Annotated in this window: 57 protein-coding genes and 1 pseudogene (2 of these 58 running past the window's edge); 45 read left to right on the forward strand and 13 right to left on the reverse strand. The window is 42.4% G+C overall.

Translation table 11 applies throughout. The annotated features are described in order from the left end of the window. The 4 genes from J3L18_RS21765 to J3L18_RS21780 all read left to right on the forward strand — a co-directional run. A protein-coding gene (locus J3L18_RS21765) for a PRTRC system protein B (RefSeq protein WP_112571088.1) crosses the window boundary here: on the forward strand, positions 1 to 652 show its 3' portion. Its footprint begins 68 nt before the window's first position; only the last 652 of its 720 coding nucleotides appear in the window; its start codon lies off the left edge, out of view; the stop codon is at positions 650 to 652. Beyond that, positions 649 to 1,455: a PRTRC system ThiF family protein gene (locus J3L18_RS21770; RefSeq protein WP_112571086.1), complete on the forward strand. Its 807-nt coding sequence runs from the start codon at positions 649 to 651 to the stop codon at positions 1,453 to 1,455. The genes J3L18_RS21765 and J3L18_RS21770 overlap by 4 nt, the downstream gene beginning before the upstream one ends. A gap of 6 nt (positions 1,456 to 1,461) precedes the next feature. After that, on the forward strand, positions 1,462 to 1,644 hold the full coding sequence (locus J3L18_RS21775) for a hypothetical protein (protein WP_112571084.1): 183 nt from the start codon (positions 1,462 to 1,464) through the stop codon (positions 1,642 to 1,644). A gap of 140 nt (positions 1,645 to 1,784) precedes the next feature. Continuing rightward, positions 1,785 to 2,918, forward strand: a complete 1,134-nt coding sequence (locus J3L18_RS21780; protein ID WP_112571082.1) for a hypothetical protein — start codon at positions 1,785 to 1,787, stop codon at positions 2,916 to 2,918. A gap of 98 nt (positions 2,919 to 3,016) precedes the next feature. On the opposite strand, the gene J3L18_RS21785 is transcribed toward J3L18_RS21780, so the two are convergent. From J3L18_RS21785 to J3L18_RS21805, 5 genes are all read right to left on the reverse strand, one after another. Next, positions 3,017 to 6,694, reverse strand: coding sequence for an AAA family ATPase (locus tag J3L18_RS21785; protein WP_112571080.1), 3,678 nt, complete (start codon positions 6,692 to 6,694; stop codon positions 3,017 to 3,019). Positions 6,695 to 6,881: 187 nt separating this feature from the next. Then, complete coding sequence (locus J3L18_RS21790) at positions 6,882 to 7,373, reverse strand: GNAT family N-acetyltransferase (RefSeq protein WP_112571078.1); 492 nt, start codon at positions 7,371 to 7,373, stop codon at positions 6,882 to 6,884. Positions 7,374 to 7,779: 406 nt separating this feature from the next. Then, entirely contained in the window at positions 7,780 to 8,442 is a 663-nt protein-coding gene (locus J3L18_RS21795; RefSeq protein ID WP_112571076.1) for a hypothetical protein, read from the reverse strand. After that, positions 8,442 to 8,612, reverse strand: a complete 171-nt coding sequence (locus J3L18_RS21800) for a hypothetical protein (protein ID WP_167516255.1) — start codon at positions 8,610 to 8,612, stop codon at positions 8,442 to 8,444. Before J3L18_RS21800 ends, J3L18_RS21795 begins: the two co-directional genes overlap by 1 nt. 125 nt (positions 8,613 to 8,737) lie before the next feature. Then, positions 8,738 to 9,919, reverse strand: a complete 1,182-nt coding sequence (locus tag J3L18_RS21805; protein ID WP_112571074.1) for a hypothetical protein — start codon at positions 9,917 to 9,919, stop codon at positions 8,738 to 8,740. A gap of 119 nt (positions 9,920 to 10,038) precedes the next feature. On the opposite strand from J3L18_RS21805, the gene J3L18_RS21810 reads away from it, so the two are divergent. Beyond that, on the forward strand, positions 10,039 to 10,518 hold the full coding sequence (locus tag J3L18_RS21810) for a response regulator (protein ID WP_112571072.1): 480 nt from the start codon (positions 10,039 to 10,041) through the stop codon (positions 10,516 to 10,518). Between the two features lie 283 nt (positions 10,519 to 10,801). Here the strand turns inward: J3L18_RS21810 and J3L18_RS21815 are convergent, their stop codons facing one another. Continuing rightward, entirely contained in the window at positions 10,802 to 11,059 is a 258-nt protein-coding gene (locus J3L18_RS21815) for a hypothetical protein (RefSeq protein ID WP_112571070.1), read from the reverse strand. A 131-nt stretch (positions 11,060 to 11,190) separates the two neighbouring features. Here J3L18_RS21815 and J3L18_RS21820 point away from each other — a divergent pair, with 131 nt between their 5' ends. The 3 genes from J3L18_RS21820 (at position 11,191) to J3L18_RS21830 (ending at position 12,512) form a co-directional block, all read left to right on the forward strand. Continuing rightward, entirely contained in the window at positions 11,191 to 11,433 is a 243-nt protein-coding gene (locus J3L18_RS21820) for a helix-turn-helix domain-containing protein (RefSeq protein WP_112571068.1), read from the forward strand. Between the two features lie 177 nt (positions 11,434 to 11,610). Continuing rightward, a complete protein-coding gene (locus J3L18_RS21825; protein WP_112571066.1) occupies positions 11,611 to 11,877 on the forward strand; it encodes a hypothetical protein in 267 nt (88 codons plus the stop codon). A gap of 29 nt (positions 11,878 to 11,906) precedes the next feature. Then, positions 11,907 to 12,512 (forward strand): hypothetical protein, encoded by a 606-nt coding sequence (locus tag J3L18_RS21830; RefSeq protein ID WP_112571064.1) that lies wholly within the window; start codon positions 11,907 to 11,909, stop codon positions 12,510 to 12,512. A gap of 15 nt (positions 12,513 to 12,527) precedes the next feature. Here the strand turns inward: J3L18_RS21830 and J3L18_RS21835 are convergent, their stop codons facing one another. Then, positions 12,528 to 13,097, reverse strand: a complete 570-nt coding sequence (locus J3L18_RS21835) for a helix-turn-helix domain-containing protein (RefSeq protein WP_112571062.1) — start codon at positions 13,095 to 13,097, stop codon at positions 12,528 to 12,530. A gap of 659 nt (positions 13,098 to 13,756) precedes the next feature. Here J3L18_RS21835 and J3L18_RS21840 point away from each other — a divergent pair. Genes J3L18_RS21840 through J3L18_RS21850 form a run of 3 tightly spaced genes read left to right on the forward strand, consistent with a single transcriptional unit; the run spans position 13,757 to position 19,697 of the window. Next, positions 13,757 to 15,064 carry a TlpA family protein disulfide reductase gene (locus J3L18_RS21840; protein WP_112571060.1) on the forward strand — a complete coding sequence of 436 codons (1,308 nt, stop codon included), beginning with the start codon at positions 13,757 to 13,759 and terminating at the stop codon, positions 15,062 to 15,064. Between the two features lie 40 nt (positions 15,065 to 15,104). After that, entirely contained in the window at positions 15,105 to 18,302 is a 3,198-nt protein-coding gene (locus J3L18_RS21845) for a SusC/RagA family TonB-linked outer membrane protein (protein ID WP_112571058.1), read from the forward strand. Between the two features lie 36 nt (positions 18,303 to 18,338). Further along, positions 18,339 to 19,697, forward strand: coding sequence for a RagB/SusD family nutrient uptake outer membrane protein (locus J3L18_RS21850; protein WP_112571056.1), 1,359 nt, complete (start codon positions 18,339 to 18,341; stop codon positions 19,695 to 19,697). 46 nt (positions 19,698 to 19,743) lie between these two features. Here J3L18_RS21850 and J3L18_RS21855 read toward each other — a convergent pair whose 3' ends face one another. From J3L18_RS21855 to J3L18_RS21870, 4 genes are all read right to left on the reverse strand, one after another. Next, positions 19,744 to 20,067 carry a hypothetical protein gene (locus J3L18_RS21855; protein ID WP_129567796.1) on the reverse strand — a complete coding sequence of 108 codons (324 nt, stop codon included), beginning with the start codon at positions 20,065 to 20,067 and terminating at the stop codon, positions 19,744 to 19,746. 479 nt (positions 20,068 to 20,546) lie between these two features. Then, complete coding sequence (locus J3L18_RS21860) at positions 20,547 to 21,158, reverse strand: Crp/Fnr family transcriptional regulator (RefSeq protein WP_112571052.1); 612 nt, start codon at positions 21,156 to 21,158, stop codon at positions 20,547 to 20,549. Positions 21,159 to 21,307: 149 nt separating this feature from the next. Beyond that, positions 21,308 to 22,240, reverse strand: a complete 933-nt coding sequence (locus J3L18_RS21865) for a helix-turn-helix domain-containing protein (RefSeq protein WP_112571050.1) — start codon at positions 22,238 to 22,240, stop codon at positions 21,308 to 21,310. 4 nt (positions 22,241 to 22,244) lie between these two features. Continuing rightward, on the reverse strand, positions 22,245 to 22,823 hold the full coding sequence (locus J3L18_RS21870; protein ID WP_112571048.1) for a GNAT family N-acetyltransferase: 579 nt from the start codon (positions 22,821 to 22,823) through the stop codon (positions 22,245 to 22,247). A gap of 317 nt (positions 22,824 to 23,140) precedes the next feature. On the opposite strand from J3L18_RS21870, the gene J3L18_RS21875 reads away from it, so the two are divergent. Then, positions 23,141 to 25,981 carry a lantibiotic dehydratase gene (locus J3L18_RS21875; protein ID WP_112571046.1) on the forward strand — a complete coding sequence of 947 codons (2,841 nt, stop codon included), beginning with the start codon at positions 23,141 to 23,143 and terminating at the stop codon, positions 25,979 to 25,981. Positions 25,982 to 26,297: 316 nt separating this feature from the next. Here J3L18_RS21875 and J3L18_RS21880 read toward each other — a convergent pair. Beyond that, positions 26,298 to 27,029 (reverse strand): annotated as a pseudogene (locus J3L18_RS21880) (histidine kinase); the annotation flags it as partial. 92 nt (positions 27,030 to 27,121) lie between these two features. Here J3L18_RS21880 and J3L18_RS21885 point away from each other — a divergent pair. Continuing rightward, positions 27,122 to 27,280 (forward strand): hypothetical protein, encoded by a 159-nt coding sequence (locus J3L18_RS21885; RefSeq protein ID WP_167516256.1) that lies wholly within the window; start codon positions 27,122 to 27,124, stop codon positions 27,278 to 27,280. Positions 27,281 to 27,298: 18 nt separating this feature from the next. On the opposite strand, the gene J3L18_RS21890 is transcribed toward J3L18_RS21885, so the two are convergent. Further along, on the reverse strand, positions 27,299 to 28,042 hold the full coding sequence (locus J3L18_RS21890) for a LytR/AlgR family response regulator transcription factor (protein WP_112571042.1): 744 nt from the start codon (positions 28,040 to 28,042) through the stop codon (positions 27,299 to 27,301). 463 nt (positions 28,043 to 28,505) lie between these two features. Between J3L18_RS21890 and J3L18_RS21895 the strand changes: the two genes are divergently transcribed. The 32 genes from J3L18_RS21895 to J3L18_RS22050 all read left to right on the forward strand — a co-directional run. Next, entirely contained in the window at positions 28,506 to 29,249 is a 744-nt protein-coding gene (locus J3L18_RS21895; RefSeq protein ID WP_112571040.1) for a LytR/AlgR family response regulator transcription factor, read from the forward strand. An 861-nt stretch (positions 29,250 to 30,110) separates the two neighbouring features. Beyond that, positions 30,111 to 31,052 (forward strand): DUF8464 domain-containing protein, encoded by a 942-nt coding sequence (locus tag J3L18_RS21900; protein ID WP_112571038.1) that lies wholly within the window; start codon positions 30,111 to 30,113, stop codon positions 31,050 to 31,052. A 5-nt stretch (positions 31,053 to 31,057) separates the two neighbouring features. Continuing rightward, a complete protein-coding gene (locus tag J3L18_RS21905) occupies positions 31,058 to 31,894 on the forward strand; it encodes a DNA-methyltransferase (protein WP_112571036.1) in 837 nt (278 codons plus the stop codon). A gap of 121 nt (positions 31,895 to 32,015) precedes the next feature. Further along, positions 32,016 to 32,426 (forward strand): plasmid mobilization protein, encoded by a 411-nt coding sequence (locus tag J3L18_RS21910; protein WP_112571034.1) that lies wholly within the window; start codon positions 32,016 to 32,018, stop codon positions 32,424 to 32,426. A 376-nt stretch (positions 32,427 to 32,802) separates the two neighbouring features. Further along, entirely contained in the window at positions 32,803 to 33,795 is a 993-nt protein-coding gene (locus J3L18_RS21915) for a relaxase/mobilization nuclease domain-containing protein (protein WP_112571032.1), read from the forward strand. 21 nt (positions 33,796 to 33,816) lie between these two features. Further along, positions 33,817 to 34,443: a ParA family protein gene (locus J3L18_RS21920; protein WP_112571030.1), complete on the forward strand. Its 627-nt coding sequence runs from the start codon at positions 33,817 to 33,819 to the stop codon at positions 34,441 to 34,443. Further along, positions 34,431 to 34,790, forward strand: coding sequence for a hypothetical protein (locus tag J3L18_RS21925; RefSeq protein WP_112571028.1), 360 nt, complete (start codon positions 34,431 to 34,433; stop codon positions 34,788 to 34,790). Before J3L18_RS21920 ends, J3L18_RS21925 begins: the two co-directional genes overlap by 13 nt. Next, a complete protein-coding gene (locus tag J3L18_RS21930) occupies positions 34,787 to 35,203 on the forward strand; it encodes a hypothetical protein (protein WP_112571026.1) in 417 nt (138 codons plus the stop codon). The genes J3L18_RS21925 and J3L18_RS21930 overlap by 4 nt, the downstream gene beginning before the upstream one ends. After that, positions 35,200 to 35,484 carry a hypothetical protein gene (locus J3L18_RS21935; RefSeq protein ID WP_112571024.1) on the forward strand — a complete coding sequence of 95 codons (285 nt, stop codon included), beginning with the start codon at positions 35,200 to 35,202 and terminating at the stop codon, positions 35,482 to 35,484. The genes J3L18_RS21930 and J3L18_RS21935 overlap by 4 nt, the downstream gene beginning before the upstream one ends. Before the next feature lie 3 nt (positions 35,485 to 35,487). Next, positions 35,488 to 35,778: a DUF4134 family protein gene (locus tag J3L18_RS21940; protein WP_112571022.1), complete on the forward strand. Its 291-nt coding sequence runs from the start codon at positions 35,488 to 35,490 to the stop codon at positions 35,776 to 35,778. A 228-nt stretch (positions 35,779 to 36,006) separates the two neighbouring features. Then, a complete protein-coding gene (locus tag J3L18_RS21945; RefSeq protein ID WP_112571020.1) occupies positions 36,007 to 36,312 on the forward strand; it encodes a DUF4134 domain-containing protein in 306 nt (101 codons plus the stop codon). Between the two features lie 2 nt (positions 36,313 to 36,314). Next, entirely contained in the window at positions 36,315 to 36,602 is a 288-nt protein-coding gene (locus J3L18_RS21950; RefSeq protein ID WP_112571018.1) for a plasmid transfer protein, read from the forward strand. Continuing rightward, positions 36,580 to 39,003, forward strand: coding sequence for a TraG family conjugative transposon ATPase (locus tag J3L18_RS21955; RefSeq protein ID WP_112571016.1), 2,424 nt, complete (start codon positions 36,580 to 36,582; stop codon positions 39,001 to 39,003). The genes J3L18_RS21950 and J3L18_RS21955 overlap by 23 nt, the downstream gene beginning before the upstream one ends. Continuing rightward, the gene (locus J3L18_RS21960; protein ID WP_223266071.1) at positions 39,000 to 39,677 is read left to right on the forward strand and encodes a hypothetical protein; all 678 of its coding nucleotides are present in this window, start codon (positions 39,000 to 39,002) and stop codon (positions 39,675 to 39,677) included. The genes J3L18_RS21955 and J3L18_RS21960 overlap by 4 nt, the downstream gene beginning before the upstream one ends. Beyond that, positions 39,674 to 40,195: an MT-A70 family methyltransferase gene (locus J3L18_RS21965; protein WP_112571014.1), complete on the forward strand. Its 522-nt coding sequence runs from the start codon at positions 39,674 to 39,676 to the stop codon at positions 40,193 to 40,195. Before J3L18_RS21960 ends, J3L18_RS21965 begins: the two co-directional genes overlap by 4 nt. A 10-nt stretch (positions 40,196 to 40,205) precedes the next feature. Continuing rightward, the gene (locus J3L18_RS21970) at positions 40,206 to 40,871 is read left to right on the forward strand and encodes a hypothetical protein (RefSeq protein ID WP_112571012.1); all 666 of its coding nucleotides are present in this window, start codon (positions 40,206 to 40,208) and stop codon (positions 40,869 to 40,871) included. Then, positions 40,868 to 41,533: a hypothetical protein gene (locus tag J3L18_RS21975; protein WP_112571010.1), complete on the forward strand. Its 666-nt coding sequence runs from the start codon at positions 40,868 to 40,870 to the stop codon at positions 41,531 to 41,533. Before J3L18_RS21970 ends, J3L18_RS21975 begins: the two co-directional genes overlap by 4 nt. Before the next feature lie 56 nt (positions 41,534 to 41,589). After that, positions 41,590 to 42,372, forward strand: a complete 783-nt coding sequence (locus J3L18_RS21980; protein ID WP_112571008.1) for a hypothetical protein — start codon at positions 41,590 to 41,592, stop codon at positions 42,370 to 42,372. Then, the gene (locus J3L18_RS21985; protein ID WP_112571006.1) at positions 42,369 to 43,526 is read left to right on the forward strand and encodes a TraJ family protein; all 1,158 of its coding nucleotides are present in this window, start codon (positions 42,369 to 42,371) and stop codon (positions 43,524 to 43,526) included. Before J3L18_RS21980 ends, J3L18_RS21985 begins: the two co-directional genes overlap by 4 nt. Before the next feature lie 80 nt (positions 43,527 to 43,606). Beyond that, entirely contained in the window at positions 43,607 to 44,221 is a 615-nt protein-coding gene (gene traK / locus J3L18_RS21990; protein ID WP_112571004.1) for a conjugative transposon protein TraK, read from the forward strand. Further along, a complete protein-coding gene (locus J3L18_RS21995) occupies positions 44,199 to 44,612 on the forward strand; it encodes a hypothetical protein (RefSeq protein WP_112571001.1) in 414 nt (137 codons plus the stop codon). Before traK ends, J3L18_RS21995 begins: the two co-directional genes overlap by 23 nt. Before the next feature lie 6 nt (positions 44,613 to 44,618). Next, positions 44,619 to 45,800 carry a conjugative transposon protein TraM gene (gene traM / locus J3L18_RS22000; protein ID WP_112570999.1) on the forward strand — a complete coding sequence of 394 codons (1,182 nt, stop codon included), beginning with the start codon at positions 44,619 to 44,621 and terminating at the stop codon, positions 45,798 to 45,800. A gap of 51 nt (positions 45,801 to 45,851) precedes the next feature. Then, positions 45,852 to 46,646, forward strand: coding sequence for a DUF4138 domain-containing protein (locus J3L18_RS22005; RefSeq protein WP_112570997.1), 795 nt, complete (start codon positions 45,852 to 45,854; stop codon positions 46,644 to 46,646). A gap of 17 nt (positions 46,647 to 46,663) precedes the next feature. Next, positions 46,664 to 46,879: a hypothetical protein gene (locus J3L18_RS22010; RefSeq protein WP_112570995.1), complete on the forward strand. Its 216-nt coding sequence runs from the start codon at positions 46,664 to 46,666 to the stop codon at positions 46,877 to 46,879. Positions 46,880 to 46,904: 25 nt separating this feature from the next. Continuing rightward, positions 46,905 to 52,340 carry a helicase-like domain-containing protein gene (locus J3L18_RS22015; protein WP_223266072.1) on the forward strand — a complete coding sequence of 1,812 codons (5,436 nt, stop codon included), beginning with the start codon at positions 46,905 to 46,907 and terminating at the stop codon, positions 52,338 to 52,340. A gap of 15 nt (positions 52,341 to 52,355) precedes the next feature. Beyond that, a complete protein-coding gene (locus J3L18_RS22020; RefSeq protein WP_112570991.1) occupies positions 52,356 to 53,018 on the forward strand; it encodes a hypothetical protein in 663 nt (220 codons plus the stop codon). Positions 53,019 to 53,082: 64 nt separating this feature from the next. Further along, the gene (locus tag J3L18_RS22025; RefSeq protein ID WP_112570989.1) at positions 53,083 to 55,083 is read left to right on the forward strand and encodes a type IV secretion system DNA-binding domain-containing protein; all 2,001 of its coding nucleotides are present in this window, start codon (positions 53,083 to 53,085) and stop codon (positions 55,081 to 55,083) included. Then, positions 55,080 to 55,499: a hypothetical protein gene (locus J3L18_RS22030; protein WP_112570987.1), complete on the forward strand. Its 420-nt coding sequence runs from the start codon at positions 55,080 to 55,082 to the stop codon at positions 55,497 to 55,499. The genes J3L18_RS22025 and J3L18_RS22030 overlap by 4 nt, the downstream gene beginning before the upstream one ends. 55 nt (positions 55,500 to 55,554) lie before the next feature. Continuing rightward, positions 55,555 to 55,959: a hypothetical protein gene (locus tag J3L18_RS22035; RefSeq protein WP_112570985.1), complete on the forward strand. Its 405-nt coding sequence runs from the start codon at positions 55,555 to 55,557 to the stop codon at positions 55,957 to 55,959. Between the two features lie 22 nt (positions 55,960 to 55,981). Further along, a complete protein-coding gene (locus J3L18_RS22040) occupies positions 55,982 to 56,389 on the forward strand; it encodes a hypothetical protein (protein ID WP_112570983.1) in 408 nt (135 codons plus the stop codon). After that, on the forward strand, positions 56,386 to 56,850 hold the full coding sequence (locus J3L18_RS22045) for a M23 family metallopeptidase (protein WP_112570981.1): 465 nt from the start codon (positions 56,386 to 56,388) through the stop codon (positions 56,848 to 56,850). The genes J3L18_RS22040 and J3L18_RS22045 overlap by 4 nt, the downstream gene beginning before the upstream one ends. Beyond that, positions 56,807 to 57,671, forward strand: partial view of a zincin-like metallopeptidase domain-containing protein gene (locus tag J3L18_RS22050; RefSeq protein WP_112570978.1) — the 5' portion only. Its footprint extends 314 nt past the window's final position; only the first 865 of its 1,179 coding nucleotides appear in the window; its start codon is at positions 56,807 to 56,809; its stop codon lies beyond the right edge, outside the window. Before J3L18_RS22045 ends, J3L18_RS22050 begins: the two co-directional genes overlap by 44 nt.

Consider the following 57,671-nt stretch of genomic DNA (forward strand, 5'->3'; position numbering starts at 1 on the left):
AACAGGCAATGGGCATCAATCCGATTTTTATATCGAAAGTTATGATATGGACGTTTCGGGTTGCCCCATCAACGGCCATCCGCTATCTATTCAGGAAAGCCATAAATTAGCAAAAGCGTTACAGGTAAATGAAAAAAAGGCGCAGGGTTTTTTAAACCCAAAAGGCTTGATGCCCGTTAACGTGCTAACCATCAATAGCAGTTCATCCGGCTTTGCGGTATGGCACACGCCACCCCAACAAATCAAACTGCTTTTCATAGAAAACCTCGGCATCCCATCAGAAATGGCGCATATCCCTGCAATGGTTTGGAAAGCAGGGAAAAATAGCCTACAGGTTTTTGTTATAACCGATACGGAATTTACAGAAAATACCCCTTTATATCATGCCCCGTTTTTTAATGTCTATCCTGACGGCAGGGTTTGCATGGGTAATGTGCGCATCAGCATCCCCAAAGATTGCGGGTTAGAACAGTTTATGGAACTATGGCAAAGCTATTTTTTCAATAGCTATTTCAGTCACCTGTTTAGCGGGCATCAGCCTGTAAAAGGAAACATCGTACAGCTATGGCAACACCTGACCAAAACAGGGGAGCAGTTCCCGACAGATGTATTGATACCCAATAAATTTCAAATTAAACACCTCATCAAATGAAAACATTAACACCCATACATATTACGGATAACTACCTGATAAACCCTACCAATCCTATTACCGTTAACCTTATCGGTTGCGGTGGTACAGGTAGCCAAATGCTGACCAACCTCGCAAGAATAAATCAGGCCATGCTTGCGCTTAACCATCCCGGTCTTATGGTTTTTGCCTATGATGATGATACGGTTAGCGAGGCCAACCTCGGCAGACAGCTATTTGCGGAAGCAGAAATCGGCTTGTACAAGAGCGTTGTATTGATTAACCGCATTAACCGTTTTTTTGGTACGAACTGGAAAGCGGTAACGCAACGCTATGATGCCGACTACGTGGAAGCGCAATCCAACGATGGCAAGGCCAATTTGTTCGTTACCTGCGTGGACAATGCCGTTTCGAGGTTTGAAATCGCTACAATATTGGAAGGCTTTACAGGCTACCAAAGCTATGAACGAAACCGCCCTTTATACTGGATGGATTTAGGGAACAGCAAAGACACCGGGCAGGTAGTTTTGTCAACAATAGGCAACCACAAACAACCAGAATCTAAGAAGTATGCACCCGTGGGAAACCTGCCGTTTGTTACCGAAACTTTTAAGGAACTGTTAGAAACGGCAGACGCTACTGACAACACGCCAAGCTGTTCCTTAGCCGAAGCCCTGACCAAACAGGATTTATTTATCAATTCTACTTTGGCGAACATGGGTTCATCCCTGCTATGGCAACTGTTTAAGGAGGGCTTGCTGTTTAATAGGGGCTTCTTTATGAACCTCCATGATTTCAGGACACAACCACTAAAAGTAGCCTAAACAGTCATGAAGATAGTAGATATTAACGGGAAAATAATCACCGTAGAAAATTTGGATTTAGCTATCCTGCAAGCGGACGATTACCGCCACTACAGGCATGCCAATCCCTCATTCAAATCTTTGGATGAGGGCTTACAGGCTTATTGGGAAGATGTTTATCAAAAATTGCTCAGGCTAAGAAACGAATAAAAATCGCGCCATCCTGCCACTTGCTGCTTTCATCCGCAACAGGCAGGATGGCGTGTTGGGTCGCCAGACTTTCATAAAATCAATCCTGCCTCCGGCTATCCTTGCTTTTCTGAAACACTGGCCTATTTCAAATTAAGATCATGGTAAAGATTAAAGAAGGCTATATAATGACAGCCCGTGAAAAGGCTGAATTTGACAGGGTAAATGCCTTGCCCCGTAAAACAGCAGGTCGAGTGGACTATTATTATAAACCGCAGACCAAATACCCGCCGCGTATTTATGTTTACATGCACGCCGAAACCTGGTGCGACCGTAACCGCAGGCCGATGGGCTTATTTTATGCGCACCCGTTTTTGTCCCGGCCAATGAACCGGGAGGAAATAGAATACCATCATTTTGACATCCGCCTTTGCTACCACCAATACGAGGATTGGGATAAACTCATTTATGCAGAGCAGCAGGAGGCGGAAGAACTGAATAAGGAATCAGCCGGAACTGGCAGTGATTTTTTGGAAAAGCTTATGGGCTATAGGGAAAGATATACCATTGGCAAGCAGGAAAATAGCAAACGGGTGACAAGGACAGAAATTCCTGAAAAGGAGGAAAGCACAATGATCCGTGACCTGATACAGCATGGTCAAAACTACAGCGTGACCGAAATCGGGGAAAGACTGAGAACGGAACAAATTGGGAAGAAAAGATTGGCTATCCTTATCCTGCTACGGGAATTATACAGAAATGCGTCGGGCGAATCCATCAAACTAACTATAACCGCCAGCGATATTGAGCGTAAAGTCTTTGTTTCACAGGAATGTATCAGGAAAAATTTTGTAAGGCGGGTATTTCAAAAGAACCCGCTGTTTGCAATCGAAGAAATACAAACCCGTTACCCCGACTTTAACGAAACGATGCTCTACCATGACCTGAACAGGAAAAAAGCGAAAAGCAAAAGAAAGAAAACTAAACCCATCGTTGACCTGCGCCGTTGCCAGTTGGAGAAACTGGCCCGAAAACTTAGTCTTGAAGATATAAGCGAACAGGACTATCAAAGTACCTGTTGCCGGATAGTCCTCTTGCAAAATGCCCATACACTCCGCCTGCCGATTCCTTTAACCGTAACCCTGAATAAGGATACGCTGGTTTATTCTTTCAACTGGCGAACCAGGGAAACCGTGGTAAAATCCTTTGTGGATTTAGCGAACACACAGGGCATGACACACGAGCAATTGGGTAAACGGTATCAGGAAATAACCGGTTCCAATTATAGTTTTTGAAAATCTTTTGGACGGCCCCGGCAGAGCCGGGGCCCCAACGCCGCCTGTTTAGGTATAAGTGAGGTTCCCTGTAAACAGGCAGCGCTTTGTTTTATAAATTAATTGAGTTCATAATGATGATCTGAAAACCTGTTGCCCGATGTCTTCTTTAGGTTTAGGTGTTTGATATCATCAATCACCTCATTAAGTTTTTTCATGTCCACGCCTTCCAGGTCATCGGTTGTTACCAAATCATCAAACTTGTTATCACCGATAAATTGCCCTTTTCTTTCCTGCCAGTCATTCCAGTATTTACGCAGGTCAAGCATTCCCAAATGCTCCCAGTAAATTGTTTTACCATTTTGAAGGTATATGGTAAAATCAGGGTGGATCTTGTATAGCAGACCGGGAATTTCTAAAGGGAACTCATATTTGAAGTTTAACCCGCTTTTCTGCAAGGCCTGGTAAATGATCAGTTCGATTTTTGAGGAAACGGTTATTCCCGGTTCCGGTGAGAATTTACCCACCTTAATCTCCGGTTTCCTGAAAATAGAGGTTCGCCGTGGCAAAAGCGCCGAGGTTTTTTTGGCTTTCATCAGCAGGTTTTCTCCGGTTTCCTGTATAAAAATGAACAGTCTGAATTTGGAGCGGGTGAGCGCAGTATACAAAAGCTCCTTGTTCAACAAGGCTGTCTTTTTGGGGATGATCATAAACACATTTCGGAAATCACTGCCCTGTGATTTATGAACCGTAATCGCGTAACCGAGGTCAAAGTTTTCCTGGTCATCTATGGAGTTCAAAATACGGTCGGCATCCCTGAAAAAGTATTGTTTTTCCTGTTTCCACCAGTTTTTAGTTTTTTTGTATTTATAATTCACTACCCCCATGGAGCCATTGGAAAGGGCAAGCCTGCGGTTTGTCCCATAGCCCCAATACCAGTTATTAAGCCGGATGATCTTTTCAGACTGCCTGAATACATCTTCCTCTTTTCCCCTGGTATCTACATAACGGTATTGTCCCTGAATAAGCCGGTTAATGCCAACTGTCCCGAAATAGTCGGTACGGTAAGGGGTCAGCACCTGGAAAGATTCCAATTGCAATACGTCCCGCCATTTAAGGTTCTGATTGTTCACATAGCCGCTGTCATACAATTTGAAAAGCAGGTTGAGCTTGGGAAAATGATCTTCGGGGATAGGAGCAGGTATTTCCAGTGTAAACACTTCCTCCAGTGCGGTGAGTACCTTTTGATGAAGGACTTCTTCATTGGGCCATTTATACACATATAGACCCTTGCTCTTTTTACCCTCCCCGCTATCGATCAGGTTAAAAGCCTGCTCATAACACCTTGTTTTTTCGGTGAACGCTTCTGCCAGCTCTAAAATATTTTCATCATTCTCTTGTCTGCAGTTGGAGGTTAAATGGATATAGTATTGTGCAGCGAGCCGGTCATCAGATTTTAGGTAAGTGATCATATCGTGAAATGGCTTGCCCATGCCAATTGGGGGTAGCTGATTTTCATCACCCACCAGGATCACTCTTTTAGGGTATTGTTCATTAATGCAGATGATGGAAAACAGGATGGACAGTTTGTTAAGATCGAGCATGGAAGATTCATCAATAACGAGGTTATCGATCCTGATCTTATCTTCATCATCCAGTTCAAAGGCCGCATCCCAATTATCGTTCAGATATCCGAATCCTTTATGATAAATATAACTGTCAATGGTCTTGGCCTCAATACCCTCCAAAGTAGTATGTGCCTTTATGTTTTCCGTGAGTCTTAATGCAGCCTTACCGGTCGGTGCCAGGATGACTACTTCTTCCCCCAAAGAGTTTAAGTGCTCAATGACCTTACTGGTTTCATAGGTTTTTCCCGCTCCCGGCTTGCCGGTAAGCACAAAAAGTGCCTTCTCAAAAACGTTTTGGTAAAGCTGTTTTCTTTCGTTCGTAAAGATCTCAACCTGTTCCGTTGTTTTGACAATTTCGGCTAATTTGGCAAGACTGCTTTTGATATGTTTAGCAATATCAATATTGCCGCGGTAGGCTGTCTTTCGGTTCATAAGGGTGGTGATGGTTTCCTCCACATAAGCCTCGGCCTGTTTGACGATCTTCAGGTAGATGTATTTTTCTTTTTTGGATTCCTCGATATAGAGTTTTTCAAGAAAGTGGGCTTTATAATAATCATCCAGCAACAGGATGGCCTCATCGTCAAGTTTGATACCTGATTTGTAGATCAGTGGATATTCGTAAAGGTTATCTAACGTTTCTTTGGCCGAACTGTAACAATGGCCCTGGCTACTGATCTGCCATAGGTAATTAATGATTACCGAACGTAACCGCTGCGGGCTGTCCTCCTTTAAACGCTGCATCTTCCGGTGCCGGGTCATAAAGTTGGTGTCAGGGATCATACCCATATCCACTTTAAAAACATCTATGGGTTCATCCTGCATATCCGGGATGTCCAGGTTATCCTCATCAGGCTCATATTCCTCATAAAGGATATAAGGGTTTTCCTCAATGATTTTAAGCAACGGTTTATCCTTAATGATCTTATTGACCTGGTGCTCCGTTAATATAAATAGCGATAGCTTACTGAACGACTTATGATACTTTTTAAATTGCTGGCTCTCGGCCAGGTCAAGCAAAGTATCTTCAAAAGGCATCAGGTAGCCAGGGAAATCTTCTGCCAATATCGAATCGAAGATTTTTTGCAGGTCATAGTCATTGTTAGCATTGAACCGGATGATCTTCGCCAGCTCATCAGCTTTCTTTTTGTCTTCAATGAGGTAATTCAGCACATGCGCCAAGGCGGGATAAATGCCCCTTTTCTCCCAAACACCCCTGATCAGCTTTTCAATTTTTTCCTGCTCCGCTTCATAGTCGGTTTTAACAACGACCTGGTTATGATCCTGGATCTTCAAAATCGCTTTGCGGATTTTGTAGAGCAGGTAGAGGCATTTATCATCATCAATGTCCATGCTCACATACTTAAATCCTTTGATAAGTGATTCTTCATCTGCGACCACCTTGATATCTTCCAGTAAGCTTGCTGCATCGGGGTGCGCGTCAGTATAGGCCAGATATTCATGGTAAGGTAACAATAAGGCGCTCTCCGGATCATGGCTGAATTGCAGCATCCAGTTCATCGTAGGAAAGTTTTTCATGGTTTCATCATCCTGCCAATTTCCGTCCTTAAACTTCTTACCGGGTGCCCTCCAATCCGCAACCTCTTCATCACTTAGGTCATAATGTTGCGGTACGGGCAATTCGCTGACCAGGGAACAACCCAAAATCAGGTATTTCATATCATCACCTGATACCGGGTTATCATAGTTGGCGTAAAAAAACAGGACGGATTGCTTAGGAATGAATTTTTGGATATAATTATCAATCCGTTGGTCGAGGTCCGGCCAGTAATTACCATGAAGCGCCTTGCTTTCTTTGCCATGAACGAATGATAGCTTAAAGGGCCAGGTGATTACCGAGTATTTGCGCAGGGTTTCAGGTATCCTTTGTTCTATCGAATCAAAGGCGTGCTGATGTTCCACAGGGATATCCTGATCACCGAATGCATTAATGCTCCAATAACAGGGTGGGACGTTTCCGGGTGTAAAGTTTTTGGCGACATATTCCCCGCGAACACCATCGCTTTGCTCGTAGGTTGTGTTTTTTCGCTTCTCGATCCTGCCGGATAACAGGGAATGAACGCCCGTACAATAGGTATTGGATGCCGGGTCGCAACAAACTTTACCGTTCCATTTGTTGTCATGCCAGGCCATTCGAACAGTTAAATGCATAAGGACAAGGTTATTGAATAATATGGTTTTATATCCGGGTTAAATTAGATAAAAAAACCTTGCCGATAAATTATTATGGATTTAATTGAGGAATCTATACGCTTCAGCCGCGAGCTATCACAACTATTTGAGCCAGGCTGCCGGGAATAATTGTTAGTATCAGTAAGTAAGCAGAGAATTACAGCCCTTAAATACCTTGGCGTATCAGTAAACTTAAGTCCTGCTTGTAAACTTTACCCACTGGTTTAAAACCAAACTTACCCAATATATGTATCATTGCGGGTTTTCGGGTACTGGCAAATATGGCCTTATCATTTAGGTGCGGAAACATGGCAGTAAGCAACTGTTGGCAAAGCTTTAAGCCTTCGTAGTCAGAGTGCGTAACCACGTAGCCTAATTCAGCATTGTAATCATCTTTCATTTCAGGCACACCGGCATCTTTAAACACGCTATCCCGGTAAGAACTTAACGGAGTTTTGAGACAACATACACTTATGACCAGGTCTCCTTTAAGAATGACCGCTAAAAGTGCGGCCCGGTGCAGGCCGACTTTGATCAATTCGGGCTTAATCTGTCCGCCTTCCTGTATCAATTCCTGTACCTGCTTGATGATTTGGTTGGAAAATTCGGCAGGCTTATCGATAAGAAGATGTTCTTTTGCTGGTACCGTTTTTTCCATGAGTGGCAGATGATATAAGTAATATTAAAGATGCAATAAATAATTGAATATGCCCATGATCAGAACCCGTATCGCCGGTTAACTTTAAACTATATAACCATGATAAGTATGTTTGTATATTAGCGTGTCATTGCTTTTGCATGTAATTATAGTTATAATTGTTTAATCTCTATTCGATATATATTCGGTTGATAATCAGAGTTGTTTTAAAAAAAGACAGTGATGAAGAAATGGGGCATTGGTCGCGAGAAATACCTGACTGCAGCGGGAATTAAAGAGAGATTTTCAGACCAGACAATCTTTGCGGTTCTACTTCTGATATTGTGGTTTTTGGTTTTTTTATGGAAAGGTTAAAATTCATAAGCACAATTGGCCAACAAAGTTCTTTATCACTGTTGTTTACTATTTAGGCACTGCCATATTTTTTGTCGAGCCACTTCATAAAATCAAAACCCTTCCTGGGATTAAAAAACCCTTGAATACAATCCGGGTTCCGGATACAGATTTGTATATGGCTTTTCTCAAAAATGCCTGCACCGGTAAAGGCTGGCCCGCCCTCAGTAAATACGCCCCTGGTGGAATCAAACAGCTTGATCTCGCTGAATCCCTTAGCCGCAATTTCTGCCTGGTATTGTTTATATATCCCGGCATGCATGTACTCTATAGTTGTACAATCCAGCACTCTTAAAATCTTATCTTTATGAATATCGTGGGCGAGATCTTTATTTTCAGGAAGTTCCTCTCCGAGCGCGTGATATCGGCTGGCCATCAATCGGTAATGGAATTTTAACAGCTGAATATAGCGGCTATCTAAAAAATCACAACAATAATTTAAATGAAGAACAGCGCCAACAACTGCAGGGACTTTGATCTCTCCGCGCTTCTTTTTGTCTTTGGCCCATTGTAAGGCCCTGTCGTAGTTGTTTTCCCAAAAGTACATGCCATGACCAAGCCAGTCATAAGGCTTTTCACTCAACTGAATCGTACTGGAACTATTGATGAGCTTGTTCTTGATCTCTTCTTCGCAGCCGTGAAAACCAATGATCAGATTTGGCCGGGATTCATACATCAGGCAGATTTAACCAGTTTAGTTAAGATAGCATACGGCGCGGTGAACTCTCCTTTGTCGTTCTTGATGCCTGCCGAAATAAAGGATTGAAGCGCCTGTTCCTTTGTAGGAACGGTTTTAAGTTCTTCTTTAACCAGGTCGGTCAATTTTTTTAAATCCTTGTCGCTCATGATCGTAATGATTAATAACAAATATCGGCAAATTAATTTAATTACTCAAATCATTATTATACGTCTGATGCCAGGCCTGGTATAGTTACCGGCCAGTATATTACCGGCCAGATGCTCATCTTTAACTAATTATAATTGGACAGGTTATAGTTGGCATTGAGCCAGTTGATCATGCCGATCAGGTGTCCTTTTAGTTTTTGTGCAGTAGCGAATTCTACGTCGGTGGATTTTTTTTGCAAGCTATCCGGAGAAATATACAACGTGTTGGGTGTATAAAAGTGGCCGGCGAAAAATTTGAATAGCTCGCCAAGATTTTCCTTTGCCAGGAACCCTTTTTCAATTTGCATCCTGATGAACAGGCCAAACTGCGGAACCGGTAAATTGATCAGGAAGCGCGTATTTGTTTTTGCATTCTTAGTATCTCGTATAAATCTCCGCTGTAACTTAACCCTTTTTTTTGCGAAAGTATATTTACCGTTTACAAATTCACCCAGTTCCATAAATAGACTCCTGTTCTTAGAGGGCATGATCAATCCTTTTTCGGTCGTCAGGTTATAAAGCCTGTCCTTTTCTGCTAATAACATTTCTCGTTGTTCATGCAGGCCGGGAATGTCATCCAGGCGCTCCCTGAGCCGGTGTAGATAATAGAGGTAAAACGCTTGTATGTTAAAATCGTGAATGATCAGCAGGTCGGCCAGTTTTTTGTTGTCTAACTCAGAATCGTTTAACAGCAGATCCATCAGGGAGGAAATGTACCTCGTGTCATCCCAGGTGATGTCCTTTTTATTGATAAGCGCTGAGATGCCGGGTATTACAATATCCAATAGTGCTTTATCAATAACGAACTCATTAAAATGACCGCATAATTTATAAAACTTTTTTTTCAAGCCGGGGATAACATGTCGCAAATTTGCCTGTGATATTTTTACGCCAGCTGCCGCTCCCGGAAAGGATTCACCGAGCGACAACAGGAGCTCTTCCAATAGATTAAAGGAATAATAGTAATGTTCCCTGATAATCTTCGCCTGGGGATGGTTTTTTAGAAAAACGGAATTTTTTAAAATGTAGGAATTCAGCGTATTGCTTAAAATAACAATGCCGGTAATTAAACGCTCAATGTGCTTTGCATCATGCTCCTGTAGATTCAAAGGCCATTCTGAAACTTTAAGAAGTATAGCGGTAACTTCTTTTTTCAGGAAATTTTTCCATTTATTGAATTCTAAAGTAGTGATATGTTTGCCCGTAAAATTTTTAGGGTCTATTGACTCTTGTACAAATAGCCGCAGTTGGATAGATATAAAGTTCATAAATGATGCTAAAAATTTGTTTTTGAAACAATAAAATTTACTTCCAAAACTAAGCGGCCACCGAAGTGGTATAAATACTTATATCAGGGGTTTACGGTAACTAAATAGGGGTAGGTTTGATGACATACGGACAAATTCACCCAACCGGCAACGATTATTCTTCCAATTATGGTTTATCATTTAATATTTCTTTAAAAAATCCTATTTTTACTTATAAGGACTTCAAAGTAACCTATATGATAAGATGTATCGGGATAGATGATGAGTTTTCGTGCAATGAAATATTGACAGAGTATTGCAGCCGGATACCGTTCGTTGATCTTGTGGCTACTTTTACCGATCCGTTATTGGCATTGCCCTTAATTCAGGATGGCAAGCTGGATCTTATATTTCTTGATTTCTATATGAGCCCGATGAATGCGCCGGCTTTCCTCCCTCATGTTCCGTCTTCTGTTAAAGTTGTGATTACAACTTCCGAACGGCTGAGCCGCATAAAAGATTATCAATTGAATGTTGCGGAAATGATCAACAAACCCTACTCTTTTGAAAAGTTCCTGGCCCTTATGACAACATTCTATAAAAAACAAAAGAAACGCTGAAAATATCCCTTTTTACACTGACTTTAAAGTAAGTGTTGACAATCCGGAAAATACAGGTATATTTAAAAATCTTAGCACATTCCGTGCTATTGTGATAAGGTTTAGGTAAGAAAAGCCTGGCGCGATGCCTGGCTTTTCTCTTTTAAGACCGTTTTTGCATTTGAGAAAGCATCTTGGATTGTAACAATTTTGTTGTGTTATTCCACAACTACCATATTCCGGCCACCATAAACATCCGAAAACAACATAATTTGTGTTCAAAGGCATCTCTTCCGAATTGAGACTATTGGGATAGAGGATTGTTATTGAGTTTTTCGAGTTTCATCCGGCCCTGGTGCCACAGGTAAACCGCATCGATCAGCACGGCAAGCTTATCTCTGAACATTTCAAAATTCGGGCTATCCAAATTTTTGATATTGCTTCCCTTGTCAAAATAAGCGAACATCAGCCATCTGAAAAGTTCCTCGTCAACCTCGTTGAACGGCTCTTCTCCAAACAGATCTTCTATTTTTCTTTCCAAAAGCGATAATTCATTGCTCATTGTCAACAGTGTTTTTGATAAAGTCACGATAGGTGACAACATGACTATTATCAAAGTTAAACTTTGTTGTGATATGCCACAACAGCATTAACATTATATTATTCCAATTTCCCTAATCATTTACAAGGATAATGGTTAGCGATTTAGATAAGGGAATATTAATACAATTTGGAAAGCGTCTTAAGTTTTTAAGGCAGGCTAAAAACCTGACCCTCCGCAAAATGTCGCTGCTATGTAACGTAGAATATGCAGATATTCAGCGGTATGAAAGCGGAAAACAAAACATTACCCTCCTTTCTCTCGCCGAGCTGGCGAAAGCCCTCGAAGTTGAGCCCAAAGAATTGTTAGAGTTTAATCCGGAAGCTAGTCAATAGCGGTTTTCAACTCTTTTTTGCAATCCATAAATTATATTTTCGGGATAGACTGGTATAAATTCGGGAGATAAGTACATTTCCCCGTGGTAGCTATGTCGCTTATAAAATTAATTTTGTAAATGCCTGCTGAAGTGTTTGCCTGGCTTAAACCATATTTAACGCGGATACAATCAGGAAATGAAAAGAATCGATTTATTTGATAACCATCCAGTGTATAGCGTTTTGGGTTATCAGGTAATCGTAGGACTTATTCAACTGTTAACAGATGAAGGCTTGCTGGACGCTGAAGAGCGAAATGGCTGGTATATTAATTTCAGGGATTTTAGAGATAGCGCAGTGATGTTATATAGAGAAATGAACGATGATCAAAAAAAAGAGTTAATTAACTATCTACGGTATAAAGCCTATTTGGATAGTACCTGTAATAGTAATGAACTTTGTTAGATAAACCCCTAATCATTTGTTTGATTGTTATGATCATTAAGAAAATAAATACTAATCTTCTGCTCATGAGTAAGTGTAATCTTGTTTTCATAATTCTAATTATTCTATCCGTAAAATCAACTTTTAGTTTTGCGCAGTTACCCGTACAGGTCAGATCAGGGTTGATTGATATAAATGATGGTACGATTGGTAAGCCGAATGCCAATAAGTATTCCGCATTGACGGATAGCCTGGACAAAAACTTAAAAACTCATCCAAATGATACCTCCAGTTTGTTTTTCCGGGCAGTTCTTTATTTGAGTTTCAATAAGGTGATGGTAAATCCGGACCTGGGAAATAAAATCGCATTCAATAATTTGATTATAGCTAAAAACATGGCTGAAAAAGCGATTACATTAAAAATGCAGAACTTTTATTTAAAGGTACTGAGGGCCGAGATTTATAGAGAACTTAGTTTTAGATTAGGTGGCGATGAGTCGTGGAAGTTTAACAGTAAACAAATTGCAGACAGGAGAAAACAGTTTAACCAGTATAAAGAACTGGCCAATAAATATTATGATGAACTGGCCGTTCTTGATAATGGAAATGCTTATGATTATCAGAAATTAAAGGTGACCAATAAGTATCCATTATAAAAGTATATAAGGATTTTATTTTTTCTTTGTATTTCCTTTTCTGATCAGCTTTTTGCTAGTTTTTAAGTACAGATTGTTTCTGCCTTTTTTCTCCGAAACAAATAGCATATTTTCATCCACCAAACTTAAGAGAACCCCAGAAATCCTGGTTCTTATAAACGGGCTAATGTCTGTGATAACCTCCAATTCCAGTAACTTGAGTGCCACATCCCCTACTGATTGCTTCTGAGCAAAAAAATCGAAATCAGTATATAATTTTTTAATATTATAGGTTATAAAAACTCTGGATTGTTTCTTAGATGAAAGCTTGTATCTTGGACCATATGGGATGTTTATATCAAAAAATTCTGACAATGGATATAGCAAAGTTTGAGCATAGGCAATATAATAATTTATATCGACTGTTACCCCGTTTTCAATATCAACAATCGTTGAAGTAGAAAAACCTGTTAAATCTCCTGCGTCACTTAATGAATATTCAGATGTTATTCTTCGTTGCTTAAGTTTTTCTCCTAATATTTCGGTGGCGTTAGGAACCTTATATTTTTTCTTTCCTTTTTCTAAACGGAGGCTATCTTCTATCATTAATCAAATGAAGAGATATAGTATATACTTTTTTTAAGTTAATTAACTGTTGATTTGTATATATTAATCTAAATTGTTATATTTGATGTAAATTAAATGATGTGATTGCCTATAGATGTAAATTCAAATAGTTTATAACAACAATCTTAGGATTGAGTAAATACTACCGAAAGAACTTGTGGGGAAAAGTAGGACATTCAGAACACAAGAGTAGGTATGAACTCATTTCCTATGCTATCTTTGCATGGCATAAGGATTTGGGTCGCCTGCTTATTCTGTGTTCGGCCGTCTTCGGACGGTGGCCGTCCTACGCCTTCTCGGCAGAATAAGCACTAAAGGCGGCCCTGCCTTATGTTCATTTCTTTTGGTGTCATAAAAAGATATTAAAAGAAAATGAAGGTCATTCAAAAACAGATAAATTCATTGTTATTCTTCGATTACTATTCAAGTAATCGCTATCTGTTTTCTTTATTTATTACTCGAAAAATCACTTCCTTTTCACTCCAGAACCCGATCAAAAACATAATTTGTAGTCCCGAATAAATAGCGGGTAAAGGGCAGCCGATCAGTTAATAGTTAATCTCTGCATAAGGCTGCCGTTTCTTCTTTTCGTATTCATTTACGGCAATTATTATCAACTAACTCATTAACTGAATTACATGAAAAAAACTATACTAATAATAGTACTGGCTGTGCTTTGCCTAGATTTTGGAGCGCGTGCGCAGGACAAACCAAATATCACTGCTCTCAAAATCGGCGACCAAATTCCCGATATTACCATTAACAACCTCATTAATTATTCAGGAGCTGACGGCCAACCCGCTGCAAGCGTGAAATTATTCAACTTTAAAGGCAAGTTATTGATCCTTGACTTTTGGGCTACCTGGTGTGGTTCCTGTTTAGCGCATTTCCCCTTAACCGATAGCTTACAAAATGAATTTAAAGATGAACTGCAAATCCTTTTGGTCAATGCCCTAAACACAAAAGACACCAAAGGAAAAATCCTCACCACTCTGCGAAAGTTCGATAAATCGGGCATTTCAAAATTCAGTTTACCTTCTGCTACCGGGGACACGTTATTAGAAAAAATGTTCCCGCATTTTTCTATTCCCCATTATGTATGGATAGATCAAAATGGCATCGTAAAGTCTATTACTTCCGCCGATGAATTGACACGTGATAATATTATACGCTTTTTTAAAAATAATCAGGCACCTGTCCATCATAAAAGTGATTTTGATCCCACACGACCTCTTTATACAGTAAAAGAGCTTCCTACAGAACACCTATTGCAATTCAGTATGCTGCTAAAGGGGAAGATTGACGGGATCGGCGGTGGCGGGATGCGGGTTATAAATGATACGGCTCGCGGTATTATCCTGCACAACCGTAGCCTATTATCCATTTATCAAAGTGTCGTCGCTGGTATACTCCCAGGATTAAGCGAAAACCGGCTGTCGGTTGAAGTTAGAGATCCCTCCAAACTTTCTTTTAGGGCATCTAAAGAAAACAAAACCACCTGGGAAAGTGCAAACCTGTACAGCTATGAACTTATAGTTCCGCCAGATGAGATGGCTCATTTATATGACCGTATTCTGGAGGATATGAACAGGTACACCCCTTATAAAGCCCAATTTGAAAAACGGAAAATACACTGCTGGATACTGGAAAGATCGGGCCATACCGACCTAATGCATACAAAGGGAGGCCAATATATTGATGCGCTAACCGACAAAGTTAATCCCAGGCTTAACAATGCCCCCCTGCTCAATTTATGTATATATCTGAATAAGATTAGTAATAACGCCGTAATCCTTGACGATACGGGATATCTCCGAAACGTCGATCTGCAATTTAAGGATAGTGTAGTGGATATGGCTGCTATGAAAAAAAATCTCAGGCGATACGGTTTAAAACTTTATGCAGCATATAGAAAAGTTGAAATGCTGAGCATTAAGGATAAATAAAGAGGAGGAAATCAAAACTCAAATTTTAACAAATTAACGTATGAAACTAAAACTACTCATCATAATCATCTTAGGTATGTTCAGCCTGAATCTGTTCGGGCAGCAAAACACGAACGGCAAAATAATAAATCTGCAGACGGGAGAAGCCATTGGGGGTGCAACCATTAGATTAATAAAAAGCAAAATAGTAACGTCCAGCAGTGAGGATGGCTCGTTTAATTTTACTGCGGGAAGTTATCCTGATACTTTGGTTGTTAGTCATGTGGGATACAAAACAACACATTTATTTTTGGCTGGCTATACACAGGCGCAGCATTTAATAATCAGGATAGTGCCCGGCACAACGGCATTACAAGAAGTCGTTGTTTCTACAGGATACCAGACTTTGCCAAAAGAAAGAGCAACAGGTTCATTTACTGTAGTAAATAATCAGAAGCTAAATGAACAGGTAAGTACCGATCTACTGTCACGATTAGAGTCTGTTACCAATGGGCTTGTTTTTAACCGTACGACCAGTGCTACGCCTCAAATACAGATACGTGGTTTAAGTACGATCAATGGCCCAACTGCACCATTGATCGTGGTGGATAACTTTCCCTATGAAGGAGATATAACCAATATTAATCCTAATGATGTAGAAAGTGTGACCGTATTAAAAGATGCCGCCGCCGCATCCATTTGGGGGACGAGGGCCGGGAACGGCGTTATTGTCATCACCACCAAAAAAGCCAGGTTCAACCAACCACTTTCCGTTGATCTTAATGCGAACCTGACGTTTGGTAAAAAACCTGATTTATCCTATATCCGGCAAATGGCATCCAGTGACTATATCAATGTTGAACAGGCGCTTTTTAACAATGGTTTTTATGACAGCAGAATAACTGACCCATCACATCCCAGTTTAACACCTGTAGTAGAATTACTTTCAGCAGTACGCAACGGGACTATTTCAGCCACCAGGGCCAATGCACAGATCAATGCTTTAAGAAACAGCGATGTAAGGAATGATTTTAATAAGTATTTATATCAGCAAAGCACGAACCAGCAGTATGCGATCAGTTTAAAAGGAGGGTCTGCAACCCAGTCCTGGCTGTTTTCGAGTGGCTATGATAAAGATCTTAGTAACCTCGCAGCTGGCTACGACCGGGTGAATCTTCATTTCCTGGACTCTTTTAAGCCAATTAATAAGTTGCAGGTCAATACCGCCATATATTATACCCAAAGTACATCGACTGCCGGTAAGCCTGGCTTCGGCGATATTACTTCTTATAATGGCGCTTTGTATCCCTATGCAAAATTTGCGGATGTAAATGGCGATGCATTACCGGTGGCAAAAGATTATAGCTTATCCTATTTAGCTACGCTTCCATCGGCGCAGTTAGAGGATTGGAAATATTACCCGCTTACAGACTACCAGCAAATAAACAATAAGACCAATTTGCAGGACTTAACTGCTAATCTGTCTGCACAATACCAGTTGTTTAGCTTCCTGAATTTTAATATGCAATACCAGTACGAAAGACAGGATTCACATACCAATAATTTACAAGGCGCGGGTAGTTATGCAGCAAGAAACCTGATCAATGAGTTTACACAGATTGATGCTTCAGGCAATGTTACGAACATTGTGCCCGTAGGCGGTATTTTAAACCTTTCAGACCAGTTGATAGAGTCACAAAATTTACGCGGACAGTTCAACCTGAATAAAGGCTGGGGCAAAAACGAGGTCAATGCGATAGCAGGATCGGAAATAAGACAGGTGAACACGACCGGGAACGCGAACAGTTTATATGGTTACGATCCGAGCACCCTCACCTTTGGCAATGTTGATTTAACCAATACGTACCCAACTTATGTGACCGGATCATCCCTGTTTATACCGGACAACAAAAGTTTAACCGATACCAGGAACCGTTTTGTTTCCTTATTTGCCAACGCTGCCTATACTTATGATCGTAAATATACTTTCTCTGCCAGCGCACGGAGGGACGCGTCCAACTTGTTCGGGGTAAATACCAATAATAAATGGAACCCGTTGGCGTCTGCCGGCCTTGCCTGGGATATTTCTAAGGAAGGTTTTTATAAAGTAGGGTTTTTACCATACCTAAAACTCCGGGCCACTTATGGACTTAGCGGTAATGTAGATTTATCCAGAACAGCGGTAACTACGATCAGCTACCAGGGAAATTCACCTTATACACAAACGCCGTATGCGGTATATAATACCTATGCCAATCCTGACCTGAAATGGGAAACGGTAAGGATGTTAAACCTGGCCATTGATTTCAGTGCATTGAATAACAGACTATCAGGAAGCATAGAATATTATCATAAGAACGCTAAAGACCTTTTCGGCCTCGCGCCACTGGATTATACAAGTGGCATAGATTACTATATTGTTAAAAATGTAGCGGCAATGAAAGGTAATGGTATTGATATTACCCTAAACAGCATCAATACTATGGGTAAACTAAAGTGGACAACAGCGGTCAATTTCAGTTTGTATAAAGATCAGATCACCGCCTATTATCTGGGAGATCAAACAGGATATGCCTATGTAGGCAGTTCACCGGTCATTTCAGGAATTGTAGGAAAACCTGTTTACTCTGTTCTGTCTTTTAAATCTGCGGGGCTTGATCCATTGAACGGAAATCCGCGTGGCTACGTAAACGGGCAGGTCAGTGAAGATTATAACACGATTTATTATAATAGCCAGTTGTCTGATCTGAAATACAGCGGGTCAGCTTTACCCACAAAATTCGGATCAGTAGCCAACACATTTACTTATAAAAATTTATCCCTGACCGTAGCAGCCACTTATAAACTGGGATATTATTTCAGAAAGACCTCTGTTGACTATGGGCTTCTTTTCAATAATGGTCAGGGTAATGCTGATTTTGCCCTGCGCTGGCAGAAACCAGGGGATGAACTGCATACCTATGTGCCATCGATGGTCTATCCTGATATTCCTGCACGGGATGCTTTCTATGGCGGCTCCGAAAGTTTGGTAGAAAAGGGCGATCATGTGAGGTTGCAATATATCACCCTCGGTTATGAATTTAACCGGAAAACGATGCCCCGGCTACCTGTTAAGACTCTGCAATTATACACCAATATCAATAACCTGGGAATTATCTGGCGGGCGAATAAAGACCATATTGATCCTGATTACTACTATAGCGGCAATACGTTAAAACCTCCGCTTACGATAGCGTTTGGTTTAAGAACCTCATTTTAATTTACCGTATGCTTAATTCCAAGACAATTAAAAATCATGAAAAAATTCAATCCCATCATTATACTGCTCTTTCTTTGTATTATAGTTTCCGGCTGCAAGAAGTTTCTTGACGAAAAACCGGATGCCAAACTTGCGGTGCCGACAAGCCTTGTTGATTTTCAGGCATTACTGGATAGTTACCCGGCCATTAATAATTTCGATCCGGGATCTGGAGAAATATCAGCCGACAATTATTACCTCACGGACGCGGTTTACCTGGCCCTCCCACAGGAAACTTCCAGAAGAATGTACACATGGCAAAAAGACAATCTGTTTTTACCACAAAGTAATGATTGGTTTTATTCCTACAGGCCGGTATTCACGTCAAACACGGTTTTGGAAGGATTGCACAAGATAACCCTGACTGCAGGAAATCACAATGATTACAATAATGTAAAAGGACAGGCCCTTTTCGTGCGGGGGAAAGCATTTCTTCAGATCGCTGGCTTGTGGACTTCTGCCTATGATGCAAGCACAGCGACTACTCAGCTGGGTATTCCCATCAGACTAACGTCTGATTTTAATGAGGCTTCGGTCAGAAGTAACCTGCAAGAGACCTACAACCAAATCATCACCGATCTTTCTTCCGCAGCTGCCTTGTTACCCATAACACCTTTGCAGGTGATGCGGTCATCAAAACCTGCCGCGTATGGCCTATTAGCCAGGACTTATCTTAATATGAGGCAATATGACAAAGCGGGGCTTTATGCAGATTCCTGCCTGCAATTAAATCATGCTTTATTGGACTATAACACCCTAAATACTGCTGCAAACTATCCGATAGCACAATTTAATATGGAAGTGATCCATGAAAATAAAATTCCTGTTCCCGCACCATTGAGTAATTCAAGAGCAAAGATAGATTCTGCACTTTACCGTTCTTATATGGCAAATGATCTGCGTAAAACGATCTTCTTTAAAGCAAGTACTGGCGGAACTTACGCTTTCAAAGGTAGCTATGAAGGAGGAGGTAACTTATTCGGGGGGATAGCAACCGATGAAGTTTATTTGATCAGGGCAGAATGTTTTGCAAGAGCGGGGAAACTGACCGAAGCCGCAGATGATCTGAACATATTATTAAAAAACAGGTTTAAAACGGGAACCTTTGTGCCGATTAGTGCTTCAGATCAAACTATTTTGCTGACGGCCATACTGAACGAACGGAGAAAGGAGCTATTAATGAGGGGGTTGCGGTGGATGGACCTAAAAAGGTTAAATAAGGAGGGGGCTAATATTACTTTAACGCGAAAGGTAAACGGACAAACTTATACTTTATTCCCGAATGATTTGCGATACGCATTACCCATACCTGATGACATTATTCAGTTAACCGGAATGCAGCAGAATCCTAAGTAAAAGGAAGGCAGTGCTGATTTGCATTGCCGTTCCTTTTTTTGTTTGGTTAATCCTTTGTAGATATGGCCTGATCCCTGATCTGGGTGTCAGTGCGGGCATTTAACCAGGTTTGCAGATCTCCTGTTACGCTTACCACACAAGGCAAGGCTGTTCCGTCACAAGATGGCCCTGAGCCGCTGACAACGGAATAATTTGATGCGGTTTTATCCTGGGACAGCGTGGTGCCATTGAATTGGTATTGAACCGGTGGCAGAACTTTGATCTTATGATCTGGTGCTTTCATCGCAATTGCTGCGCCTACACCTAATACAATTGTAAACATGGCCACTATAGCCATAACTTTGTTTTTGAACAGTTTGGTGTTCATCATGATTGAACTTTTTATAATAGCAAAAAAGGGCTCCAAAAACTTTATATTTATAATTCGATTAATTCGGTTGCTCGTGAGGTGAGCCGCCCCGAAAAGGCTCGTCTGATGTGGCGGGTCTTTTCATGTATTACACGTTGCTGGTGCTACCCGGAAACAATGCAAACTTGCGGTTATGAATCGGACGGTCAAGGAATCTATTAGAAGAGCATGTGTAGTTAGATATTGATCGGATATTTACAATATCGTATCGTAAATATGACTTTATACAACAGAGGATAAAACGGATTGTATAAGTTGCGAAAACAACAGGTATTATCAATCCGCGATTGACCCAGCCCTTTATAAATATTAAGTTTCTCATAGGTTAAATAAGTAGTATAAAGCTACAACTGAATATTCTTATACGGAGTAAACCTCAGTTCAGAAATCAATTACCTTTTGTTCAGAAATGGGTTATTAAATGATAAGCTGCTTCCAAGTTATGGGTGGCCATTGTCCTTGATGAGACGACTGAGCGATTGTGGAGTAATACCGAGATAAGACGCAATGATCTCCTTTGAAATTTTTTGTTCGATTTTAGGGTGTTTTTGAAGTAAGTCCAAATATCTTTCCCAAGCTGAAAGACTAATCAGATCATGAGTTCTTTTTGTGTGATACGAAACATATTGCAGCATTAGACATCTGATAAATATTTCGGCATACGGAAACGCATCAATAAGGTCTGACAGTTGTTGCCTCGATATAGACAATAATCTGCTGCCAGGCATCACCTCAATATATAATTGGGATGGAGTGCGTTTTAAAAAGCTTTGAGGTTCTGTAATAATGGTTTGCTCATCCCATAAGCAGATAGTGTACTCTTTCTCCTTTAGTTCATCGTCATAATAACCCCTTGCCATCCCATTTTCGACAAAATAGAGGTGATCAGCTATCTGGCCTGGATTTAACAAAAGCTGACGATGGGTATGATGGCTAAAACCAATTTTTGAATTGATATAATTTATTAACTCTTTGCGATTTGCCTCATTTGTCAGTTCTTTCGGAAGCGGATTCATGCTGAAAAGCACGTCAAATAAACGATGTGTCTGCATAGGAATATTCTAGAAGGTGGAACTTGCAGGAGATCTTAACTCCTATAATCTGGGTCAAATTTACCGTGCCGGCGAGGTGATCTAAATACTCAAATCAGGGATATGGTATTACTAAATAGGGGTATATTTAATGACAAACGAGCGCAAAGTTATTGTTCGCGACGATTCTGCAGTTTATGAATTAACGCCGCCCTGTTATTTACTAAGGCTTTTCTGAAGATATTTTGAATGTGCTTTTTAACGGTTTCACTTGAAATAAACATGCTATCGGCGATTTCGCTATTTTTCATTCCTTTATACAATTTCTGAACGATTAGGATCTCTGTTCTTGTTAAACTGTAATGCAAGCAACTAGCCAGGAATTCTTCCGGGCTGATACCATCAATGGCCGATTCATTAAGTTTCCGATTAAACTCCTGTCTTGCATTGGTGACAGATTTAGCCAAATAAAGAACTGTGATTATGATGATTCCCGTATTCGTGCAAAGCACTTCTATTAACTGACTTTCTTCTACCAGGCCGAAGAGTGCTAATGCTAACCAGGGAGTAACCGCACAGTACATCGATACTTCCTCCAGGTATTCGTTCTTATTACGATTTACCTCATGCTTATGCCGAATCGCCGTAAACATAACCCAAAGCAAAACAATCGCATAAATAAAGGGTACAATCATCCCAAAACGGATATCTACATTTAACTTGCCATTTATCGCATAGACAATGACAAAGAATATAAGATAGGGAAGCATCAGGAACAATGGTACTCCGAACAGTGCGTGCCAACGCAATTCTTTCAGTTCAAATCCTCTATAAAAATAATATGGGAAATAAGAAGCCATAAGAAAACCAGTGCCGTAGGCAATCATTTCCTGGATGTTAATGGGGATATTAATTTTTGGATCAGGAAAGAGGCCGCCGGTGATATTGTATAACAGCATTAAAAACAGCAATAACAAATATCGGCCACGATTTTTATCTCCCGGCCAATAAAAGTAACTTGCCAACTGGAAAATGAACATCAAGATTTCAAGTCCAATGAATATAGCGGTTACGATATGAATTTGAGTTCCGAATACCAGCATAATATTACTTATCTGGCTCCCGTTTCAAAAAGAATAGGGTATACCCCAATTCCAATTGATTATAGGTGTGAAAACCAAGTACTTCATACCAGGGTATGTTCCTTAAAGTGGAAGTTTCCAGATATACCGGTAGATGTTTTCGGTTTGATTCAGCAATGATCTCTTTCATTAATTTGCTGCCGATGCCTTTGTGCTGAAATTCCGGATCAACACCAATAAACCATAGATAGGCTATATTTTCTCTGGGTTGCAATTTTTTGATTTTTTCCTCACGCTTTAATGCTTTGCTTATCCCGCTCAGGCCTACGGCTTGAACAATCAGCCTTATATCAAGCCATATTGACTTTAGCGTGGTACGTTTTTGTTGCGGATACAATATTAATGCACAGGCATTTTTATCATCAGATAACCATACTTCGCCAAATAACGAACATATCTCATAAGAGTAATCCATTAATGCTTGTATACGTCGCGCTCTTTTCTCATCCTTTCTGATGATGAAATTTACACTCTGGTTATCTTCAAATGAACTAATTAACACCTTTATCACCGTTGTTTTGTCAACAACTTCAGCCTTGATCATAGTTAGATAAATAAAGTAAATAGCAGCATTCTACTTCACATCTCAATTTATCTGTACCTGTATAAAATAACTTGCTACGAATATTTTTCAACAATGCGATAAGTCGAGGTGAATAAAACCGGATAAAATTAACTATTGTTTAATTATCGTTTACCAATTGGTAAGGTCAGTATCTCCCGAATATTTAGCTGTCTGTCCCGAAAAAGCCCTATTGTATAGAAAATGGTCAGTAAGAGCAGCTAACAATCATTCTTTTGAAGAAATAAAACGCATCAGGTTCAAAGCGAACTACCGCTACTATTTGATAAGAATGTACCATGAAGTTGAAAGTATTAGATATGCCCCTTTGCCGAACGCCTGTGTTCAGTGTAACAGATGACCTGAAGGAAAGATGGCAGAATTTGAAAATACTTATTAGCCAGGCATCACCTTCGTTTTATAAGATCATTGAAAATTTAGAATTTCACGAATTAGAAACAGGCGACAAAAAAATAAGCTTTTCCGTATGGAAGTATTTTAACAGGGCTAAATATAGGGCAACGCCTTTTGGGGGCTTAGCCGCGTTTACTATCCTTCCGTTTTCAACCGACACATCACCCTTAGTCTTGGATGGAGATTTGTTAAGCAAACACTTTGTAGACTGGCAGCAAAAGGATTCATATACAAACGATGTTACCAAAGTCGTCCATGACTCGGTATGGTTTCACACCAATTCTTCGGTTTATACGGTTGGGGATGAAATTCGCTTTATTCGTATCAAACATGGATGTTTTGAAATGGCTTCAGTAATAGGGTTTCCGGAACTTAGTGCTATTATAACCCTGTGTAAAGAAAAAACTACTAAACAGGAAATTTACGATCACGTACAGTCTAATTTCGATCTGCATATAAAATCTATTGACGGACTGCTCGAACAACTTTTAAACCTTCAGCTCCTTTTAACTGAGTTGTTTCCAAATGTAACCGGTGAAGATTATTTTGAAAGGTTAAATTTTGAAAAGTCTGCATTAACCAGTATGTACACTATTTCAGAGCGCAGATTTATCACAGGCGGTTTCAGCGAAAGAAAGGTCAAGGAATTTCCAGGTTTGATAAGATTTTTACAATTGAATTTATCCGATGCTGGTAATAGCTCATTGACTACCTTTCGTAACGCATTTCTTAAAAAGTTTGAAAAAACTGTTGTTCCACTCAATATTGTAATGGACCCCGAAATCGGGATTGGCTATGGCAACCTGGGCGATCAGTTGAAAGATCAGGTGCTGATTGATATCTTAGAAACTACACGACAAAACGAACGGTCTTTACAAATTCCTAATTCCAAATTATATCATTTTCTATTGGACTCGTTAATAAAGGGCGGCGATATCCGGCTGGAGGAGTTCGACGGGCCCTCAACTCAAGTCTCGAAACCTCTACCAAATACCTTTAGCGTCATGTATCGCTTTTTTGGCGATCAACCTGTTGTAGAAAATATGGGCGGCTGTACAGCAAATGCATTAATTGGCCGTTTTACTATTGCAAGCCCGGAACTTGAAAAACTGGGCAAGCAAATCGCATCCATAGAAAAAAAGGCAAACCCTGATATAATTTTTTTCGACATTGCCTACCAAGCTGAAAGGCAAGTCGACAATGTAAACCGGCGAAAACAACTTTATGACAACGAGTTGCCCATACTGACCTGGTCATGTAATCCGTCGCCGATAAGTTTTGACGATATTCTTGTTGGGATTAGCAATTCCGAGGTAATTCTTTGGTCAAAGAAACTTGGAAAACGACTGGTCCCGCGTATTCCATCAGCATACAACTATACCCGTTCAGATTTGGCTGTTTACCGATTTTTGTGTGATCTCCAACATCAGGGCATAAAGTCTGACCTGAGTTTTAAAATCCAGCAATTTTTCCCTAACCTCCAACGCTATCCGCGAGTAGTATATAAGAGTATAATTATTTCACCAGCCATGTGGCTGTTGCCAAAGGACATCTTACAAAATTTAGAAGCAGGTCACCAATTAAAAGCGCAGGCCGCTTTGAATTACTGGCTTAAAGTAAGCCAGATCAATTTTCGTCTTAAGGCAGGCTTTGCAGATCAAACTTTATGCTTTGACCCTGCTATAGAAGCAGATAAAATTGCTTTCCTTCATTTTTGCCGCCAGAACCAACAAAAGGCTATATACATTTCCGAAGCGTTAATAACAAACGAATTAGACATTACAGATGACAAGGGTAAACCATATGTAGCCGAATATATTGTACATTATGGACATGAAGGTAATATCTATTCTGGAAGTCAATATTTAACAAATTTCACGGAACATAATCGGCCCTTAAAAAGTATCTCTTTGCCAGGAGGTGATTGGCTGTATTTTGAAATATATTGTCTTCCTTCCAAAAGTAACGCTGTGCTGACTAACCAAATTGCTGCTTTTTTGAAAGAAGGTGAAAAAAACATAAAAAAATGGTTTTTTATCCGGTATGAAGACCCTAAACCACACCTTCGGTTACGCCTGCAATTAAAGGATATATCTCAAGGTTACCTTACCATTAGTCGCTTAAATTCATTAATGGAAGAAGATTGTTTAAGTGGATTAATTTCCGAAATTCAAATAAAGACTTATTTCCGGGAGGTGCATCGATATGGCGCTACGAGAATTGACTTTGTTGAAAGTTTTTTCTGCACCAATAGCAAATTGATATTGTCTTTGCTGAAAAAAAAATACACTACCGCGTATCTATATGCTGATACTTTAAGGTTAATGAAACGATTTTTAGAACTCTGTTATCAAGATCTAGCTGCCCAAATAGCCTTTGCCACTAAAATGGCAAATAGCTTTAGCGAAGAATTGAATATGAATCCGGAAACTTTTAAAAAAATAAATCAGTCATTCGAGAAGCACAAAGAGGCCAGGCAAGTGCCCCCAGTTAGTGGTAGGTTGGTTCGTTGTTGCGAAAAGCAATTTCTTAAAATCATGAATCGTTGTGATAACAACATTGATCGAGCTAGTATGCTAGGGGATTTATTACATATGCACGTCAACCGATTATTTTTGTCTGACCAGCGGAGTCATGAGGCAATATTATATCATTACCTGGTGAAAAACCTAAAGACTCACCAGGCCCTTTCAATTGTGAAAAGGGGATACCCAACTGAACTTTAAAATGATTGGTATCATCCGTATGATAGTAAAATGTTACATCATCGCCATAGGCGTATTTTAATCTATGTTGTATGTTGCTTAAGCCCATATGGTTTCCAGCAACCTTTTTTTTGTTGTCTATTAAATTGTCGGTTTCGATAAAAAGTGCCCCGTCTTTCAAATAAATACGGACCAATGCATCGTGTCCGTGCTCTGTTAAGTTACCGTGCTTAAAAATGTTTTCTACCATTGTCAGCAGTACTAAAGGAATTAAATGTATTTGCCGGACATCTTCTTCATACTGTAATTGAAAACCTAGCCCGTGATTCTTTCTGATTTGATTCAAATACAAAAGATTTTCTACCTGGTCTATCTCATCTCCTAAAGGAATAAAGTCACCCATTTTGTCAGAATCTATTGCGTAACGCATCATTTCAGCCAGCGTTATAACCGTATCAGCGGCAGTTGGGGAAAGGGATACAATATTGTGATAAATAAAATCCAACGTGTTAAATAAAAAATGGGGATTAATTTGTGCTTTTAGGAAAGCATTTTGGGCTTTAGTCAATTCCTGCTCGGATTTTTGCCGATAAATGATGTCATTTAGTCGCTGTTTTTCAAGCTCATTTGTCTTTCTTTTTTCTTTATTGTAAGTAATCAGAAAAAAGTAGCCTGTTGCAAAGCCAATAAAATAAAGATCTCTAAAAAAAGTTTTTAAGCTATACTGAAAGTTTAACACTAGAGAGCCTTTATTAATAAGAACGTGGATATTGATTAGCAATTTATCCACAAAAAAAGATATTAAAATAAAAACCAGTATTTCCAGCAATAGGACAAGTGGTAGTTTCCACATTATAGTTTTGCTGGTTTTCAATGCCCAGGGTAAAGACCAGTTGGCATGTAAATAAAAAAGGAAAATTATAATAACATAATGCGCAACATATGTTATTGGATTTCCAAATACGCCCAGAAGCCAACCGATTGTAAGCGATTCATATAGAATAAATACGATCCATATTAATATATGGAGCCTGTATTTTTTAAGCCAACTTGTAAAGATTCCTTTCATGATAAACCTCCTTTCTGAATAGAATTTTACCTATTCCAGATAACCATTTTCAATGCCGATTAAATTCACGATAAGTTTCATAAAAAAAGCTTATGAAACGCAAACAATTTAAAATTATCGACACCACACTTTTGGTGTACAAATCCTCTAAATCTTTAAAAAACATTACAGAAACAGAGGGTACTGATCCAACAACGAGCATGATCACAATGACAAAAACTGGCATCTTCGGTGCCGGCAATTCAAATTAATCCTTTAAAGGCAAGGCGTTAATCCTTACGCTTTGCCTTTATCAATTTTTCCGACATAAATGTTGTAAAATCCTTTTTATAATATTCTCCAATAGTAATGCTAAGGCCATTGACCATTTTAATAGTATTGCCATCAATAGAGTCAATATGATCCTTTCCAATAATATAGCTTCGCTGGAATTGCTCAAAGTTTGGGAATTGCCTGAATATTTTGGAAATTTCGGTCAACGACATATAGGTGAGTACTTTTTTGGTTAGCGTATGGATCAGCACATAGTTTTGTTTGCTTTCCACAGCAACAACCTCGTCATACCTGATTTTTACAATCTTTAAATTGTCGTCCTTGTTCTTTACAAAAAAATAATCATCAGGTGCCTTTATATCTGTTTGGGACTTCTCGTCTTTTGGAAAGAGTTTAGTAATGGTAGCGGCAAATTTGGATAGCGTATAAGGTTTCAACAAGTATGCATCAGCCTCCACTTCAAATGCTTCATAACCATATTGGGTATAAGAGGTTGTAAACACCAGCTTACGGGTTTTCTGCCGGATCTCCTTGGATAACTCTATCCCTGTAATTTTAGGCATGTCAATATCCAAAAGTATCAGATCAACCATATCGGCCGTAACCAGGTCAATTAAGGCCTGAACCGGATCAGTATAAGACTTGACTACACTCAAATTTGGAATCGAACTGATGTAAGTTCTCAGTCCCTCAATTGCATAGGGCTCATCATCTATGATAATGCATTTGTTTATGTCCATATAATAGCAACTAATTACGTTTAATCGTTATTCGTTCACATTAACACGTTATTCTTGTAATATGTGTTTTCCAAACGATAACGATGGCAAAAGGCATTAATTAATTAGGATCTTATATCGGGCACTTCTACAACGATAGCTATCTATTTTAGCACCTCCGCTTATCGCGTCAATCTTACAGTAAAGAAAACGAACCCTTCTATGTAGAAAACATCCCCTTTTGGGTAATTAAAGTGAGCTTTCTCCTTTTTACGATTAAATTAGTGAAATAGTTGTTTTGAGGCATGTCGATCAGGCCGAAATTATCGACATTGCTCATAATGAATGAGTTAAAAAAGATTGAATTGTATATTCGACGATAAAATTATTACACTTTGCAAAAGATTAGTTATTTTGTATTAAGTAAGTTCTATTTACACTGCTCTTATGGACAAATTTTTGATCGGCATAATATTAAGAACCTATGTTGAATTGTATTATTATTGATGACGAACAATTTTCTGTTGATGCAATTCTAAAATACATCGAACTTCTCCCAAAACTTTATGTTGTGGCAATTTACAATAACCCACTTAAAGCTTTAGAAAATGTTACCCTGGAGAATAATATCGATTTGATTTTTATGGACATAGATATGCCTTTTTTGTCCGGAATCGAATTAGCAAAAGCTTTAAGGCCTAAAACACAAAAACTAATATTTACAACGTCTCACTCTAAATATGCATTTGATGCATATGAAGTGGAAGGCGATGCCTATCTATTAAAACCCTTTAGTTTTGGGAAGTTTTCAATGACAATCAATCGGTTGTTTCCGAATGAAACGGTTGCCAAGATCCCAGAAATAAGCCACGGCGATGATTATTTTATGGTAAAAAATAAAGAGGAAGACTTGCGGATCGTAAAGGTTGGCTACAAAGAAGTTATCGCTTTTGAAAGTTCACAAAATTATTTGAAGATACACTTGGCAAATAATAAGGTCTTAACCGTTTATTTAACGATTAAAGATATTTTGGAACTCTTGGGATCACGTGATGAATTCAAGCAGTTTCACAGGGCCTTTGTTATTTCGACCGATTGCATAAATTACATAGAAGGCAACATTGTCAAAATGAACAATAATTTATCATTCACCGTTGGCGAAAGTTATCGCGAAAATTTTACATCCTACTTGTCCGGCAAGCTGCTTAAAACCTCAAGGAAGCGGTAAATTCAAATTCAGGTAATTAACAATTACAAGCCGGTTAGCTCTCAGGTTACGACTATTAGAAAACTGATTTTTTTCTAATAGCTGTCTTAATGATATAGCTGGTTCAGGTACTATTAAATGAATTGTTATCCCGATTTTTATAAAACAGCCGTTCTTCCGTACCAATATTCAGTTTACTTTACAAGTATAAAACTGTTTAAGAACCATTTTAAACGCCAATAGAAGCGTTGCCATGGTAACACTGGCTGAATTGTCTGATATCAACTACCGCAGCTTTCATACGCTCCGTTGGGCTAAACCGCCCCCTCCATAAGTACTTACTCAGCATTTTGCAAGAGCCTCGAAATTACTTTAGCTGAATTTATGGGTACTTAAGAATTAAACAACTAGCTCTTTATTAATATTTTAATTATTCTACTCTCCGAAAAACAGCTCTTTTCTGCACAGGGGTGAAAGCTTTGTTTCACCCCCTTTCACTGGTTACGCATATCCATATCCGCTTGCTTTGCCTACATGATTACCACAACGGTAATCGATCAACCGGTTTCGACTGGTGATCAAGCGAGCGTTATTTGACATGAGGGGATAAAGCATTATCCGGCGGGGAGCCGGAAATTTCGCGAAGGTGAGCGTAAAGCCGCAACAATCTGAAAACGCGAAGGCAGGCTGGCAGCCCGGATCGTAGGATCTGACGTGAGTAGTCCCGAAATATATATACCGGCAGAAGCGAATTTCTCGGGACCAATACCCGCTGCCGGTACACTACGCTAATCGTTAGTACGACACCTCATTTTCTTTGAACAGGTGTCTTTTTATTTTTTGCCGGTAACCGGCTTTCCGTTTAACTCAAATCCATTATTTATGTCAAAGTTATTAACCGCCAGGGAGCTGAAGGAACAAGCCTCTCTGGTAGACCTGTTAAGTCGTTTGGGGTATCAGCCCGTCCCTAAGCGTGGTCGTGAAAAAATGTACATTAGTATGCTGCGGGACAATGATAGCAATCCGTCCTTTAGTGTGAATGATGATCTTGGCGTATGGTTTGACCATGGAGCCGGAAAAGGCGGAAACATTATTGATTTTGGTTTGGCCTATTGGAAAAATTTAGGATTTAACGAAGTCGTTAAAAAGATACAGGACGTATGTTCTATTGAACCAACTGAACCAAGGATTTTGCGACCTCGAAAACCTGTCAAGGTCAATCATGTAGTGGAAAAGGTTAGGCCCTTGGGTGCACACCCGGCTATCACGGATTATCTAAAAAGTCGTGGCGTTTTCGAAGTTGCAAAATTTTACCTCAGCGAGGTCTATTATTTTTTAGAAGATGAGAATGATGTTCGTAAACATTATTTCGCGGCAGGCTGGCTCAATGAAAATAATTCATGGGAGGTCCGCAACCGGTATTTCAAAGGCTGTATGGGACACAAAGGAATTACCTTTATACCCGGCCACCCTAAAAAGGCGGCCTTATTTGAAGGCTTTCTTGACTTTTTGAGTTGGCGTTTTGACAATCCCGAGGCGGACCATAGCATTATCGTTTTAAACACGCTGACCTTATTACAACAAGGCATTGCCAAAGCAAAGGCCTTTTCCTGTCTTGACATCTACTTTGACCGTGATAAGGCGGGCAAATTGGCCAGTAGAGATTTCATAAAAGCATTACCCTATGCTACGGACCGTTCATCCGCATACGACGGTTTTAACGATTATAACGACAAAATTAAAGCGCAACTGAAACTACCAGTTGCGGAGGATGGAAAAAAGAATAATTTCTTCTCCAACGTACGGGTACCTTTTGCAAGGTAGGCGTCATGGATATTCCACTATCGCATTATTTAAATACAGTAATCGAAGGTGATTGCCTGGAAATAATGCATATGTTTCCAGATCGTTCTATTGATTTGGTTTTGTGTGATCTACCTTACGGAACCACATTAAATCCTTGGGATATCCCGATTGATTTCACCTTGCTTTGGTTACAATATAAGCGAATCATTAAACCCAACGGCGTTATTGCACTAACTGCCGCTGGCATTTTTACCGGCGCAGTTATCCTAAGCAATCCAGCTTGGTTTAAATATAAGATCGTTTGGATCAAATCAAAGTCCACCAATTTTTTAAACGCCAAAAAACAACCGCTCCGGCGGCATGAGGATATCTGCATTTTTTATAATAAGCAGCCACTTTATCAACCTCAAATGATACCCGGCAAACCTTATAATAGAGGGTGGCGGAGAAAGACAACCACAGGGTGCTATGGGGAGTACAAACCTTCGCCTATTTTAAGCACCAGCGGGGACAGATATCCTTTTGATATTTTGTTTTTTGATGAGGAAGAACCCGACGATTGGTTTTATTGTAAAACCTGTGAGCATGAAGAAACGAGGCCTTATCATCCGACACAAAAGCCGGTTGACCTTGGCCGCTACCTTATTCGGACGTTCACCACACCTGGAGCGGTGGTACTGGATAACGCCTGCGGTTGCGATTCTTTTTTGATTGCCGCTATCCGGGAAGCCCGGAATTTTATCGGCATCGAGAAAAATAACGGGGCCTATCATCAAAAGGTTAAACCCATAGATTTTGTTAAAATAGCTAGGGAGCGGATAGCGGCAGAGCCGCCGCCCAACTTCTTATTTAATGGGTGAAACTCCAAATTGATAATCAGGATTTCCGTTGCTTTTGCAACGGCAAGATGTCTTTTTGTTTCACAAAAAGTCTCTTGCCCTTCCAGGGGGGAGATAAAAAACTTCGCAACTCGTTTTTTCTATGGCTGACCTAAAGAAGTTAATCGGGAGACCAAAATTAGCGGAGGGCAAACGAACCAAGTTTATCAACGTCAGGTTTACTGAAGTGGAATATCGGGAAATTGCCGACCTCGAAAAAGAGCTGGGTATTTCTAAAACAGATCTGATCAGAATGCGCATGCTATCCGATGCGAAAAAAGTCGTAATCAATTCCCGGGAGTTAATTAGATACATTGACAGCGCCGGCGCTGAAATGGGAAGAATTGGAAATAATATCAATCAATTAGCCAAACATGCCAATACGCTAAGATTAAAAAGTGCATTAAACCCGGAGGTTATTACGCAATTCAACTTTTTGTTTGATGAATACATCCATGTTCAACAGCAATTTGAGGTGTCCCTTCGTAAAATCATCAGGGCAATGGGCATTTGAATTCGTGCTACCCTTGTAATCGCAAATTAATCCGGTATGTGTTATCGTATATTAAAACAAGCTATACGGATAAGCAAGTCGACAGATCACAAGATCGATAGATTAGAAGATTCGGAACTCGTAAGATAGCCTGCTTGTTAGTTCGGCAGATCGCAAGTTATGCTGATTCCCTGATCGGTAGCTTATTAGCTATTGAGATAAGCTGATTGGCTGATTTTAAGATTCGCAGATCAGGAGATCGTAAGATTACCAGCTCGTGAGATCGGTTGCTAAGTTGATTGCCAGCTACTAAGATTGCCTGATTGGTAGCTATCGAGATCGGTTCATTTAAAAATAAACAGATCGATAGATAGGTTTTCCTAACGCTGATTAATCAATGATCGCTCACATTCTTGAAAAGCCTTCCCGAACATTTGCCGGTGTGAAGTACAATACGAACAAAGTTGACCGGAATACAGGCGAACTGATGCTGATTGCCAACTTCGGTGCTATCCAGGCACTCAACAATCCCCGGCCACAGGATCTGGTAAACTATCTGTTAATGATTTCAGCACAGAACAAAGGCATTACAAACACACAATTCCATGCCGTCGTTTCGGCTACCGGCCGCAGTTATAGCAAACAGGAATTGACAAAAGCCGCAGTGATGTGGATGAAAGAAATGAAGTACGGCGAGCAACCTTATCTCATTGTCTTTCATAAAGACACAGATAATAACCACGTACATATTGTGAGTTCCCGTGTAGGAAAGGACGGAAAGCAGATTGACCGCGATTACGAACAGGTGCGGGCAGTCCGAAATATGAACAAAGTGTTAGGCTATGACTTTGCTATGCAATACCGGTTTAGTACTAAAGCACAGTTCTATCTGATACTGGAAAACCTACGCTTTCTTGGCCGGGATTACCTCAATGAGGAAAAGATTCAAAAGCGAATACAATCCTATAAACCAGACAAAGCACGAATAGCAGAATTAAAAGGATTGTTTATGATCCACAGAGCAGACACTGATTTTGTCCGGCAGATGAAAACGCAATATGGACTTGACCTTATATTTCATTCTTCGGAAGGTAAAGCGCCATACGGTTATTCGGTCATCGACCATTCCACAAAGCAGGTCTTCAAAGGAAGCGAAATCCTTAACCTTAAAATGCTTTTGGATGCGGACATCAATATTGGTCTGTTACAACACCCGCCAATCATTGACCTATACGACTACCTAAGTGAGAACGCAATAACCTATTATTCCGAACAGTCCACGGAACCAATCTACATTCAGCCGGTGATGATTGCCGATGATGTAGACGACCAGCAGGTGCTTGGCATGAAACGCCGGAGGCAAAGGAAAGCAAGAACAAATACCCGGTAAGGGATAAATCCATGAAAAATTATGATCTGTTTATTTGGCAACCAAAAAGGGGGCGTGGGAAAAAGTACGCTCACCGTCCTATCCGCGAACTACCTGAGCCTGGCTAAGGACTGGCCGGTGACTATCATCGATATGGACTACCAGCAATCCATTTCGCAAAAATTTGAAAAGGCAAAGGTGCTGGAAAATGAAGAGCCTTACGATGTACTGCCGGCGAACCTCGAAAGCTTTCCTCCTTTAATACCCGTCCTGACAAAAAATAAAAAGGATGCGATTTTAATCGACCTGCCGGGTAAGCTCGACGATGACGGGCTCATACCGGTTTTTACATCAGCTGACCTGGTCGTATGCCCGTTTGCTTATGATGAATTCACTTTCGAATCGACTGTTTTATTTACGGTCGTTCTAAAAAAAGTTAATCCGAATGTGGAGGTGGTTTTTGTTCCAAATAGAATCAAAGCCAACGTGAAGTTTGAAATTATGAGTGAGGTAAACGAGCAGCTTTCCAAGTTCGGCAAGATCACCATGGCGATCCCTGATCGTATTGACTTTCAAAGGATCACCACCTTCCAGACGCCCTTATCCCTCTACGGAATTATCACCCCTGTTTTTGAAGAAATATTTGCCGACCGCTTATGGAAAAAATGAAATCATTAGCCGACCAGCTACGCGAAAAAATGGTGAAGCCCGCCGAAAACCCTGGCAATGACCAGCCGGATACTGTAGCAGTTAAAAAAAAGGCGGCTGTATATAAAACCGACAAACCACCCGATGCACCCATATTAAAACTGTTAACCGACTATGATAACAGCGATCATAAGACCATGGTGCATTTCCGTTTTGACAAGCAGACGGTTGATTTTCTCAATCAATTTAAAATAGCGACGGGTGTGGACGCCACCAAATTTGTGGCCTATTCCGTCCGGCAGTTTATCAGTGCACATCCCGAGCTTAAAACAATAATCAAACATTTTATACAAAAATCCTACTTATGACACAGCTTAAATTTTTACTCAGCTTGTTCTGTACCTACGCGGCCTATTACACTATAGTTATTATTAAGGACCAAAAACGCCAAAAGCAAGTGGCAGGAACAGCAGTTGAAGATACGGTTATTGAAGTAGATGTTCCGAAAATCCAACCGTTGATCCCACCGGAGAGAAAGGTGGATAAGTTACTCGTTCATGATACCGTGGTGAGGTCACTATACGCCTACGACAACAGTGACCACAAGCAAATGGTGCATGTGCGTTTTGACGCGCAGACGGTTGACCTGCTGAACAAGTTTAAAATGGCTACCGGTACTGATATAACCAAATTTGTCGCTTTCGCGGTAAAATACCTTTTTGAGTCCAATCCTGAACTCAAAAACATCATCAAACTATACTTACAAAATACAAAATTATGACTTGGATTAAATTCGCATTATGGCTGCTCGGCGTCTATGCCGGCTATTACACCGTCCTGATTTTTTGGGATTACCTGCGCACAAACCGCGGCGAAACCGGAAGTGACAAACATGAACTCACTTTTGTTGAGGACATCCATCCCATTAAATCATTGGTGGAGGAAATAACCGGTTCCGGTAAGGAATCGGCTGTGTCTTTTTCCGGTGGTGTAAGCCTTAAACAGCTTTTCAATCTCGCCCGTGAGGAATCGGTCGAATACATCAAATCCGTTAGCTTCTAATGAATGAAATATCTCCTGTCTGTTTGTTGCTGCCTTATAAGCGCAGCAGCATTTGCCCAACCCGGGATTACCGAGATGCAGCAGGCTAAACAAGACCTGTCTTCCACCTTCTTTTCCGCCTTTGATTGCTGCATGGTTCTCGCCTGCATATTTGGACTATTCGGTGGACTTAGAGTTTACCATAACTGGCAAATGGGTAAGGATCGGATAGATTCGGCTGTTGCAGCCTGGTTTTTTGCATCTTTCTTTATGATCCTATCGGGTCCTTTTTTACGGGCATTGTTCGGAATCTGAATGCCTGTTTTTCTTTAATGCTTCTTTCCCTTGAAGCTGTAAAAGATTCCTGTCTGTACCTTCTTCAAAGTTTAAATCCTTCTTGGATTTGACCGGCAGTATTAGTCTGCTATCCATCCTGGGTGAAATAATCGGGGCGTGTTCGTGATCTGAACGCTCTTTTAGCATAACCGGCCTGCTCCCGGCAGGCTCTAAAAGATCTCCGCCTTTATTTTTTTCTCCAAATTAATGTTTTCAAAAACAAAAAAGTTATGGGCTTCAGCCGTATTGCTGGCCCTTTCGGTTCCCGTATTTGCCCAAAGCGGCGTTAACGGTCTGAACACTGCAACCTCTACCTTAAAAACCTACGTAGCCCCAGTAACCAACATTACTTTGGTGATCGGCGGCATCGTTGGTATCGTCGGTGCCATCCGCGTCTATTCCAAGTGGAACAGCGGTGACCAGGATATCAATAAGGAATTAATGGGCTGGGGAGGTTCATGTGTCTTTCTCGTTGTTTCCGCATTGGTGATCAAAGCTTTCTTCGGCTTGTAAGCATGGCCAGGAAGTATCCTGTTTATAAGGGGCTGCAACGGCCCCTTATATTCAAAGGCTTCAAAGGCAAGTTCATTTACTGGGGTCTTGCTTCCCTTTTAACCGGACTTGTATTTGGAGCTTTAACCATGTCACTGGTCAATATGTGGCTTGGTGCCATGGTCTTGATCGGCTTTATTGTCGGCGGTCTGCTTTTTACCGCCAGCAAACAAAAAGGCGGCCTTCATTCCAAAAGCCGTACCTCAAACATTTACATCCTTAATCATTATGGCCGTAAAAACCTTGTTTAACATTCCCTATGCGGGAGTGGATAAAGATGGTGAATACGATTTACTCATCGGCCTCAACGGCGAATGTTCTGTTGTCATCCAATTGGTAAACCCTGTCATCCGTTATTCCGCTTACCCGGCAGGTTATGAGGAATTCCACCACCTGCTTATTAATGTTGTTAAAATCTTAGGCGACGGCTATCTTCTGCAAAAGCAGGACATCATCAGCCGCTCCCCCTATAAGGGCCCGCCTTCCAGTGAATACCTGCAAAAAAAATATAATGCCCATTTTGAGGGGCGGGAATGCCTGCAGGTTGCCACTTATTTAACGATCACGCGCCAGGTAAAAAAAGGCGCGTTTTATGTTTACGACAGACGTGTTCTTCGTGATTTCAGGCAGGCTATCGGAAAAGTCCTGGATGTACTGCCATCAGCAAAAGCACTTATTGAAAGCCAATTGAACCAATTGGTCTTACAAATGCTGAGTATGGATTTTGGCAGGTCCAATATTGTTCTTGATAACATTGCTCCCTCGGAAACCGAGATCAGGATGGGCGAAAAGTCGCTACGCTGTATCAGCCTGGTCAATATTGACAGTATTGATCTTCCGCCCGACGTTTCTACACACATTGAATTAAATGATAAGGAGAGCATGCGTGGGTTTCCCGTAGATTTCATGTCATTCCTCTTTAAGGTGCCCGGTGTGGATGTGATCGTTTATAACCAGGTCATTGAAATACCAAACCAGATAGTGACGCTCAGAAAACTGGAGCAAAAAAAGAAAAGACATTCCGGGATACCTGACCCTGCCAACCAATTATGCGTGGAGGATATTGATCTACTGCTGAATGATGTAGCCCGCGAAAGCCAGTTACTCGTTAATTGCCATTTTAATATCCTGGTGGCTGCTCCAGTTGCCGCCATTCAAAAGGCCGTCAATTTTGTGGAAAGCTCGCTCTTCCAGTTAGGGATCATCCCCAGTAAAAATGCCTACAACCAACTGGAACTTTTTCGTACCGCGCTGCCGGGGAACGGCGTAGAGTTAAAGGAATACGATTGGTTCCTGACTACCTGTGATGCAGCGATCTGCTTTTTCTTTAAAGAATCCCTGCCAAAGGATGAGCCTTCCGATTTTTTGATAAAGTTTACTGACCGGCAGGGTATCCCTGTAGGCATGGACCCGGCCGATCTGCCCATGCGGACGGGCCGCATCAATAACCGGAACAAGTTTGTACTCGGCCCCAGCGGTTCAGGTAAAAGCTTTTTTATGAATGCACTTATAGAGCAGTACATGCTCTATAACATGGATATGGTGATCGTGGATACCGGCCACTCTTATTCTGGCCTATGTTCTTACTACAATGGGAAATATATCACTTACACCGATAAAAACCCCATCACAATGAACCCGTTCCGTATCACCGAGGCGGAATATAACATAGAAAAGAAGGATTTCCTCTGTACACTGATCGGGGTAACCTGGAAGGGTGCCGAAGGAACGCTAAGCCCGGTGGAACGCGATGTAATCGCAAATGTGATCTCAGCCTACTACAGCACATTCTTTGCTGAAAATGGTGATTTAAGCTTCAATACCTTTTATGAATTCGCACTGGAAAAAATTCCGGAGATCAAGACCGAGGAAAGGATCGTGTTTGATTTTGACGAATTTAAATATGTCCTTAAAAAGTTTTACAAGGGGGGTGAGTTTGCCCGGTTACTGAATGAGGACACCGATAAATCATTGTTTACCGAGCGCTTTATTGTGTATGAAATTGATTCCATTAAGGAAAATAAGACGCTCTTTCCACTCGTCACACTCACCATTATGGACGTCTTTATCCAAAAAATGCGTTACCGGTCGAACAGGCGGAAAGCTTTAGTGGTCGAAGAAGCATGGAAAGCCATCGCAAGCCCGCTTATGGCAGGCTATCTTTTGTACCTCTACAAAACTGTACGGAAATTTTGGGGTGAAGCCATAGTCGTCACCCAGGAACTTGGTGACATCATCGGAAACGTTGTGGTTAAGGATAGTATCATTAATAATTCAGATACCATCTGCCTGCTGGACCAAACTAAATTTAAAGACAATTATAATGATATTGCCGCCTTGCTATCCATCAACGAAACGGAAAGGCGTAAGATATTTACCATTAACCAACTGGACAACACGGAAAATCGGGGTCGGTTTAAAGAGGTATATATCCGTCGCGGCGCTGTTGGCGAAGTTTACGGCGTAGAAGTGTCGTTGCAGCAATACCTTACTTATACTACAGAAAAACCGGAGAAATCGGCGGTGGAAAGTTACACCAGCCGTTTCGGTTCTTACCCGGATGGCCTGGATGCCTTTATCCGGGACTTTAAAGGCAGCGGTAAATCTTTACCTGCCTTTATTTCACAGGTTAATCAAAATCAGCAACCATGAATAACAACCTATTTAAAAATTCATTTTTAGGCATTGTACTATGCGTTTGCATTTGCAATGCGCATGCGCAGACACTGACCGTTGACCCGGCCGTATCGGCTGCGATAGCTGTTAACGCAGGTGTGATCAACGGCCAGTTGAATACGACCAATAATAAACTTGACCTCATCCAAAAAGGCCAGTTGGCGGTAACCGGTCAGCTTGTTATCGTAAATGACCTTCAAAATAAGATCTACCAGGGACTGAGCCAGGTAGCATCAGTCATCAATAACCTGACAACCATCAAAGAGATCGCCGAATGCGGCACTGATATTATCAGCGATGTGGAGGCATCTGTAAAGCTTGCCAAATCCGACCCCGTATTATTGCTATTCGCAGAGCAGGGTGCCCGCGACTTTGAAACAAGGGCGGCAACCCTTGCTGCGGATGTGAGTGCCTTTGTTCTTAAAGGCGGAAATAACCTGATGGATTCCGGTGAGCGCGGTAAAATGCTGAACCATATAGCAGATGAAATGCGCATCCTGCGCGGTATAGCCTATGGTATGGACAGGGCGATGTACTGGGCGAAGATCAACGGTATTTTTCGCTCACTAAACCCCTGGGCAGAATGGCAAAATCAGGATGTCAGGATAGCCAATGATGTTTTAACAAATGCTAAATACCTGAAGCAATGAAATATGAATTATTCCTGATTTGTCCGCCCTGGAAACAATATAGGGCGTACAAAAGATCAAATAAGATCATGACCGACAGTATCCCTCCCAGTACGTGGCGGGCGCTCAGGGCCTTTAACTTTATAGAAACCTGTCTGGCCGAACTGGCTTTTCAGGAGCATGTCGTCCTGGTTTGGGTAACCGAAAAATTCACCGAAGAATGCCGTGAATATATAGGCCGCCTCGGATATCAGTATGACACTTACCTTATCTGGAAACGGCCAAAATGGAAACGCGGCAGCACAACGGAAGTTTTTGAGTACCTGATGGTATTCCAAAAGGACGGTTACAAAGTACCCGCAATTGATTTTCCAGACCCTTTGGAATCACCGTTTACAGGCATGGTTAAATGCAAGGGTCAAAAACCCGAAGACGCTTACGTCCTGATAGAAGCCTTATATCCCACACGGGCCAAGGTACAAATCTTTGGAAACTGCCAGCGCCCTGGCTGGGACGTGTTTCAGCGCAACGACACTTAATCAGATTTTTATGAAAAAAATATTAGCCATTTTAACCCTATGGACAGGTATGGGATTACCCGCTTTAGCACAGCAAAAGATACTTGACATCCCAGCACTCCACCAACTTGTTGCTGAGTCGGAATCTGAAAACAATCTTCAGGTAAAGGCGAAGAATCAACAGGCGGCGGCAACAGCAAACGAACAAGCTAACCTTACCCTGCTGGACAAGATGAAAAAAATGTACCGCACTTTGCAACAGCGATACAATACCCTTGGTACCGCCATCAACATCGCCGACATCGGGATTTATGCGACACCCATGGTGGAACGCATCGTTAGTAATCAGTCGCAGATCGTCCAACTGGTGCAGAAAAATCCTGCATTAATCGCCATCGGTTACCAATCTGCCTTGCAATTTGCCGGTCAGGCAAAAAGCCTGGTAGCTTATGTGACCGGGCTCAGCCTATCACTGGGTGATGTGAACCAGATGAAAGCCTCCGATAGAAAACTGCTTTTTGATTTTGTAATTTCTGAATTAAGCAACATCCAGGACCTTTCCGGAAACATGCTCAATATGATGCAGTATTCCAGCCTCGCCTCGTTGTTACGGGCCGCAAACCCATTTCAGAATTTTATAGATGCCGATAAGTCTATCGGCAGTGATATCATTCAAAATGCCAAATACTTAAAATGAAAAACTTATGGTTTGTCAGCGTGCTACTGATATGTTTCCAATATGTAAAGGCGCAGGAATACGTGATCGATTACCAGCACCTGATTGCTGTTTCCCAGAATGCCGCCGTAAGGAGCAGCGCAGAAGTGACCCATGACCAGTATCTCGGCAAGATTAATAATAACATCAATGACCTGAATACCAATGTAGGTTCCGTAGTCCTCGCGCAAACTATGATCTATAATGGGCTATCTAATGTCAATTCAGCTTTAAAGGACGGGCTTGCAGTAAAAAACATAGCGGTGATCATTGCTGACATGACGGGGTATATTAATCAGGCATTGGCGATGGCCAAAAGTGAGCCATACCTACTCGTCTTTGCCGGGAATATGGCTTCTGAAATGCGAACGAGGTCACTGGCATTGGTAACCGATGTTTCCGGCTATGTACTCAAAGAGGGCAACAACGTTTTGGCAGACTATAACTCCCGCGACCAGCTATTAAGCAAGGTTATTACTCAATTGCAAATATTGGACGGCTTAGCCTATGGTACCTGGAAAGCCATGTACTGGGCAAAGGAACGCGGCGTTATCGCTTCGCTCAACCCGTTTGCCAATTTCATCAGTCAGGACACCCGGATTGTTGATCAGATCATTCAAAACGCTAAATATTTACACCAATAACCATCAGTCCCAATAGTTGGATGATGCTTGAATACACTTACAAAAACAATTGAATCATGAAAAAATTCTTAATTCCACTGCCATTTTTAATGCTGGCGCTGATACATCATTGTTTCGGCCAGGCCGTTGCGCAGGATAAAGCCGTCCGATACCAGGAGGAACGTATGGTCTACCTGCAATGGGACCAGAATAAGTTTGAACCCAAAGCGGGATTTCTAAGTCTTAACCCGTATTACTGGCTCACCTGGGGGCTGTTTCATCCCAATTATCATAAAACAGACCTCCGACCACTTAGCGCAGCCGGACCACAAACACAACGCCTTGCGTTAGTTGCAGCTATGAATACAACAGATAATAAGTATAAACTCCAATCAGATACAGTTAGGAATACCGCATTATCCGAAATCGCCAATCAATCAGGACTGATTTCCGATGCAGACCCTTTATGGCAACTCTATTACAGCAAAGAGCTGAAACCGGTGCTTAATTATTCAATGGCGTCCATCTTAGCCGGACTCGCCCCCCAGGTCAGCACAAAACTGGTTTCCGAAGGCTTGTATAGCTGGTACAAAAATGAGCTGGACATGTTAAAGGAACGTATCAATGCAGCTCATACGACTACGATGGATCGTGGTGCGCGCATCCTGGCTTATCACCGCTACCTGATGGAATACCGCAGGCTGGCCGGAGTCTGGGCAATCCGAACCTCATCGGCGCAAGCCACGCTAAATATGACCGCCCAACAGCAGAAGTTACAAGCTGGACAGGTTACCGTCACCAACTGGACGCCACAAACAGACATCCAGATCGCAAATAAAGTTTTACAACATCTGCAATGAAAAGGAAAATAATTTTAGCAGTACTGCTATGTTTATGTATATCCGCAGTATTTGCCCAAACAACAACCAATACCGACAATACCAAAACTTTGCAGTTTCTACAGGGCGACGGGGTTTATGAAGCCGGTGTAATGGTTTTTTTAAAAGGGCTTAAAGATTCCGTATGGACGCATTTCGGCCTGTTTATTACAGATGCTAAAGCACTTGCCGCCATATTTATGATCATCTTTTTTGCCATTAAATCATACGAAATGATGGTAGGTGACAAGCAATTGGAAATTATGCCGTTGTTACGGCCGTTCGGTTTGGCAATGGTTATATTATGGTGGGGCGCGTTCACTAAGATGATCGCATTCCCTACTGACCTGGTGACTAATCAAACGGAACAGATGTTTAACAGTGAGCAAACCATTGTTGATAATTTGCGGCTAAACAGGTCAAACCTGATGCTTGCTGTTGCCAATTCCCTATATACTTATCAGGCTCAAACCGAGGTCGCTGAAAAAGAAAGCGACACCTGGTATGGACAAGCCTGGGATTCGGTAACCAGTACCGTTAAGGAGGGTATCAGCAGCGTTGTTTCTCCGTTACTTGAATTAAAGAACCGGCTTACCGTGGGTATGCAATTGCTCTTTACACAACTGCTTGAACTATTGGGCATATGGATCTTACGTTTGGCCGTGTACATCATTTTTATGATACAGATCATTTACTCCTCTATTCTGATTATTCTTGGCCCTTTCGCTGTAGCCGTGAGCATCCTGCCGGCATTCCGCGATAGCTTCAGCACCTGGATCGCCCGTTTTATTTCGGTTAACCTTTATAGCGGGATAGCTTACCTGATCATGTATCTTACCGGGCTAATGCAGGAATATGCCTTAACTTCAGAAATCAGCAAGTACAAGGAGCTGGTTGGTGAAAATGGATTGAGTGCCAATCTCGAAAAGATGGCCTGGTTTGCCGGTAATGGCATCTTATCCTTCGGTACGGTAATTATTGTATTTCTGATTGGCGCTATCTGCATGTTCACCGTGCCCAGTATCTCTACCTGGATCATCTCGACCTCCGGTATCAGTTCTGCTACCTCCACTTTTGGCCGCAGCGCAGGTACCGTGGTAAGTATGGCCAGGAAAGCAACCGGCAGCTTCTTTTAAAATCTTCATTTCTCTTTCTCCTTTGATGTCAGGCTGATCCGCAGGTGCGGGCCGGCCTTTTCTATTTAACGCTTTTAATAATGATCATAAAAAATATAGAAGCCAAAATAAGGTTAGCCACTTTCATTGCAGCCGGTAGCCTGCTGACTTCGCTCATCATTGTCGGTATAAATTGTCTTTATGCCTACAAAATGGTTTCCAATGCACAGAAAAGTATTTATATCCTGGATAATAATATCCCGATTCTTGCCCGCCAAACCGATGTGCAAATGAACCGCCCCGCTGAATACAGGGCGGATGTTGACCTTTTTCATTCCCTTTTCTTTTCCTTAACCCCGGATGATAATTACATGGAATACCAAATGAAAAAGGCCATGTATCTCGTCGATCAATCCGGGATGGAGCAATACAATAATTTGAAGGAAAATGGTTTTTTTAACTCTATCCTTTCTTCAAGTTCAGTACTAACCCTGCAAACAGATTCCATTTGGGTGGATTTTCCTAAACATTATTTCCGCTATTACGGCAAACTTAAAATTGACCGCCGCAGCTCTACGGTGGTCCGTTCCCTGATAACGGAGGGGTACCTGAAGGATATCCCGCGAAGTGATAATAACCCGCACGGAGTCCTGATCACCAATTGGAAAACCCTTGAAAATAAAGACCTGCAAGATGTGGAAAAGAATACATTCTAACAGAGATCCCAGGGATACTTTGTACAGCGAAATACATAAAGAATTTGATAGCTATTTCGCTATTGCCGGGAACGCAGCCAGGCGCCTGGCAAATGCCTACCCCAGGTTCATTATGGGTGCCATGATCTTCCTGATGGCACTATCATTCGTGTTGTCTTTTACTGTTTTTCGCAAATCCGAAAAAGCCAATATAACCGTTGTCAAAAAAGTTAACCCGGTGGAGGATGGCTTTCGCCAGATCTTACAGGCGACCGGCAATATCCGGGAAACCATGAAACTTAAAAAGCTGGTGGATAGCCTGACCGCCAAAAAACAGCTTTCAGCAGTAGACAGCACTTTACTGGATAGTGCCCTTGATCGCCTATCCAAAATTCACCAAACACTTAAATAGAAAACGATGGAAATTAATTTTAAGCAGCCTAAATATATGCTGCCGCTCATCCTGTTGCCCTTTTTATGTCTTTTCTTTTATGTCTGGCATAGCGGGTTTTCCAAACCAAAGCAGGCAGTTAGCGAAAAAGTCGGCTTGAATGGTTCTGTGGGTAACGTTTCAGCGGATGTCCGAAAGAAACAATTGACGGATAAGCTCGACGCCTACAGGAGCACCTACAAAGAGGCCGATGGCTTAACAGCCGTAAATGTGATCCCTCGTGAAAATTCAAGTAACCCCGCTTTTAACAATGACTATTCTGATCAGCAAAAGAAAAAGCTGGATTCTATTCAGCAAGCCATGAAGCTAAAGTTCGGTACAGGTAATTCTACGGGTGTGAGGCAAGAACAACCAACAGGCTTATCACATGACCAGCAGGTTGCCAAAGCAATTGAAGCAATGCAACACAGGCAGGCTAATCCCTCGCATCCGGTTGTTGCTGTAACGAAGGAAAAAGATCCGATGGAAGTTTTCAAAGCACAAATGGCCATCATGGATAGTATCAATAAAGGGAATGACCCGGCCTATAAAGATGAGTTAAAGAAAAAACAAGCTGCTGATAAAGTTGCCAAGCTAAAACAAAGCCAGGTCAAACTTTCGGTTGAAAAAGCTGATGCCATTTCCACGGACTTTAATACCGTTCTGCCGGATAAGGAGCCTGCTTTTATTAGTGCAGTGATCGACGAAAATGTGACCGGGTATGCAGGATCACGTTTACGGTTAAAACTGTTGGAAGATATTAAGGCAGGTAATAGCCTGATTAAAAAAGGCACTTACCTTTTCGCCCTGGTCAGCGGCTTTACAGAGCAGCGTGTTACGCTGTCGGTAACATCCATCCTGTATGACGGGAAGATCCTTCCTGTCAAATTGGATATCTATGATATGGATGGATTACCCGGCCTGTATGTACCATCATCTGCATTTCGTGACTTTACGAAAGATTTGGGTAGCAATTCCGTGCAGGGCGTAACCATAGATGGCAGTTCCGGTAATAGCCAGTTTATCATGAGCTCGCTGGATAAAGTATTTCAATCCACCTCATCAGCCATCGCCGACCTCATCCGCAAAAACAAGGCGAAGCTTAAATACAATTCCTACCTCTATCTGATCGACACCGACGCGTTGCAAAACGCCCAAAAGTCCTATTAACTGAGCAGTACTCATTTTGACTGTATACGATTATTAAAAACATAAATAAACATGAAAACGATCTTATTATATCTATTGGTGCTATGCGCCCCATCACTTTACGCCCAGAATAAACTACCCGTAGTTTACCTCCCGGAAAACCTGACCATACATTTCGTTTCTCCCGAGCCTATACAATATGTAGATATTTCAACCAAAGACCTGGTTGGTGATTTACCGCTGAAAAATGTGCTGCGGTTAAAATTGCGCGATTCTCTAAAAAGCTTTTTAGGTTCCGTGGTTACTGTCGCGGGCGAAAAATTTATTGCGCAATACAAGCTATTGCCGGGTTTTCCGGGTGTTCCCACAGAAATCAATATCGTTCCCGAGGATATGAGGCCGCTGGATATTTCCGGAATCGGCCTATCTCAAAACCAATTAAAAGGTTTAGCACTCAGCCTGATTGCCAAAAGCCCTGATAAGCGCATGGAAAAGGTAAAAGCCTTTGGCATCAAAGGTCAATTAAACCATGTTTATACGGTTGGCGATTATATTTTCCTGGATATCGGCTATCATAATAAAACCAACCTGAAATACGACATTGCTGATTTCCGGTTCAAGGTGGATGATAAAAAAGTGACCAAGGCAGCCAATAACCAATCGGTGGAAGTTAAACCGGAGTTCGTGCTGTTTAGTCCACCCGCCTTCTCCAAAAATTACCGGAACATCTTTGTATTTAAAAAGATGTCATTCCCCGGGAATAAGGTGCTCCACGCCGAACTGAGCGAAAAGCAGCTTTCAGGCCGCGTCGTGACCCTGAGTATATCTTACCAGGACATACTGGATGCAGATACGCTCCCTAATTAATTCCTTTATAATTTATTATGAATGATTCCATAGCCTACGATTATGTAAAGCTTGTGTTGGAAGAGGAGTTTATCAGGGCCTACCTGCGCTTTTCCAACCACGGGATTCTCCACTACGAGCTTACTAATATCCTCGAATTATGCGCGCCTTTGATCAAAGGCCTGGACGAGGACGACCGCTTCTTAAAATATGAAGTGATCGGCACCATAGCAGATTATTTACAGGAGGTGTGATATGGCATTTAATCCGGTTCGGAAGATGGCAGACAATATTGCGGCCATCCGGATAGCGCTGGACTTTTCCGGCCAGCAACTCTCGCTGGCAGATTTAGAAACACTAAAAAAATACGCCGGTTTCGGCGGTCTGAAAGCGGTGCTTTTTCCTCCGGGCGAAATAAAGGGATGGGAGAAATTCGGGGCCTCAAAGGCAGACCTAAAGCTATACCCCCAGGTCATGGAGCTGCACAGTTTGTTACAGGAAAAGCTGACTGCTAAGGAGTATAAGGAAGCAATAGATGCTTTAAAAAGCAGCTCTCAAACGGCCTATTATACACCAGATTACATCCCCCGGGCGATTTATGCCGCTATGCAGGAAAGCAGTATCGTTCCAAAGCGCCTATATGAACCAAGTGCAGGTGCCGGTGTTTTTGTTGACGAGGCGGTACAGGCCTTTCCTGATCTTGAAAAAATAAATGCCGTGGAGAAGGATATCCTGACCGGCAGAATATTGACCGCCATTAGTTCGGTGCATGATATCCCGGTCGAGGTGCAGATCAAAAAGCTGGAAGAAACTTCCGTTACTGAAAAAGCGCAATCTGACCTGGTCATCAGCAATATCCCTTTTGGCAAGATCGCTGTTCATGACCCTGCTTACAACAAAAGCGGTATCTCCGCCAAGGTGCATACCTACTTCTTTGCAAAAGGATTGGATAAGATCAAAGATGGCGGCATTTTAGCTTATATCGTAACCGATGCGTTCCTGAATAACCCATCGAACGAGACCGCACGCAAATATTTATTTACTTCAGCAGACCTGCTAACCGTCGCCGTGTTGCCTGCCAACCTGATGAAGGAACATGCCAATGTCGAAGTGGGTATGCACCTCATCCTTGTACAGAAAAATGACGCTAAGGATATACTTACCGAGGCTGAAAGCCAGCTGATCGAAACGGTGGAAGTAGCAAACCCCTTTGGCAAATATTTTCTGAATGCCTGGCTAGCCGATAAAAACGAATTGGTCTATGCCGACGAAGTTATTGAGGGCACCAACGCCAGGGGAAAAGCCGCAAGGATCGCCTGGCAAAACGGTGACATGCAGGACATCGTCCCTTTATTAAAGGAACAACTGATCGCAGGGTTTACAAACCTCAACTATGCCAAATGGGAGGCCATCTCTTTTGACCAAAAACAGGCACAACTTAGCCAGTTTACCTTTCTGCCGGTACCAGTCTTGGAAAAAAAGTCGGAAAAGCCCACATTAAACTTAGGACAGTTGGGTTTGTTTGATGCACCGGTAACTAAACCCGAGGATAACAAAGCGGTGGCATACCTCGACGACCTGGATAAACAATTCGTAGATGCCGGAACTGCACGAATTATCAGCACCATCAGGACTACCGGCAAGCCGCAGCATGACAGCATTGTCCTGGTGACCGCGCGCGCCAAAGCGAATAATAAGTATAGCTATAAACTTTTTAGCAACCTCTCTGAAATTTCATTTCCCGCAAAATGGATGACTGGGTTAAGCCTTGGTCAGGAACTGGACGCACTTTCACTAAAGCTAAAGCATTACGGTCATGATTACCGGTATGAAGGTGATGCTACTTTAGAGCCCGCTTTCAAATTACTGCCGGACAGGCCAAAGGCTTTTACAGACCTGAAGCCCTTTTATACCAGGGATACGCTGGTCATATTTCAGGGCAAGCTTGGTCTCATCGGTGAACCCCACAATTTTGAGGCGAAATTTAACCCGCTCGATCCGCAGCCAGAGCTACCGTTCTATGAGGATTATTTGACGCTGCGGGATATTTACCTGGAACTTTCCGGCTACGAAAATGAACACGCGATCCAGTTCCCCGAGCTGCGAAAGTCACTTAACTTTTATTACGATGCTTTTTTAGCCAAACATGGCGAGCTCAATAAAAATGCAAACCGGAACCGCATACTTAACGATGCGGCTTTAGGCTTTAAAACGCTGTCCTCGCTGGAAATAAAGGAGGGCGAAAGGTTTATCCGGTCGGATATCTTTTACGGGCCGCTTTTTCAGCAAAAAGAAATGCTGAAAACCGATGACCCCGCCGAAGCCCTGGCCCGCTGCCTGAATGATACCGGTCGCGTGGATCTTACGCTGATCTGCCAGATCACTGGGTTAACCGACGATGAGGCCATCATTCAACTCGAAAAACAAATTCTGTTAAACCCCGAAACAGGATCGTGGGAAACAACGGACAACTACTTGTCGGGCGATGTTGTCGCAAAAATGAAGGCTGCCGAAAACCTTGCCGAAGAGCAGCCGCAAAACTTACAGTTCGCAAGAAGCCTTGCTGCTATCCGGCGGGTGCAGCCGGAGCGAATACCTTTTGAAAGGTTGGATTTTAACCTCGGTGAGCGTTGGGTGCCTATCGATTACTATCAGCGTTTTGCAACCGACCTGTTCAAACTGGATACAACGATCAAGTACCTGGGTTCCTTAGATGATTATAAGGTAAGCTACGGCAAAAAAGGCAACACGATCACTAATGAAGAGTTTTCCGTAACGCCCAAGGAAAGCAATAAGGTTACCGGCCGCACCTTACTGGAATATGCGCTGCTGAACACGAATCCGCATTTTACTTACCCGGTAGAACAATACGGCAAAACGGTAAGGGTGCCCGACACCGAGGCCATTCAAAATGCCCACCGGAAAATCGATACCATAAGGACACGTTACCTGCTATGGCTGCTCGAACTTCCCAACGAGGACAAACAGTATTTAGAGAAGCTCTATAACGATACCTATAACTGTTACGCACTCCGGGAATTTGACGGCAGCCACTTAACATTTCCGGGGCTTGACTTTAAAGCCTTAAAGATCGCTGACCTGTATCCCTCCCAGCGAAACGCCGCCTGGCGCGTTATCCAAAATAATGGCGGCCTCATCGATCATGAGGTAGGCTTAGGTAAAACGCTGACAATGATCATTGCCGCCATGGAAATGAAAAGGCTCGGCATCGTGCATAAGCCCATGATCATTGCCCTAAAGGCCAATGTGCAGCAGATAACGGACACCTTTCGCCTGGCTTATCCCAAAGCCAAATTGTTGGCGCCGGGTGAAACCGATTTTGAACCGGCAAAGCGCAAAAGGATCTTTCACGAGATCAAAAATAACAATTGGGACTGCATTATCTTAACGCATGACCAGTTCGGAAAAATACCACAAGCGCCGGAAATACAACGGCAGATCCTCGAAATTGAACTGGATAACACCGAGCTTGATTTATTGGCCGTTCAGGATGCCGGTGAAGAAATAAGCAAGGAAATGCTTAAGGGATTGGAGATCCGCAAGGAAAATCTCGAAGCTAAACTCAAAGCCGTCATCGAGGCGATAGAGCAACGCAAGGATACCGGGATCAATTTCCGGGAAATGAACGTAGATCACCTGTTTATTGATGAGTCTCATAAATTCAAGAATCTGACGTTCACGACCAGGCATACCAAAGTTGCCGGTTTAGGCAATATCGCCGGTAGCCAAAAAGCCCTCAACATGCTTTTTGCCATTCGCACTTTACAGGAGCGCTTCGATACCGATCTATGCGCTACTTTCCTTTCCGGCACGCCGATCTCCAACAGCCTGACCGAAATGTATCTGATCTTCAAATACCTCCGGCCGCGCGAGCTGGAAAGGCAGCGAATTTCAAACTTTGATGCCTGGGCGGCAGTTTATGCCCGTAAAACCGTCGATTTTGAATTTACGGTAACCAACGAGATCAGGGCAAAAGAGCGTTTCCGCCACTTTATCAAAGTCCCGGAGCTGGCCATGTTTTATAACCAGATCACCGATTATAAAACGGCCAAACATATCAATCTCGATAAGCCGGATATAGAAGAGACCCTGGTGAACATTAAGCCAACGCCGGATCAACAGGATTTTATAAAGCGGCTGATGGCCTTCGCCAAAACTGGCGATGCCACCGTGATCGGTAGACGTCCCCTGACCAGGGATGAAGACAAGGGCCGCATGCTCATCGCCACCAACTATGCCAAAAAAATGGCGGTAGATATGCGCCTGGTCAATCCTGATAAATACGGTGACCATCCCGGCAACAAGGTGAATGTCTGCGCCCGTAATGTTGCGGAGATCTATCATGAAAGCACGTCGCACAAAGGCACGCAGATCATTTTTAGCGACATCGGCACCCCAAAGCCCGAAGAGTTTAACGTGTATGACGCGCTACTTGATAAACTGGTAACGGACTTCGGTATCCCGGCAAACCAGATCACCTTTATCCATAACTGGGCTACAGATAAGCAACGTAAAGAGCTCTTTAGAAAGATGAACGCCGGGGAGATCCGGATACTGATCGGCAGTACCGAGAAAGCCGGTACCGGCCTAAATGTCCAGGAACGTATCGTTGCCATGCATCATCTGGACATACCGTGGAAACCCTCAGAGCTGGAGCAACGCGATGGTCGCGGAGCAAGGCAAGGTAACTGGCTGGCCAAGAAATTTTACGGCAACAAGGTCAGGAATTTCATTTACGCGGTGGAGCAATCACTGGACAATTACAAATTCAACCTGCTTAAAAACAAGCAGATCTTCATCAGTCAGATGAAAAATAACCAGTTGTCTGTACGTACACTCGACGAAGGAGCGATGGATGAACAAAGCGGCATGAGCTTTTCTGAATACATCGCCATATTATCCGGCGACACTTCCTTACTGGAAAAAACCCGTTTGGAAAAGAAGGTTGCTGAACTGGAAGGTTATAAAGGCGCACATTTCAAAGAGGTTTCACGAAGCCGCTACCTGTTAGAGGATCTGGAGAAGAAAAGCCGGGAAACCGGGCAAACACTGGAACTTGTTCGTAAAGATGAAGCTATCTACAGGCAGGTATTAAAGCTTGACGAGGACGGAACAAAATTAAACCCCTTAAAGCTGAATGATGGTGTTTATTCAGATCCGGTTGCCATCGGCAATAAGCTGATCGACCTGTATAAAAACTGGCAGCCAACGGACTTCACCAAGCCTGAACTTCATTTAGGCGAATTGTATGGCTTTGACCTCTATATCAGGAAAAAGCTGCAAACCGTTGAAACCGGCTTTTCCAGCAGGATCGAACATGTTACCTCACTTTATGCGGAAAGCCGCGCCACAGGTATTAAGTACATGCAGAATGGCGGGGCACCAAATATCGACAACCCCAAACTGGCTGCGCGCTATTTCCTGGATGCCATCAATAGGGTTATCGGTATGGCCGAACGCTACGAAAAGGAAGTGGACGGTATCGATAAACAGATCCCCGAGGTCAGAGAACTTTCCCTACGGCCATTTGACAAGGAGTATGAGCTGGCCTCACTGAAAAGGGAAGTGGAAAAACTGGAGTTGGAGATCAGTCAAAAGATCGCCGAAAAGGAAAAGCAGGCACAGGCCGAACAGTTAAAGATCGAACAGGAACCCGAGGAAACTGAATCAGTAACGGTTGCTGTCAGACGCTGATAATCATTAAAAATCATGAATGAAACAGGTAACTATAGCGGCCCTTTCCCGGTAATTGAGCTGGAGGGCACTTCATTTTTTGTAAACGGTTATTTAATGGCGTTGGTCCAGGTAGACAAACCCGAAAATCAGCTCGATCTTTTCGACATGATGTGTTTGGAGGATCACTATGAGTTATGGTACGATACCGATAGCAAACAGGTATATGACGGCCCGCTAACCGGGGAGATACCTGAACAGGTAAAACTATTTTGGTTTTACCCCTTTGACGCGATGGACCCGCAGGGAAGAAATGCCAGGCTGGATGAAACACGGCCGGGCTGGCGCAAGGATTTTCCGACAGATCTTCCGGTGATACAGATCGCCGGAAAGGACTTCTTTGTTGACGAAAGGCGTAAAGCTTTTCGCGATATCGAAAACTGCTGGAACATGATCTATTTCGCTGATGTGTTTAAGCGGGATGGTAAAACGGGTATCTACATTGATACAACTGTCGTCCAGGTGCCGTTCCCGCATGAGTTTGATCCGTTCAACCCTCCGGCTGTTTTTCCTGAACATATCATTTTTGCCGAAGTGCCTGACGGCCATCAACTGGCTACTTTGCTGGACTTACATCAAAAGCAAAAACTGCTTAGCGATAATAATGAACAAAATGAACAACGAAAGATTGGGCGTTAGGTTCATCCATTATCACAAGCCACCGCAAGTTCCGGTGGCTTTTTTTATTTAATACCTTTTTATCATGGAAGAAACCAGGGAGCAGCAAAAACTGCATGGTTTTTTGCAGTGCGCCATTTACCTGTCCATAGCTTTAGAAGCGGCCATTTTTATTTATCATGATGCTCCTTTCTGGGGTATTTTTAATACCCCGCTCGACAAGATCAGCCGACTTGTTATTTACGCTGACCTGGTCTACAGCAAGCTGTCAACGTTTGGCTTGATCTGCCTGGTCAGCATTGGTACGCTGGCAAAAAAGAAAACAGACCTCGACCCTAAAAAACATATCATCTACCCGCTTACGGCCGGTCTGTTTTTGTTCTTCGGCAGCCTTGTTTGCAGGGGGCGTGCGTCCCCATTGGCATTCGCCTATACCAGCTGGTATGACCTGCTGTATATGGCCTGCTCATTCACGGGAGCGCTCCTGGTAAGCCTTTCGATGGACAATATTTCCAAGTTCATCCACTCAGGATTAGGCAAGGATAAATGGAATACGGAAGCGGAAAGCTTCATGCAACAGGTTAAGCGGATCGACACACCGTACTCGGTCAATATTCCCATGCTTTTTTATTACAAAGGCAAGGTTCGGCATGGCTGGATAAACATCTGCAATGTTTTTCGTGGCACGATGGTCATCGGTACCCCAGGATCGGGTAAATCTTTTAGCATCGTTAATCCCTTTATTCGTCAGCTGATTGCTAAAGAGTTTGCCGTATGCCTATATGATTTTAAGTTCCCTGACCTCGGACATATTGCCTACTATCATTACCTGCTGGCCAAACAGAACGGCAAGCTGAAAGGCTTTGCCTTTCATGTCATCAATTTGAACGACATCGAAAAAAGCAGGCGTATCAATCCCTGGCGGGCAGATTATATAAAATCACTGGCTGATGCCGCTGAAACTGCCGAAGCGCTGGTAGAAGCCTTAAAAAAGGGTGACCGCTCAGGCGGGAGCGACCAGTTCTTCACGCAGTCCGCGATTAATTTTTTGGCCTCCTGTGTGTACTTCATGAGCAAATACAAAGGCGGCATCTATTCCAGTTTCCCGCATGTGCTGGCGCTGCTTAACCATTCGTACGAAGACATCTTTAATGCCCTGACCTCCGAGCCGGAACTGCGTTCGCTATTGTCGCCCTTCATGACGGCTTATAACGCCAAGGCAACTGACCAGTTAGAAGGGCAGATCGGTACCCTTAAAATATTTATAAGCCGCCTGGCGACCAAGGAAACGTATTGGGTTTTCTCCGGCAATGACTTTGACCTTAAAATATCAGCCCAAGAAAATCCCGGAATGCTGGTATTGGCCAACGACCCTAACACCCAAAACATCAATTCGGCCTGCTATTCCATTATCATCAACCGAATAACCAAACTGATCAACACCAAGGGCAACCTGCCCTCCGCACTGATCGTGGATGAGGTACCTACTTTATTCGTTCACCGGGTCGAAAATTTAATTGCCACTGCCAGATCCAATAAAGTGGCTGTGCTGATGGGCTTGCAAGAACTTCCTCAGTTCAATCAGCAATACGGGAAAGATACTGCCGCAACCATTACCGCCGTGGTCGGAACCGTCTTGTCCGGCTCTGTAAGGAATAAGGAAACCCTGGAATGGCTGGAACGCCTCTTTGGTAAATCCAAACAGATCGGTGAAGGGTTGTCTATCGACCGCAACAAAACATCTACTTCGCTGAATGAAAAACTGGAGGTGCTTATTCCTGCGGGAAAGATAGCCTCTCTCAATTCCGGCGAGCTGGTTGGCGTCATTGCAGCCGATGCCCAGGAAAAATATACGGGCGCTTTTGAAACATCTGCGGTCAACTGCCGCATCAATCTCGATATGGAAGAGATCCGGCGGGAAGAAATGGGATATAAGTCCCTGCCCACTTTTTATGACTTCGGTGGTAAAACAGATGAAAAACTGCGCCAGAATTTCAACCATATCACCCAGCAGATACAGGAAATGGTATTGGCGTTCAAACCGCCGCCATCTGCTTCACCAGTTAAAGCATCCATGAAGAAATGAAAAAAGATTCAAATGAGATACAGCTACCCGATTACCTGTTGGTACACCCTGATCTTAAAGATGACCCGGCAAATAAACAGGGTGAGATCGGCTTTATAACGGCAGCGATCCTAGACACGGACGAATTTTATGTAGGTTTTGACGACCACGAGGTTGGTTTTTACAGTGCCAGTGCGCTGCTTACATTCAAAGAGCCCGGCGAAATCTACGATTTATTACACCAAAAAGCGCTGACACTATCCGTTGACGATTTTAAAGACCTTAAAAATATTGCCCTCTTATTGGATCATGGAACGGAAAAACATGTCCGCACTGCAATGGAGCTGGTTAAAAAGAACGGTGGCATTCATGATGCGGTAACCATTGGGTTAGACCAGTTTCTTGGGATAGACCAAACCAGGGGCCTGAAAAGATAAGCCCCTTAGGCCTTCCGGCCATTACAAAACCTAACAAAACATTTAAAACAATAACATGAAACAGGAAGAAATTACGGGTTTAATAGTCATGGTCAGCCCGGTCCTTTGGACTTCCGACCACGTTGGCCAGATCGGCATCATTGAACTTGCCGATTTTGAAAAAGATAAAATTTGGGTTGGATTTGAGGACGAGGAAGTAGATGCCTTCAGCCCGAAAACACTGTTTATCCTGAGAGCTACTGAGGAGCTGAATGAATTGGCAGAAACTTACAAATCTGTTCAATGGCCGCCTGTAGCTAAGAATTTACAAACCCTGGCCTTGCTTCAAGCATCCGGGTCGGCCGAACAACTGAAAAAAGCCTTTATACTCCTACAGGACGACCCAGAGCTTCATCGGGTGGCGATCATCCGCTTAAATGAGGCCCTTGACCTCACCCCAGCCCGAAAAATCGGCAGGTAACATCTTAAAACATTTTAATATTATGGAAAATCAAACTTTAGCCGGAACACTCGTTTTGGTGCAGCCGGATATGGAAAACGACCCTGACGCAAAGCGGGGACATATCGGTGTGTTAACACTTACCTTTTCGGAAAAGGAAAACTATGTAAAATTTCCCGAAGGCGGGGAGTCCTATTTCCCAGCAGAACAGGTGATGATGCTTAAAGATAAGCAGGCTGTCTTCAATGACCTGACGAACAATGGCTCATCAATGCCGCTTGATGATTTCAAGGCCATGTATAAAATTATGCTATTACAGGACAGGGGTACTTCCCAGGCCTTGTATTCTGCGCTGGCCATTGCAAACGATAATCCTGGCATTCAGGAGAGGGTATTAGAACCCATTATCCCAACCCAAAAACAGGAGCTGTCCAAAACCTACAGCCGATGAAATTACTGATCAGTCTTTGCCTGATCTGCCTGCCACTCAAACACCTGCAAATAAATTCCGATTTCGGATACCGTATTCACCCGCTAACGGGCAAATATGCCCTGCATCAAGGCGTCGATTTCAAAGCCCGAAGTGATACGGTTTATGCCATTCTTGACGGCTATGTCGGATCGATAGGATATAACAATGGCCTTGGAATTAACATTTGGCTGGAACATGGTGATGTTGAATCAATTTACGGTCACCTCAGCCAGATTTTGGTAACCGTTCAGGAAAGCGTGAAAGCTGGCGATGCCATCGGCATTACCGGCGCTACAGGCCGGGTGACGGGTCAGCACCTGCACTTCAGTATTTGCTACAGACACAAATACATCAATCCAATTAATTTTTTATATGAACTGCTAAAAAACCAAGAAAATGAGCAAAAATTTCAAAGCACTGCCGATCCAGCTTTCAGATAAGCTGGTTGCAGAAATTAAAGAGGGTAATTCCCTGTTTCAAAAACCGGTAAAAGAAAATGGCATGCCTGCCTTTGTCAAACCGGTGAATCCCATTACCGGCAAAGGCTACAGCGCAATGAATGCGCTGATCCTTGGTATGCAGCGCCATGACGACCCCCGTTGGATGTCAGCCGATGCTGCACGTTATGCCGGGAATTGGGTCAAAAAGGATGAAAAAGGCACGATGATCGAGTTTCCGAAAACAAGCGATATTCAGGCCATTCGTACTGCCGAGGGCAAGGTTATCAAAGATGATGCGGGCGTAACACAAACCAAAACTGTCGAGTTTGATAAGCCGCAGCGTGGTCAGGCTTTTTTGTTCAATGGAAGCCAGTTGAATGACTTACAGCCATTAGAAGAATTTTTGGCCAAGCAAAATGAGGGTCAAACCCTGTCATCCATCGAGCGTGCGGCCAAACTGATTGAAGACAGCAAGGCAGTGATCATCCATGGCGGCCAGGAAGCGTATTATGACAAACAGCGGGACGCTATCTTCCTGCCGGAGGTTGAACAGTTCGAGAATGAAACCAAATACTACCAGGCTGCCATTCACCAGCTGGCACATTGGAGCGGCCATGAAGACCGGTTAAACCGTCCGATGGAGGGCAAGTTTGCCTCCCTGGATTACGCCCGTGAAGAATTACGTGCGGCAATTGCAGGAATCCTGATCGGTGGTGAATTAAATATCGGCCACAACTTCGGGCAGCAAAAGGCTTATATGAGCAATTTTGCTAAAATCTTAAAGGATGAGCCTTTTGAAATTGCCAAAGCTTCCAGGGATG

Origin of the sequence: Mucilaginibacter gossypii (assembly GCF_017569325.2) — a bacterium.
GTDB classification, from domain to species: domain Bacteria; phylum Bacteroidota; class Bacteroidia; order Sphingobacteriales; family Sphingobacteriaceae; genus Mucilaginibacter; species Mucilaginibacter gossypii.

Bases quoted from the DNA above. Each gene is read 5' to 3' on its own strand.
- J3L18_RS21770 (WP_112571086.1), top strand. From the start codon at position 649: ATGAAAACATTAACACCCATACATATTACGGATAACTACCTGATAAAC.
- J3L18_RS21775 (WP_112571084.1), top strand. From the start codon at position 1,462: ATGAAGATAGTAGATATTAACGGGAAAATAATCACCGTAGAAAATTTG.
- J3L18_RS21780 (WP_112571082.1), top strand. From the start codon at position 1,785: ATGGTAAAGATTAAAGAAGGCTATATAATGACAGCCCGTGAAAAGGCT.
- J3L18_RS21785 (WP_112571080.1), bottom strand. From the start codon at position 6,694: ATGCATTTAACTGTTCGAATGGCCTGGCATGACAACAAATGGAACGGT.
- J3L18_RS21790 (WP_112571078.1), bottom strand. From the start codon at position 7,373: ATGGAAAAAACGGTACCAGCAAAAGAACATCTTCTTATCGATAAGCCT.
- J3L18_RS21795 (WP_112571076.1), bottom strand. From the start codon at position 8,442: ATGTATGAATCCCGGCCAAATCTGATCATTGGTTTTCACGGCTGCGAA.
- J3L18_RS21800 (WP_167516255.1), bottom strand. From the start codon at position 8,612: ATGAGCGACAAGGATTTAAAAAAATTGACCGACCTGGTTAAAGAAGAA.
- J3L18_RS21805 (WP_112571074.1), bottom strand. From the start codon at position 9,919: ATGAACTTTATATCTATCCAACTGCGGCTATTTGTACAAGAGTCAATA.
- J3L18_RS21810 (WP_112571072.1), top strand. From the start codon at position 10,039: ATGACATACGGACAAATTCACCCAACCGGCAACGATTATTCTTCCAAT.
- J3L18_RS21815 (WP_112571070.1), bottom strand. From the start codon at position 11,059: ATGAGCAATGAATTATCGCTTTTGGAAAGAAAAATAGAAGATCTGTTT.
- J3L18_RS21820 (WP_112571068.1), top strand. From the start codon at position 11,191: ATGGTTAGCGATTTAGATAAGGGAATATTAATACAATTTGGAAAGCGT.
- J3L18_RS21825 (WP_112571066.1), top strand. From the start codon at position 11,611: ATGAAAAGAATCGATTTATTTGATAACCATCCAGTGTATAGCGTTTTG.
- J3L18_RS21830 (WP_112571064.1), top strand. From the start codon at position 11,907: ATGATCATTAAGAAAATAAATACTAATCTTCTGCTCATGAGTAAGTGT.
- J3L18_RS21835 (WP_112571062.1), bottom strand. From the start codon at position 13,097: ATGATAGAAGATAGCCTCCGTTTAGAAAAAGGAAAGAAAAAATATAAG.
- J3L18_RS21840 (WP_112571060.1), top strand. From the start codon at position 13,757: ATGAAAAAAACTATACTAATAATAGTACTGGCTGTGCTTTGCCTAGAT.
- J3L18_RS21845 (WP_112571058.1), top strand. From the start codon at position 15,105: ATGAAACTAAAACTACTCATCATAATCATCTTAGGTATGTTCAGCCTG.
- J3L18_RS21850 (WP_112571056.1), top strand. From the start codon at position 18,339: ATGAAAAAATTCAATCCCATCATTATACTGCTCTTTCTTTGTATTATA.
- J3L18_RS21855 (WP_129567796.1), bottom strand. From the start codon at position 20,067: ATGATGAACACCAAACTGTTCAAAAACAAAGTTATGGCTATAGTGGCC.
- J3L18_RS21860 (WP_112571052.1), bottom strand. From the start codon at position 21,158: ATGCAGACACATCGTTTATTTGACGTGCTTTTCAGCATGAATCCGCTT.
- J3L18_RS21865 (WP_112571050.1), bottom strand. From the start codon at position 22,240: ATGCTGGTATTCGGAACTCAAATTCATATCGTAACCGCTATATTCATT.
- J3L18_RS21870 (WP_112571048.1), bottom strand. From the start codon at position 22,823: ATGATCAAGGCTGAAGTTGTTGACAAAACAACGGTGATAAAGGTGTTA.
- J3L18_RS21875 (WP_112571046.1), top strand. From the start codon at position 23,141: ATGAAGTTGAAAGTATTAGATATGCCCCTTTGCCGAACGCCTGTGTTC.
- J3L18_RS21885 (WP_167516256.1), top strand. From the start codon at position 27,122: ATGAAACGCAAACAATTTAAAATTATCGACACCACACTTTTGGTGTAC.
- J3L18_RS21890 (WP_112571042.1), bottom strand. From the start codon at position 28,042: ATGGACATAAACAAATGCATTATCATAGATGATGAGCCCTATGCAATT.
- J3L18_RS21895 (WP_112571040.1), top strand. From the start codon at position 28,506: ATGTTGAATTGTATTATTATTGATGACGAACAATTTTCTGTTGATGCA.
- J3L18_RS21900 (WP_112571038.1), top strand. From the start codon at position 30,111: ATGTCAAAGTTATTAACCGCCAGGGAGCTGAAGGAACAAGCCTCTCTG.
- J3L18_RS21905 (WP_112571036.1), top strand. From the start codon at position 31,058: ATGGATATTCCACTATCGCATTATTTAAATACAGTAATCGAAGGTGAT.
- J3L18_RS21910 (WP_112571034.1), top strand. From the start codon at position 32,016: ATGGCTGACCTAAAGAAGTTAATCGGGAGACCAAAATTAGCGGAGGGC.
- J3L18_RS21915 (WP_112571032.1), top strand. From the start codon at position 32,803: ATGATCGCTCACATTCTTGAAAAGCCTTCCCGAACATTTGCCGGTGTG.
- J3L18_RS21920 (WP_112571030.1), top strand. From the start codon at position 33,817: ATGATCTGTTTATTTGGCAACCAAAAAGGGGGCGTGGGAAAAAGTACG.
- J3L18_RS21925 (WP_112571028.1), top strand. From the start codon at position 34,431: ATGGAAAAAATGAAATCATTAGCCGACCAGCTACGCGAAAAAATGGTG.
- J3L18_RS21930 (WP_112571026.1), top strand. From the start codon at position 34,787: ATGACACAGCTTAAATTTTTACTCAGCTTGTTCTGTACCTACGCGGCC.
- J3L18_RS21935 (WP_112571024.1), top strand. From the start codon at position 35,200: ATGACTTGGATTAAATTCGCATTATGGCTGCTCGGCGTCTATGCCGGC.
- J3L18_RS21940 (WP_112571022.1), top strand. From the start codon at position 35,488: ATGAAATATCTCCTGTCTGTTTGTTGCTGCCTTATAAGCGCAGCAGCA.
- J3L18_RS21945 (WP_112571020.1), top strand. From the start codon at position 36,007: ATGTTTTCAAAAACAAAAAAGTTATGGGCTTCAGCCGTATTGCTGGCC.
- J3L18_RS21950 (WP_112571018.1), top strand. From the start codon at position 36,315: ATGGCCAGGAAGTATCCTGTTTATAAGGGGCTGCAACGGCCCCTTATA.
- J3L18_RS21955 (WP_112571016.1), top strand. From the start codon at position 36,580: ATGGCCGTAAAAACCTTGTTTAACATTCCCTATGCGGGAGTGGATAAA.
- J3L18_RS21960 (WP_223266071.1), top strand. From the start codon at position 39,000: ATGAATAACAACCTATTTAAAAATTCATTTTTAGGCATTGTACTATGC.
- J3L18_RS21965 (WP_112571014.1), top strand. From the start codon at position 39,674: ATGAAATATGAATTATTCCTGATTTGTCCGCCCTGGAAACAATATAGG.
- J3L18_RS21970 (WP_112571012.1), top strand. From the start codon at position 40,206: ATGAAAAAAATATTAGCCATTTTAACCCTATGGACAGGTATGGGATTA.
- J3L18_RS21975 (WP_112571010.1), top strand. From the start codon at position 40,868: ATGAAAAACTTATGGTTTGTCAGCGTGCTACTGATATGTTTCCAATAT.
- J3L18_RS21980 (WP_112571008.1), top strand. From the start codon at position 41,590: ATGAAAAAATTCTTAATTCCACTGCCATTTTTAATGCTGGCGCTGATA.
- J3L18_RS21985 (WP_112571006.1), top strand. From the start codon at position 42,369: ATGAAAAGGAAAATAATTTTAGCAGTACTGCTATGTTTATGTATATCC.
- traK (WP_112571004.1), top strand. From the start codon at position 43,607: ATGATCATAAAAAATATAGAAGCCAAAATAAGGTTAGCCACTTTCATT.
- J3L18_RS21995 (WP_112571001.1), top strand. From the start codon at position 44,199: ATGTGGAAAAGAATACATTCTAACAGAGATCCCAGGGATACTTTGTAC.
- traM (WP_112570999.1), top strand. From the start codon at position 44,619: ATGGAAATTAATTTTAAGCAGCCTAAATATATGCTGCCGCTCATCCTG.
- J3L18_RS22005 (WP_112570997.1), top strand. From the start codon at position 45,852: ATGAAAACGATCTTATTATATCTATTGGTGCTATGCGCCCCATCACTT.
- J3L18_RS22010 (WP_112570995.1), top strand. From the start codon at position 46,664: ATGAATGATTCCATAGCCTACGATTATGTAAAGCTTGTGTTGGAAGAG.
- J3L18_RS22015 (WP_223266072.1), top strand. From the start codon at position 46,905: ATGGCAGACAATATTGCGGCCATCCGGATAGCGCTGGACTTTTCCGGC.
- J3L18_RS22020 (WP_112570991.1), top strand. From the start codon at position 52,356: ATGAATGAAACAGGTAACTATAGCGGCCCTTTCCCGGTAATTGAGCTG.
- J3L18_RS22025 (WP_112570989.1), top strand. From the start codon at position 53,083: ATGGAAGAAACCAGGGAGCAGCAAAAACTGCATGGTTTTTTGCAGTGC.
- J3L18_RS22030 (WP_112570987.1), top strand. From the start codon at position 55,080: ATGAAAAAAGATTCAAATGAGATACAGCTACCCGATTACCTGTTGGTA.
- J3L18_RS22035 (WP_112570985.1), top strand. From the start codon at position 55,555: ATGAAACAGGAAGAAATTACGGGTTTAATAGTCATGGTCAGCCCGGTC.
- J3L18_RS22040 (WP_112570983.1), top strand. From the start codon at position 55,982: ATGGAAAATCAAACTTTAGCCGGAACACTCGTTTTGGTGCAGCCGGAT.
- J3L18_RS22045 (WP_112570981.1), top strand. From the start codon at position 56,386: ATGAAATTACTGATCAGTCTTTGCCTGATCTGCCTGCCACTCAAACAC.